The sequence below is a fragment of the Rathayibacter sp. VKM Ac-2929 genome, from assembly GCF_022815495.1.
Classification (GTDB): domain Bacteria; phylum Actinomycetota; class Actinomycetes; order Actinomycetales; family Microbacteriaceae; genus Rathayibacter; species Rathayibacter festucae.
On sequence record NZ_JALGRV010000002.1, the window covers coordinates 946497 to 987011 of the forward strand.

Consider the following 40515-nt stretch of genomic DNA (forward strand, 5'->3'; position numbering starts at 1 on the left):
CTTTCCCCGCCCTGCGCTGGCGCCGAAGGCGCCCCCTCCGCTCGATACTCCCTCTCCGAGGGCTACTCGGTCAGCATGGATCGGCATCGGCGTGCTGAGCAGGCGTGAGCGGGCCGGCGGACCATGAAGCGGCGCATGGGCGAGCGCGAGCGCGCTCATTTCATGCTGGTCGAGTAGCGCGCAGCGCGTATCGAGACCCACCCGTCGGGTGAGGGTGGATCTCGATACGCCCTCTCGGAGGGCTACTCGATCAGCATGAGGCGGCGCGTATCGAGACCGGCGTTCGTCAGAACGGTGGTGGTGCGTCGTCGAAGCGGGGGCCCGGTGGGGCGCCGGCGAGGGCGGGTGGGCGGATCGTGATGCGGCGGCCGGTGGGGGTGGTCCAGACGATGCTGCCGTCCTTGCGGGGGACGTAGGTCCAGCGGTCGCCGTGGCGGATGTGGTGGTGGGACGTGCAGAGGGAGACGAGGTTCTCCAGCGATGTCTCTCCGCCGTTCCTCCATTCGAGGGTGTGGTCGGCCTCCGCCCGGGACGCGGTGCGGGTGCAGCCGGGGAAGCGGCAGGTCTGGTCGCGCAGCTGGAGGTGCAGGCGCATCTGCGGGGGCGGGACTCGGTAGGTGCGGCCGACGGACCTCACGGCGCGGGTGTCCGGATCGGTGAGCACGCGGGTGAACGACGCGCCGGTGGCGACCAGTTCGCGGGCGAGGTCGGCGGGGATGAGGCCGTAGCCGTCGAGGTCCGCAGGCGCGTCGTCGAGACCGACGGCCGTCGACGCGGCGAGCGTGAGCCGCACCTCGGCATGGATGCCGGGCACGTACGACGAAGGCATCTGAGGGCCGTTGCCTGCGGGGGTGGTGCCGGCGATGTCGCCGTCGCGCAGCAGATCTGTCAGCACGTCGGCCTTCAGCTGCGCCAGCGTGCGCTCATCGCCCCCCTCGCGGAGGGACCGGGCGATGCGGTCGACGCGCTCGGCGATGCCCATCGCGTCCGGCGCGGGCAGCAGTGCACACAGTGTCGCCATGCCGTCGACCTCCGGCGAGACCCAGACGGCGCGGTCCTGCCGGGCGCGGACGTGCCGCTGGGCGAGCGGTTCCTCGTGCAGCTCGTCGCGGAGCCGGGCGACGATTCTTCTCAGCTGCGTCGGGGTCACCTCCGGTGCGACCTCGGCGGCGCGCTCGTCGAAGCGGGCGCGGGAGGCGGCGGGCAGGGTGGCGGCGGTCGCGCAGACGATCTCGCTCGAGTCCCACAGCAGCCGGCCCTCGGCCAGCAGGGCGCGGATGCAGGGGAGGTCCTCGACGAGCAGCCGGGCGTGCTCGAGGACCGTCTCCGTGGCCCGCTCGGACAGGCGCAGCTTGACCGCGAACTCGGCCCGGATGGACCGCTCGACAAGGGAGTGCGCCTCGCTGCGGGAGAGTGACTTGCCGCGGGCGAACGCGTCGGGGACGGTGACGGCCGCGCGGTAGGCGAGGTGCAGGGTCTGCGCGCGGGAGAGGAGAAGCTGTGCGGAGGTGCGTCCGATCTCCGCGGCGATGTCGGTCAGCGCGTCGACGGCGGCGAGCGCGCTCGGCTGTCCTGCCGCTCCGGGGTCGCTGTGCTCATCCATACGCGTATTGAACCAGGGACCACCGACACCCGAGCGGTCGCCGGGTGGAACCCTCGGACAACTCCGCAAGATCGGGTCTGTGGAGGAGCGATTCGTCCGCGTCAACCGCCGCACCGGCGGCCCGCCCGCGCAGGGTGACGATCGGCGCCACCTCCGTCCAGCCGAGGCTCGAGTAGAGCGCGCGCCCGCCGACGCTCGCCATCAGGAGTCCCGTGGTCGCGCCGTTCTCCGCCGCCCAGGCGCTGAGGCCGGTCATCACCAGGCCGCCGAGGCCGCGGCGGCGGAACCGCGGAGTCGTCTCGATCCGGTCGAAGACGACGTCGCCGCCGCCGCTCAGCGCCGCCTGACCGCGGGCCGCGACCTCGCCCTCCGCCTCGATGCGGGCGTGCGCGACGCGACCACTCGTCTCGATCCGCACCTGCGGCGGCCTCGCGGCCCTCCGGAGCCGGGTGGTCATCATCCGCTCGTCGCTGGTCACGGGGTCGAGGCCGGCCACCGCGTCGCGCTCGCGCTCGTCGAGGTCCCCGACGATCGTCAGCCAGACGTCGGGCGCGGTGACGGCGGCGGTGAGTCGGCGCAGCTCGGGCAGCGAAGGCTCCGCGATCACGTACTCCCGGGAGCGGGTCTCCGCCGCGACCTCGACGAGCCGGCCGTCCCCGTCGCGCCGCACGAGCATCCCGCGCGACGCGCACCACCCCGCCACCCAGCGGTCCACCAGCTCTCGCGACACGACCATGACGGCACCGTACCCGGACACCCGAGCCGGTCCGATCAGGGCACGAGGTGCTGGGTGATCGATCCGCGGAGCGACCACACCGGCAGAGGGCGGGGGCGGGGCGGGGCCTCTTCAGTCCCGACGTCGTGGGGGTGGGTGGATCTCGATACGCCCTCTGCGAGGGCTACTCGATCAGCATGCCTGTGCGCGACCTCGGGCGCGACGCCAGCAGGAACGCGCGGGCGGTCCGCCCCTTGCTGGTCGAGTAGCGCGCAGCGCGTATCGAGACCCGGTCGTCGGGTGACGGTGGATCTCGATGCGCCCTCTGCGAGGGCTACTCGATCAGCATGATGCGCGCGAGTGACACCTGCGTCTCCACACGCTGGTCGAGCAGCCCCGCAGGGGCCCATCGAGAGCCCAGCTGCCCCGAGGACGGCGGTCTGCTCCGCGCCGCATCACTTCTCCGGGGTGACGACGAGGCCGACGCCGCCGCCGCGGCGGACGGGCTCGGCGACGGCGGTCATCAGGCCGGAGGGGTCGACCTCGATGGCGGCCACCGCGCCGATCTGCGCGGCCGAGGTGAAGGTGTCGCCCGAGGGCGTCAGCTGCTGGCCGAAGGGCGCGAGGTCGTCGGCGTAGGCCTCGATGAAGCCGGGCTCGGCGGAGGTGGACGCGGTGTTGCGCTGCGATGCCCGGGGCGCGGCCACCGCCTCCGGCAGCGTCATGCCGAGGTCGATGCGGTTCACGAGCGTCTGCAGCACGGTCGTGATGATCGTCGCTCCGCCCGGCGAGCCGACGACGAACTTCACCGCCCCGTCCTCGAGCACGATCGTCGGCGACATCGAGGAGCGCGGGCGCTTGCCGGGCTCGATCCGGTTCGGGTCGCCCTCCACGGGCGTCGCGGAGAAGTCGGTCAGCTCGTTGTTGAGGAGGAAGCCGCGGCCGGGGACGGTCATCGCCGAGCCGCCGGTCTGCTCGATCGTCAGCGTGTAGGACGCCGCGTTGCCCCACTTGTCGACGACGGAGAGGTGCGTGGTCGAGACGTTCTCGGTGTCCGGCTGCTCAGCGGTGAGCGCGGTCGCGCAGCCGACGCCGTCGAGCGCGCCCGGGGAGACCGGCCGTGTGGAGGCGGCCGCCGGGTCGATGGTGCAGTCGCGGGAGTCCGCGAACTCCTGGCTGAGCAGCGTCTCGGTCGGCACGTCGACGAAGGCCGGATCGCCGACGTACGCGCCGCGGTCGGCGAAGGCGCGGGCCGACGCCTCGAGGTAGAGGTGCAGGGCGCTGCCGGTGTCCGCGGCGGCGAGGTCGTGGTTCTCGAGGATGTTCAGCGCCTCGCCGATCGCGATCCCGCCCGAGGAGGAGGGCGCCATGCCGTAGACGTCGAGCCCGCGGTAGGAGGTGTGGGTCGGCGCCTGCTCGGCCACCGAGTAGCCGGCGAGGTCGTCCTCGGTCATCGAGCCGGCCGGGGCGGGGAGGGTCGAGCCCTCCGCGAGGCGCGGGTTCTGCACCGTGTCGGCGATCTCGGCCGCGAGCGGTCCGTCGTAGAACGCGCTCGGCCCGCGGGCGGCGATCCGGGCGAGGGTCTTCGCGAGGTCCGGGTTGCGGAAGGTGCTGCCGACCGCCGGGGCGTCGCCACCGGGGAGGAACAGCTCCGCGGTGTCGGGGAACTGCTGGAAGCGCTCGAGGTTGTCGAGCGTCTGGCTGCGGAAGGTCTCGTCCACCGGGAAGCCCTTGGCCGCGAGCACGATCGACGGGGCCAGCACGACCGGGAGCGGGAGGGTGCCGAAGCGATCAACCGCGGCGTCCCAGGTCGCGACCGTGCCGGGGACGCCGACCGCGACTCCGGACGAGACGAGCTGCGGGGTGAACGGGTACGGCGCACCGGTCGCCGGGTCGAGGAAGGCGTCCGGAGTGATGCCGGCCGGCGCCGTCTCGCGGCCGTCGATGGTGCTCACCTCGCCGGTCTTCGCATCGAAGTAGACGAAGTAGCCGCCGCCGCCGATCCCGGCGCTGTAGGGCTCGGTGACGCCGAGGGCCGAGGCCGTCGCGACGGCGGCGTCGGCCGCGTTGCCGCCGCGCTTGAGCACCTCGAGGCCGACCCGGCTCGCGAGCGCGTCGACCGAGGAGACCGCGCCGCCGGAGCCGACCGACGTCGACGGCGAGACGACCGGACCGCCGAGCGCGTCGCGGAGCTCCTGCGCCGTGGGGAGACCGCGGCTCGGGACGCCGGGGAAGGGCCAGTCGAGCGCGGCGGCCGGTGCGGCGCCCGCCACTCCGAGGGAGGCGACGGCGACCAGCGCGAGCGCCGCCCGTCGGAGACTGCGGATCGTGGCCATGGGGTTCCTCCATCGGAACTCGGTGCGGGCGGAGCAGGTGCCTCCAACCTAGGCCGGTGGCGGGTCGAGGGGCCAGCACTCCGCGCCTCCGAGACAGGGGAGGGCGGGCCGGGGACGGCGGAAGGGCCGCCCCGGCGGGGACGGCCCTTCTGCGATCAGTGCCCGGGGATCAGTGCCCGAGGATCAGCGCTTCACGGTGAAGGCGAGGGTGATCGCCTTGCCCGACTGCGCGCCGGTGACCGTGACGCTGTAGTCCCCGGGGGTGGTGGGGGCCTTCGCGGTGGCGGTCAGCGCGCCGTCGTTGAGGTCGCGCGTCGCCGTGCGCTCGGTGAAGAGCGGCGCGGAGCCGATGAGCTGCGTGTCGCCCTGGAAGCCCTCCGCCGTCAGGGTGATCCGGGCTCCGGGGGCGAAGGTGCTGCCCGAGAGCTCGGCGGTGGCGCCGAAGCTCAGGTTCCGGATGTCGCGGTCGAGGCCGAGCGCGTTCGAGATGGTGAAGAACGTGTCGGTCTGGTCGGTGAGGCCGGCGACGTTGGCCGCGCCGGGTCCGTAGGCCGCGATGCGCAGCTGCGTGCCGGTGTGCTGCTGCGAGCCGCCCTCGGCGGCCGTGCCGTAGGACACCTTCATCGTGCTGCCGTCGACCGTCTTCAGCGCGGTGCTGAGCGAGGTCGGCGGGGTGGAGTCGACGATCTGGCTGGAGTGCGCGTGGTCGGCGGTGACGATGACGAGGGTGTTCCCGTCCGCCTCGGCGAACGCGAGCGCGGCCTGGACGGCCTCGTCGAGGTCGACGGTCTCGCCGATCTGACCGCAGGCGTTCGCGGCGTGGTCCTGCTTGTCGATGCTCGCGCCCTCGACCTGGAGGAAGAATCCCTCGTCGCCGGTGTCGAGCAGGTCGATCGCCTTCTCGGTCATCGCGCGCAGGGTGGGCTGGTCGGCGGGACGCGCGGGGTTCGCGACGCAGGTCTGCGGCGCGGCGTCGGCGCCGCCGACGGTCGCGGGGGTCGGCGCGTAGCGCACGGGCAGGTTGCCGGAGTTGAACAGGCCGAGCACCGGCGCGTCCTGGTCGGCGACGGTCAGCGCGTCGAGCTGGTCCGCGGTGGCGGCCGTCGTCGCGTCGCCGAGCACCTGGTAGCCGCGCTCGTCGGCCTGCTGGAACAGGGTCTGCCCGGCCCAGTCGCCCGCCTTCGCGGTCTGCGCGAACGTGGCGGAGCCGCCGCCGAGGGTGAGGTCGGCGCGGGTGTCGAGGATCTGCTCGCTGATCGAGCCGAGTCCGCCGTTCTCGAGCGCGTCGTTCCCGCAGCTGGCGCTATCGGGTCCGTAGCAGCTGCGCGCGTCGACGTGCGCGGCCTGCACGGCCGGAGTCGCGTCCTGGATCTCGGCTGTGGTGACGTTGCCGGTCTTCAGGCCGTTCGCCTTCGCGATCTCGAGGAGGGTGTCCTTGCGCTCCTGGTCGATGTCGACCGAGATCGCGTTGTCGTAGGTCTTGGTGCCGGTCGCCCAGGCGCTGCCGGTCGCGGCGGAGTCGGGCACGTAGTCCGGGGCGCCCTTGACGGCACCGGTCGCGGGGTCGTCGGCGCGGTAGAGCGAGTACGTCGTGTACTGGCCGGTGATCGGCAGGGCGTCGATACCGGGGAAGCGGCCGGCGGCGCCGTAGGCGTAGTTGCGGGCGACCGTGATCTCGGAGTCGCCCATGCCGTCGCCGATCAGGAGGATGACGTTCTTCGCGCCCTGCTCCTTCACCGCCGCGCGCAGCGAGTCGGAGAGGTCGGCGTCGACGGGGGAGATGCGGGCGGCGCCACCGGTGGCGGCGAGGTCGGCGGCGCCGATGGCGGTGGCCGCGCCGGGGGCGGCCAGGGCGGCGGCGCCGACCAGGGCGACGGCCGTGAGGGCCAGTGCGGTGCGTCCGCGGTGCGCGGAGCGGGGCAGTCGTGTCACGTCGGGGACTCCTTGGGGTGAGGGCCCCTGAGAAGGGGCTCACCCAGCACACTCCTGATTCCCGCTCCCGTGGGTGAACGGCGATGCATAGCCAAGTGAACTCTCCGCCTGCCGGTCCCGGTGGCGAGCGCGTGCGGTGACCCCGTGCGGGGGACAACTCGGGCGGATCCGGCACCGGACTCGAAGCCGAGCATTAGCGTGACCCTCGGTGGTCGCCGCCGCCGTCGAACGCCCCGAGAGGACCCCATGACCAGCCCCCGCCCCGTCTCGCGCCGCACCGCGACGACCGCCGCCCTGTGGAGCGCCCCCGTCCTCCTCGCCGCCTCCGCTGCTCCGCTCGCCGCCGCCTCGACGGCGGTCTCGGCCTCGCTCGGCATCGTCTCCGGCGGGCTCTCGAACGGCGGCGGGGACCTCTACGCGGGCCAGTTCACCCCGGTCGTCTACGCCGCTCGGGACAGCGAGCCCGTGCGCGACATCGTCGCCCGGATCACGTTCGACACGGGCGACAGCGACGTCGTGCTGTCCGACTTCGTCCTCGAGGAGGGCGCCTGGGTCGTCGTGGAGCCGCTCGGCTCCCGCACGCCGGGCGTCGTCGTCCTCGCCTGGTCGGACGCGACCGGCCTCCGAGACGGCGAGTCTCCGGTCCCGCCGCAGTTCAGCGTCCACGCGTCGGGCTACATCGTCAGCTGCCTCGTCTCACTGACGAGCACCTCGGCCGCTCCGATCGAGGACTACCTCAACATCGCGGTGGTCTGACGCGCAATCAAAGCACCCGCGGCCGGTAGGTCTCGATCAGCGCGTCGAAGAGCCGATCCATCCGCTCGTCCACCGTCCGCCGCGCCGGGTCCGCGTCGTACCACTCGACGATCTCGCGAGCGCCGTCGCTGAAGCGGGTCGAGGGCGCGAACGCCGGCACCAGGCTCCGGATCTTCGCGTTGTCGAAGACCATCGAGTGGGCCTTGTCGCCGACGATGCCCGCGCCCAGCTCCGGGTCGGCCGCGGCGATCGCGTCGGAGGTCACGTGCACGATCCGCGCCTCGGCGCCCGCGGCGGCCGCGAGGTCGTGGTGGATGCGGTCCCAGGTGGGCGTCTCGTCGCCGGTGATGTGGAACGCCTCGCCGATCGCCGCCGGCGCGCCGAGCAGCCCGACCAGGCCGACCGCGACGTCGCGGCTGTGGGTGATCGTCCAGAGCGAGGTGCCGTCGCCGGGCACGACCACCTCGAGTCCGCGCCGCATCCGGTCGATGACGGTCCAGCCGCCGTCGACCGGCAGCGCGGTGCGGTCGTAGGTGTGCGAGGGGCGGACGATCGTCACCGGGAAGCCGGTGCGCCGGTACTCGCCGACCAGCAGGTCCTCGCAGGCGATCTTGTCCTGCGAGTAGCTCCAGTACGGGTTCCGCAGCGGCGTCGACTCCGTCACCGGCACGCGCGCCGGCGGCTTCTGGTAGGCCGAGGCCGAGCTGATGAAGACGTACTGGCCGGTGCGGCCGGCGAACAGGTCGATGTCCTGCTGCACGTGCTCCGGAGTGAAGGCGGCGAACTCGATCACCGCGTCGAAGCGCTCGGCGCCGAGGGCCTCGCGCACGGAGGCCGGGTCCCGGACGTCGGCGGTCAGCGTCCGGACGCCCTCGGGCAGCGGGCGGATGGAGGTCCGGCCGCGGTTCAGCACGGTCACCTCGTGCCCGACGGCGAGGGCGCGGCGGACGCCCTCGGAGCTGATGATGCCCGTTCCTCCGATGAACAGAACGCTGAGGGGCACGGCGGACCCGACCTTTCCGGATGAGGGCTGCGCGCTCCGCTCCGGAAGCGGAGGGACGTCGTCGAGCACCGCCTCCATCAGCGCACACTCCGGCGCTCCCGTCGAGGGGGTGGCGGGACCCTCCCTCCGGCGGCGATCGCGTCCTAGCGTGGAGTCATGACCCTGCAGCTCACCCTCAACAACGGCGTCACCCTTCCCGCTCTCGGGCTCGGCGTCTTCCAGAGCGCGCCCGAGGACACGACCGCCGCCGTGCAGTCGGCCCTCGAGGCCGGCTACCGCCACATCGACACCGCCGCCGCGTACGGCAACGAGCGCGAGGTCGGCGAGGGCCTCCGCCGCTCGGGCCTGGACCGCTCGGAGGTGTTCGTCGAGACGAAGGTCTGGGTCACCGACTACGGCTACGACGAGACCCTGCACGCGTTCGAGAAGGCGACCGGCAAGCTCGGCGTCGAGCAGCTCGACCTGCTGATCCTGCACCAGCCCGTCCCGTCCCGCTTCGACACCACCGTCGCCGCCTACCGGGCGCTGGAGAAGCTCCTCGCCGACGGCGGCGTGCGCGCGATCGGCGTCAGCAACTTCACGCCCGCGCACCTGGCGCGCCTCCTCGCCGAGGTCGACGTCATCCCCGCCGTCAACCAGGTCGAGCTGCACCCGTACTTCGCGCAGCCCGACCTCCGCCGCGAGCACGCCGAGCGCGGGATCCTCACCCAGGCCTGGTCGCCGATCGGCGGCATCACCTTCTACCCCGGCTGGGGCGACGAGCGCCGCAGCGTGATGGACGACGCGACGATCGGCGCCATCGCGACCGAGCACGGCAAGAGCCCCGCGCAGGTGATGCTCCGCTGGCACCTGCAGCAGGGCCGCTCCGCGATCCCCAAGTCGACGAACCCCGAGCGTATCGCCGCGAACATCGACGTCTTCGACTTCGAGCTCTCCGACGACGAGCTCGCCCGGATCGACGCCCTCGACACCGGCGTCCGCAGCGGCCCCGACCCCGACGTGGAGCGGCCGGCGCTCTTCGAGCGCACGATCCCCGAGGCGTGAGCCGTGACGACGCCTCCCGACGCCCAGCACCCCGACCCGCACCACGCACAGGAGGAGACACCATGACCGACCCGATCGGCATCCCCGAGGCCACCGCTCTCGAGAGCACCCGCCGCACCATCGCGATCCTCGGCGCGGGCGGCGATCTCACCGAGCGGCTGCTCCTGCCGGGTCTCGGCCGCGTCGCCGAGCTCGCCCGCGACTCCGAGCTGACCCTGATCGGCGCCGCCCGCACCCCGCAGTCCGACGACGAGTGGCAGGGGCTCGTCCGCCGGAGTCTCGAGGCCGCCGGGATCGCGGCGCACACCGTCGACGACCTCGCCTCGCGCGCCCGCTTCGTCGCCACCGACGCCTCCGACCCGGAGCAGCTGAAGGCCCTGCTCGACGCCTGCCCGACGACGCCCGTGCTCTACGTCGCGCTGCCGCCGGCGATGGGCCACAAGGTCGCCGACTCGCTCTCGAAGCTGGACCTCCCGGAGGACCTCGTCGTCGCGATTGAGAAGCCGTTCGGCGAGGACCTCGACGACGCGATCGCGCTCAACGCCGCCTTCGCGCCCGTGATCTCCGAGGACCGCCTGTGGCGCATCGACCACTTCCTCGGCAACGCGACCGTCATGGGCATGCTCGGACTGCGCTTCGGCAACCGGCTGCTCGAGGCGAGCTGGAGCGCCGAGCAGATCGAGAAGATCGAGATCGTCTACGACGAGACGCTCGGGATCGAGGGGCGCGCCGCCTTCTACGACGGCACCGGCGCCCTGCGCGACATGCTGCAGAGCCACCTGCTGATGGTGCTCGCGCTCACGACGATGGAGCGCCCCGAGGAGGTCTCACCCGAGGACGTCCACGAGCGGATGGCCGAGGCGCTCGGCGCCGTCCGCCTCTGGCGCGACGACCCCGCCACCGCGCGCCGCGCCCGCTACACCGAGGGCCGGGTCGACGGCCGGTTCTTCCCCTCCTACGTCGACGAGCCCGACGTCGATCCGGAAGCCGGCACCGAGACGCTCGCGCAGCTGCTGCTCCAGGTCGACACGCCCCGCTGGGCCGGCGTGCCGTTCGTGCTGCGCTCCGGCAAGGCGATCGGGGACCCGCGCCACGAAGTCGCCGTGCACTTCCGCGCCGCGACCCCGCCGCGCGGCCTGGTCGGCGCCGACGACGGCGCGGGCACGGTCCTGCGGATGTCGCTCAAGGGCGGCGACGTCAGCCTCGACCTGCTGGTGAACAGCGCCGACGACCTGACCGACCTCGAGCGCACGACGCTCCAGGCGCAGCCCGGCGCCGCCACCCTCGACCCCTACGCGCAGGTGCTCGCCGGCATCCTCCAGGGCGACACCCTGCTGTCGGTGCCGGGCGCCGTCGCCGAGCAGTGCTGGCGGATCATCACGCCGGTGGTCTCGCACTGGGCCGAGGGCGGCACCCCGCTCGACGAGTACGAGGCCGGAAGCGCGGGCCCCGAGGGCTGGTAGCGCGCGCTGCCTGCTGGTCGAGCAGCCCTCCAGGGGCGTGTGAGCTCCATGCTGGTCGAGTAGCCCCGCAGGGGCGTATCGAGAGCCACCGTTGTCGGCAGGGTGGATCTCGATACGCCCGCTGCGCGGACTACTCGATCACCATGGATGACAGATCAGCATGGATCGGGGCGGCCCGAGTGCGATGCAGCCGCTCCCCATGCTGGTCGAGTAGCCCCGCAGGGGCGTATCGAGACCCTGGCGCCGCTCTCAGACGTCGACGAGGATCGTCCGGGTCGGGAGGCCGAGGAACGCGGGGGCCTCGCCCGTCGTCTCGGGGGAGACCGGGCCTCGGGTCACGGTCGCCGTGACACGGAACCCGCCCGGGGGAACCGGCGTCAGCGCGCAGTACATCCGTCCCGGGCCGAGGGACGCCACCTGCATCACCCGCCCGTCCCGGTCCGTGTAGCTGCCGTGGCTCCGATAGCGCCCGGCCGGGACCACGAGGTGGGCGGAGCGCGGGCGGTCGACGACCAGCCACTCCGACCAGTGCTCGACGTCGTGCTCGGCGGTCACGTCCATCCGGGCGTCGCTGAGCAGCTCGACCGGTGCTCCGGACACCACGCTGCGCGCTGCCCGGAGCTCGACGACGAAGTTCCCCGCGGACAGGGAGTCCAGGAAGAGACCGACGTACGGTCCGGCCTCGAGGGGTCGCGGAGCGGTTGCGGCGGACCCGGGGGCGCCGACCGCCGCGGCGAGGACGGGCGCCGTGCAGGCCATCGCGATCGCGGCGCGGCGGGTGACTCCCGGACCGTCCGAACGACTGCCGGACATGAGATCTCCCTCCGGTCGCACGGCTCCTCGCGACCCGTCGTGCCGCGCGCCCTCGGCTCGCCGAAACCGGACGGATGCCGCAATGCTCGGTCACCTGTCCGGATCCGCCGAATCGCTGGCGCGATGCGGTGAACCTGGCGCCGGGGCGTCGACGCGCGGGGTCGAGCAACGGGCGGGGGAGAGGTCGTCCGCTCAGTTCACCAGGCCGACGGTCTGGGTCCCGAAGCCGAGCGCGGTCTGCGCCTTCGGGTCGGTGCCCGGGTGGACGCGACCTCGCGTCACGGTCGCCGTCACGGAGAACCGTCCCCGGGGTTCCCTGGTGAAGTTGGTGTACCCGCTTCCCACGATCCTCGCGACCTGGAGGGTCACTCCGTCCTTGCCGGTGTAAGTCCCCCCGGAGGGGTAGGCGCCGGCCGGGATCAGGAGGTGCCCGGCGCGCGGGCCGTCGACGACGACCCCGCCGGACCAGCTCTCGATGTCGTGCTCCGACGCGATGTCCACCCTCGCCTCGTCGGCGAGCACGACGGGGGCTCCGGCTGCGCCGCTCCGCGCCACCCGCAGATCGATCCGGAACTCGCCCGCACGCCAGGGGATGAGGAAGAGCCCGACGTACGGTCCCTGGTCGACCGGGGCCGGTGCGGAGGCGGCCGCGCCCGGCGCCGCCACGGCGGCCGAGACCACCGGAGTGGTCCACGCGACCGCCGCCACGGCGGTCCGGCGCGTCACCCCTCGCTCGGCGCCGTCCCTCTCCTCGAAGCGTGCATCGTCCCGTCGAGCGTCCGGCATCGTCTCTTCCTGATCGCGCCGGTGCCCGTGTCAGGCGGGAGCCGAGAACCGATCATCCGCTGGAAGTCCGAAGTCTCGGGCACCGCGGTCGGCACCGCCCCATCGGTGGCACGATGCAGTCGATCTGGCGGGGTCAGCTCGCGGTCAGGGCGTCGCGGAGGCGGACGCGGGAGCCCATCCGCAGCAGCGAGTTGGTGTAGATGCGGCTGGCGACGGCCATCACGGCCGCGGTGGCGACGACGAGGAGGCCGAGCGAGACCAGCGGCTCCCACCACTCCGCCTCGCCGAAGAAGAGCCGCACCGGCATCGCGACGGGGGCGCTGAAGGGCACGTAGGACAGGATCGTCATCACCAGCGGGTTGTCGCCGAAGATGACGACGCCGAAGTAGGGCACCATCACGAGCATCATCGCCGGGGTCATCACCGAGCCGGTGTCCTCCTGGCGGGAGACGAGCGCGGCGCCGGCCGCGAAGACGCTCGCGACCAGGACGAAGCCGAAGACGAAGAACACCACGAACCAGATCAGCGGCGCCGAGAGCAGGTCGAGCAGCTCGGTCTGCCCCGTGACGGCGAGGCCGAGGGCCGACGCGGCGGCGATCGCGGCGGCCGTGCCGACGCCGATCACCGAGTTGCCGAGGATCTTGCCGGCCAGCAGCGCCCGGGCGGGCACCGCGGCGAGCAGGATCTCGACGATGCGCGACTGCTTCTCCTGCACCGTGTTCTGCATGATGGTCGCGCCCGAGCCCAGCACGGCGAGCATGAACACCAGCCCGAACGCCAGTCCGATCAGCGTCCGCAGGCCCGACGGCGTCGGCGAAGGCTCGAGCAGCTCGACGGCGGGGCTGACGGACAGCGCCGAGACCAGGCCCTCCGGCGCCTCGTCGAGGGCGAGCACCGAAAAGCCGATCGCGTCGTCGCTCGGGACGAGCGCGGCGTCGACGTCGCCGGCGCGCACCAGCTCCTCCGCCTCCGCGACACTCCCGACCTCGGTGACGTCGAGGGGGTCGGTGGCGGCCAGCGAGGACGCCGCGGAGCCGACGACCGCGACGGGGGTCGCGTCGGCGGCGCGGCTGCTCAGCACGTTGCCGAGCACGATGCCGCCGATGACCAGCACGAGCGTGATGACCGTCGAGACCAGGAACGCCTTCGACCGGATCTGGGAGAGGATCTCGCGCTCGGCGACCAGGAGCGTCGCGCCCCAGGTGCTCAGCCGGCCGTCCGGGTCACCGGTACCGGCACCGGTCGCCCTCCTCGTGCTGCTCGTCGTCATCGGACCGCCTCCGTCTTCTTCTCGGCGCCCGCGGGCGCGCTCACCACGATGTCCCGGAAGATCTCCCCGAGGGTCGGCCGGACGGGCCGGAACGACGCCACGGTGCCGCGCTCGACGGCGGCCCGCAGCACGGCGTCGGCCGCCGCCCGGTCCGCGTGGAAGAGCACCGACGTGCCGGCCAGCTCCGCGACCTCGACGCCGGGGACGCCGCGGACCCAGCCCGCGTCGCCGTCCGTCTCGAGCGACCAGCGGTCGCCGGAGTACTGCTCGCGCAGCGCCTCGCGCTCGCCCGCGGCCTTCACCTGGCCGCCGGCGATGATCACCAGGTCGTCGCAGAGCCGCTCGACCACGTCCAGCTGGTGCGAGGAGAAGAGCACCGGGATGCCCCGGGCGGCGTGCTCGGCGATGACCGTGACGACGTCGTCGACGGCCAGCGGGTCGAGCCCGGAGAACGGCTCGTCCATGATCAGGACGTCCGGGTCGTGCACGAGGGCGGCCGCCACCTGCACGCGCTGCTGGTTGCCGAGCGAGAGCGCCTCGAGCTTGTCGCGGCGGCGCTCGATCAGCCCGAGGCGCTCGAGCAGATCGTCCGCCCGCCGGACGGCGGTGGCCTTGTCGATGCCGTGCAGCCGGGCCAGGTACGCGAGCTGCTCGCCGATCTCCATCTTCGGGTAGAGGCCGCGCTCCTCGGGCATGTAGCCGAAGCCGTGCAGCGCGGCCTGGCCGACCGGCGCGCCGTCCAGGGTCACCTCGCCGGAGTCCGGCCGGAGGACGCCGAGGATCATCCGCATGGTCGTGGTCTTCCCGGCGCCGTTGCCGCCGACGAACCCGGTGAGCCGGCCCCGCCCGACATCGAAGCTGACGTCGTCGACGGCGCGATGGGCACCGAAGCTGCGACTGATGTTCTGCACGCTGAGCATGCGACCTCCTCGGATCCGACTGACCCCTCCACGCTAGGGAGGGCGCGTCTCCGGCACCTCCGGCGCGGGGGTGAACGGCCGTTCCGTCTCAGGACGGAGGAGCCTCCGACGGACGCCGCGGGTCGACCAGGCCGGAGCGGTAGGCGAAGGCGACGGCCTGGACGCGGTCGCGGAGCGACAGCTTGGTGAGCACGTTCGACACGTGGGTCTTGACCGTCGCGCGGCCGACGACCAGCAGCTCGGCGATCTCGTCGTTGGAGAGGCCCTGCGCGAGCAGGCGGAGCACCTCGGTCTCGCGGGCGGTCAGGTTCTCGGGCGCGGTGCCGGGGGCGGCGAGCGGAGCACGGTCCCGCTCGCGGGCGACGGCGCGCTCGATCACCGCGCGGGTCAGCTCGGGCGCGAGCAGGGCGTCGCCCGCCGCGATCGCACGGACGCCGGCGACGAGGCGCTCCGGCGGCGAGTTCTTGAGCAGGAAGCCGCTGGCGCCCGCCTCGAGCGCCGCCAGCAGGTAGTCCTCGCGCTCGAAGGTGGTCAGCACGAGCACCTGGACCGTCGCTCCGGGCTGCGCGAGGATCCGCCGGGTCGCCTCGAGACCGCCGATCCCGGGCATCTCCACGTCCATGCAGACGACGTCGGGCCGGGTGCGCGCCACGACCTCGACGGCCTCCTCGCCGCTGGACGCCTCGCCGGCGACCTCGATGCCGGCCTGCAGCGAGAGGATCGTGCGGATGCCCTGCCGCATCAGCGCGTGGTCGTCGACGAGGACGACGCGGATACCGCTCGTGCTCGCTCCCTCGCTCATGCCCGGACCGCCAGCGGCACGGCGACGCGGACGACCCAGCCGGAGCCCGTGCGCGCCCCCGCCTCGAGAGTCCCGTCGAGCGTCGCCGCGCGCTCGCGCATCCCGAGCAGGCCGAGCCCCCCGCTCTGCCGGCGCGGGCCGGGGCGCCCGAGGCCGTCGTCGGCGATCTCGAGCTCCACCGACTCGCCTTCGTAGCGCAGGTGGACACGCGCCCGGGTGCCGGGACCGGCGTGCTTGAGGACGTTGGTGAGCGACTCCTGGGCGATGCGGTAGAGGTTCAGCCCCACCAGCGCGGGCAGCTCGACGGGCTCGCCGACCACCTCCAGCGAAACCCGCAGACCCGAGACCTCGGCGTCCGCGACCAGCGCCGGCAGCGCGTCCAGATCGAGCGAGGCCGTGACCGGGTCGAGCGCGGACTCCTCGTCGCGCAGGGTGCCGAGCAGCTGGTAGAGCTCGCCGACCGCCGCGCGGGACGTGCCCTCCAGCGCCTGGAGCTGCTCGTGCGCCTTCGCGGGGTCGGCGTCGACGAGCATCCGCGCCGCTCCGGCCTGGACCCCCATCAGCGAGACGTGGTGGGCGACCGCGTCGTGCAGCTCGCGCGCGATCCGAAGCCGCTCGATGGTGATCGCCTGGCGGGCGACGGTGGACTGCTCCTCCTCGAGCTGGCGGGTGCGCAGGTCGGTGAGGGCGCGCTGGCGGGCCGAGGCCCAGGCGTGGTCGCCGAACCACCAGGCGCCGGCGAAGTAGAGGACGTTGATCAGGATCTGCTGGAGCATGTAGGCCGCGATCGGGGTGAGCGCGCCGATCCCGGCACCCTCGAAGTCGAGGTCCTGGGTGCTCGCGCGGAAGAAGGTGATCAGCAGCCAGACCGCCATCACGGCAACCAGCACGCCGCGCGCCCAGCCCGCCCGCGTCCGGTTCTGCTCCCAGGCGCCGACGCTGTACAACGCCATGAACAGGGCGATGTTGCTGATCGTCAGCTCGGGCACCTTCAGCTCGCCGACCAGCAGGAACGCGGCCCCGATGACGGCGAGGACCGCGACGGGCGCCGTCCGCCGGAACGCGAGCGGGAGGATGACGACGGCGAGCACTGCGGCGCTCAGCGCGGGCGACGCGGGATCAGTGAACAGCCCGATCGCGCGGCCGAGCACCAGCGAGAGCACGGCGGCGCCGAAGAGCACGGCGGCGGTCGCGACGTCGGCCCGGCGCTGGTCGGGCGTGGCGGGCGACCGCCGCCAGGCGCGGGAGTCCGGAGCGGCAGTCATCCCGCCAATCTAGCCGCGGGGCTCAGGCGTGCGGGTGCGGGTGCGTCCGCTCGAGCGCGGCGCCCTCGAGGTCGACGTCCGGGAGGAGCCTGTCGAGCCAGCGGGGGAGCCACCAGGCGGAGCGCCCGAGCAGGTGCATCAGCGCCGGCATCAGCAGCATCCGGACGACGAACGCGTCGAGCAGGACGCCGAACGCGAGGCCGAAGCCCATCGAGCGGATGATGGTCGACTCCGAGAAGATGAAGCCGCCGAAGACCGCCACCATGATCAGCGCCGCGGCGATCACGACCGCCTTGCCGGCCTGGAAGCCCTGGGCGACGGCGAGCCGGGCGTTCGCCCCGTGCACGTAGGCCTCGCGCATCCCGGAGGCGAGGAAGAGCTGGTAGTCCATCGCCAGCCCGAACAGGATCCCGACCAGGATGACCGGCAGGAAGCTCAGGATCGGCCCGGTCGAGTGCAGGCCGATCAGGTCGGCGCCCCAGCCGAACTGGAAGACCGCGACGATCAGCCCGTAGGTCGCGAACAGCGACAGGATGAAGCCCCCGGTCGCGATCAGCGGCACGAGCAGCGAGCGGAACACCAGGATCATGATCAGCAGCGAGAGGCCGACGACGACCGCGAGGTAGGTCGGCAGGACGTCGTTCAGCCCCTCGGAGATGTCGATGTTGGTGGCCGCCTGGCCGGCGACGCCGAGGACGATGTCGTCGTCCACCGGCGGCAGGGCGCGGAGGTCCTGCACGAGGGCCTCGGTCGAGGCGCTGTTCGGGCCCTCGGTCGGCAGCACCTGGAAGGCGAGCAGCGTGCCGTCGTCGGAGGCGGCGATGGGCGCCACGGCGACGACGTCGTCCTGCTCGGCGATCGTCCGGGCGACGTCGACCTGGGTGGCGAGCAGCGCGTCGTCGGTGACCCCGCCGGGGACCGTCGCGGTGACGAGCAGCGGGCCGTTCGCGCCGGCGCCGAACTCGTCGCCGACGATCTCGAAGGAGCGGGCGCTGGTCGAGCCCTCGGGCTCGCTCGCGCCGTCCGGCAGGCCGAGGCGCATCGAGAGCGCCGGGATCGCGATGACCAGCAGCACGGCGACGGTGCCGACGACGGTGAGGACCGCGCGCAGGGTCGACATCGGCGCGACCGTCTTCACCGCCGCGTGGTGCACGACGGCCGAGCGGGCCTTCCGGCGCAGGAGCCGGGTGCCGAGCAGGCCGAGGATCGCCGGGGCGAGCGTGACCGCGATCAGCACGGCGACCGCGACGCAGACCGCGCCGACCGTGCCCATCAGGCCGAGGAACGGGATGCCGGTGACGTTGAGGGCGAGCAGCGCGACGACGACGGTCGAGCCGGCGAACACGACGGCGGTGCCGGAGGTGCCGTTGGCCAGGCCGATCGACTCGCGCACCTCGACGCCCGAGAGCAGCTGCTTGCGGTGCCGGTTGACGATGAAGAGGGAGTAGTCGATGCCGACCGCGAGGCCGAGCATCACGCCGAGGACCGGGGTGACCGAGGCCATGTCGATGACGCCCGAGAAGGAGAGCGAGGCGGTGACGCCGACGCCGACGCCGACCAGGGCGGTGACGATCGGGAGCGCGGCGGCCACGAGCGAGCCGAGCATCACGATCAGGACGACACCCGCGAAGACGAGGCCGATCGCCTCGCCGACGCCGAAGATCTGCGGCACGCCCTGGGCGAGATCGGTCGCGAACGTGACGTCGGCGCCGGCGACCGGCGCGGACTCGAAGTGGTCGATGACGCCCTGCTTGACCTCCTCCGGGAGCTCCAGGCGCGGCTCGGTGAAGGAGACGTTGACGATGGCGGTCGAGCCGTCCGCCGAGACGACGCCGATGCCGTCCGCGAGGGCGAGGAGCTCCTCGCCCTGGTCGAGCGGGGCCGCGCCCGCCTCCAGCTCGGTGCGCGAGGCGTCGAGCGCCGCCTGCTGCGCGGTCAGCTCGGCCTGCTGGGTGTCGAGCTGCGCCTGCTGGGCGTCGAGCGCGGCGAGCTGCTGCTCCGGAGCGCCGGCGGCGACGGCCTGCTCGCGGGCCGCGGTCAGCTGCTGCTGGCCTGCGGTGAGCTGGGCCTGGCCCGCGTCGAGCTGCGCCTGCCCGGCGTCGATCTGCTCCTTCCCGGCCTGGAGCTGCGCCCGGCCGTCGGCGAGCTGCTGAGCGCCGTCGAGCTGCGACTGGCGCGCGGCGAACGGATCGACGACGGCGGCGACACCCTCGAGGTCCTCGGCGGAGGCGGCCAGCGCCGAGATCGCCGACTCCTGCTCCGCCGTCAGCGCGGAGCCGTCGGCGGTGCGGTAGACGACGGTGCCGGTGCCGCCGGCGGTGTCGGGCAGCTTCTCGGCCAGCTGATCGGTGACGGCGCCGGACGCGGTCCCCGGGATGTCGAAGCTGTTGGTGAGCGTGCCGCCGACCGCGAGGAAGGCGCCGACCGCGACGCCGAGGATCACGACCCAGGCGACGATCACCGCCCAGGCGCGGCGAGCGGCGAAGGTGCCCAGACGGAACAGCAGGGAGGCCAAGGAGATGTCCGATCGAGAGGAGCCCGCGAGAGGCGGCGGCAGCGGTCGCTAGATCATACGGTACGTCTCGTCTAGAGCCGCTGTACGCTCGTCGCATGACGGAGCACCGGAGCGGACCGGTCCGCAGCGCCGCGGCACGCGAGTCGGTCCTCGAGGCGACCGCCCGGCTGTTCCTGCAGCGCGGCTGGGACCACCTCACGATGGAGGGCATCGCCAAGGATGCGGGGGTCTCCAAGCAGACCGTCTACCGCTGGTGGCCCTCCCGCGGCGCGCTGATCGCCGACTGCATGATCGAGGGCCGGCTCGTCGCGATCGAGGTGCAGCTCCCGGACACGGGCGATCTCCGCCGCGATCTCGGGGTGTGGCTCGCGCCGATCCTGGAGCTCGCGGGCACGGAGCCCGGCGCGTCGCTCGTGCGCTCGCTGATCGCCGCCGGCGCGGAGGACGCCGCCGTGGGGGAGCGCCTGGGCCGCGCGTTCGGCGTGGACCAGACGCTCTCGGACCGCTTCGCGAAGGCGGTCGAGGCGGGGCAGCTCCCGGCCGACGCCCCGGTCGACGAGCTCGGGCTCTCGATCCTCGGGGCGATCATCCTGCCCGTCGTCGGGCGGCGGCCGCTCGTCGCGGCGTCCGTGCTCGGGCACGTCGACTTCCTGCTCCGGCCGCGCGGCTGAGGCGCCGGCCGGAGCAGGCTCACGTCAGGATCAGGCCCAGGCCCAGGAGGCGAGGACCGACTCGGCGACGGCCTCGCGCTGGTCGTCGTCCACGGTGGGGCTGAACGAGAAGGTGACGACGTAGGTCTGGCCCTCGTCGGTGACGTAGTACTGCTCGACGGCGTAGCTGGTGCCCGACGCGCTGAGGTTCGCGCTGAGGTGCGCGGACTCGGCTCCGGCGACGACGACGCGGTCGTTCGCCTCGACGTCGGTCGCCCCGGCGTTCTCGAGCTCGGTGACGCCGGCGTCCTCGACCTGCTCGGCGGAGACCTCGCCGGCGGGGCTGAGGACGACGTTCACGTTGTCGGCGAAGCCGTCGGTGTCGGTGAGGTCGGCGGCGAGGGTGTCCGCGCCCATGCTCGCGGGGTCGGCGTCGGGGGTGCCCCAGCCCTCGGGCACGGAGTAGGAGTAGCCGTCGCCGGTGATCGTGTCGCCGGTCGCGGCGGCCGTGTCGATGGTGTCGGCGTCGCTGCCGGAGTCGGTGCCGGAGGGGGAGGAGCAGCCGGCGAGGAGGACGAGGAGGGCGGCGGCGCTGGCAGTGGTGGCGGTGGCGCCGAGGCGCGCGGGAGCGCCGTGGCGCGTGATTCGTGACATCCCTGCACGCTAGCGACGCCGACCAGGCGGCCGCATCCCCCTCGCCGGGGACGACGGCGCCCCGACTACGCTGGTGGCCCTATGGCATCCGACAGCGAACCCTCCGTCACCCTCACCGATCCGCTCGAGGAGCGCCTGCGCGCCCAGGTCGCCCGCGAGGGCGAGCGCGCGGTCGCCCTGCGCTCGGCCGCGCTGCTGACCCGCGGCTACGAGGGAGAGGCCTTCCTGCTCACCGTCGGCGGCGAGCACGCGGCGGGTGTCCTGCAGGGGGCGCCCTCGCTGTACTGGCCGGAGCTGTGGGGCGCGCGCGCCCTGCTCTACGTCTGGGACGACACCGCGGCCGACGCGGTCCTCGCCGGGCTGGCCAACCCGGCCTGGCGCGTGCGGGAGATGTGCGCCCGGGTCTGCGCGGAGCGGGTCCTCGGCGGGCAGAAGAAGCTGGCGCGGCTCACCACCGACGAGCACGCGCGGGTCCGCGCGGCCGGTGCGCGGGCGCTCGTCGCCGCCGCGGTCGCCGGGATCGGCTCGGGGCGCGACGCGAAGGGCGAGTTCGCGGCGAGCGTCGAGCAGACGCTGACCTCGATGGTCCGCGACCCGGACAAGGACGTGCGGCGCGACGTGCGGGCCGCCCTGGACCAGCTCCGCGACGCTCGCCGCTGACGAGCTTCCCCCCGGAGGTGCTGCTCAGCCGCCGACGTGCGAGCCGAAGCCGGACTTGCCCGTGCCGCCGAAGCCGCCCGCGAGGGTGGCCTTCGAGCCGGGCGCCGATCCGGCGGGCGCCTTCTGCACCACGTCGGGCTGGGTCGCGCCGCGCGCCGCGAAGCCGCCCGTCGTGACCGGAGCCCAGCTCGTCGCCCGGGTCGAGTTCCAGCGCGACGACGCGAAGATCAGCGGGCCGACCCAGAAGCCGCCGGCATAGTGCCCGCGGTACTCGTCGGTCGCCTCGCAGAGCTGCTCGGGATCGTCGCCGACCTCCTCGCCCTGGGCCTGCAGCTGCGCGATCTGCTCGCGGACGTCCGCCAGGCAGTCCTCGCGGCTGGCGTAGACCGGGCGCTCGGCGTTCTCGGGGATGACGTAGTCCTGGCCGTCGGCGCCGGTGGTGACCACGCCGTCGGTGGAGGGGTTCGCAGAGTTCAAGGCGACCGCGAGACCGAGCACGCCGACGGCGACCACGCCGCCGATCACGAGCCCGCGGCGCTGGGAGGCGATGCCGCTGATGCCGACGTCGCCGGAGCGGCGGCGGGTGCGGGTGGTGCCCGGGTCGCCGGCAGGGGAGTCCTGCGGAGCGTCCTGGGGGCGGTTCTCGGGACGGTCGTCGGGGGTGGTCATCGGGTCTCCTCGTCCTGCGGGCGTTTCTCCCGCGCGTCCTGGGGTCGCGTGTCCTGGGGGCGGCCGTGCTCGGGGCCGCCCTGCTCGGGTCGGGCGTGCTCGGGGCGGCCGAAGAGGGGCTCGTCGCGGGGGGTCCGGCCCTCCTCGATGAAGTGCGGCACGAACTCCGCGAGGTCCCCGGTGATCGGTCCGCCGGTCTCGCGCACGTCGATGCCGGCCGGCGTCTCGCCGACGATCCAGCTGCCGATCACGACCGTCCGGCCGTCGATCCGGGCGAGATCGGCCCGGGCCTGGTGCACGAAGCCCTCCTCGCCGTAGGCGCCGCCGTTCTCCGCGACGACCGCGCCGTCCGCGTCGAGGATCGTCACGTTCGCGCCCTCCCGGCCGAGCCGGGGCTTGCGCACCTGCGCCGTGCCGATGAGCGGCTCGACGGAGGCCGGGAGCAGGTTCGGGTGGCCCGGGAACAGCTCCCAGAGCACCACGAGCAGCTGCTTGTTGCTGAGCAGCAGCTTCCAGGCCGGCTCGACCCAGCGAGTGCGCTCGCGCCGGTCGAGCAGCAGCCCGCCGAACTGCTCGCCGAGCATCCACTCCCACGGGTAGAGCTTGAAGATCCGCCGGATCGGCTCGCCGTCGGCGTCGAGGAAGCCGGCGCCGTCGAGCTCGTACCGGATGTCCTCCACGAAGATCAGCTTCGGGTCGAAGCCCGCCTGCGCCGCGGTCTCGGCCATGTAGGCGACGGTGTCCGCGTCCTCGACGATCAGCTCGCCGTCGCCGGAGTCGTGCAGCGAGGCGAGGTGCAGCCGCGCGCCCTCGTCCAGCTGCCAGCGGTCGACGCGGAGGTGCCGCCACTGCTCGACGAGCTGCTCGTGCAGGCCGTTGAACTGGTCGGCCTCGGGGCCGCGCGTCTCCTCCAGCCACTGCCACTGCGCGGCGGCCGTCTCGACCAGCGAGGTCGGGGTGTCGGCGTTGAACTCGAGGAGCTTCACCGTGCCCTCGCCGTCGTAGGCGAGGTCGAACCGCCCGTAGACCGTGGGGTCGTCCTCGTCCCAGGAGGTGCGGACCAGTTCGTGGAAGCGCTCCGGGATGCCGAACTCCGCGAGGCGGCCGGTGCGGACGACGTGCTCGCAGGCGTCCATGCAGCGGTCGAAGAGCTCCTGGGTCGCCGTCTCGAGCAGCTCGATCTCGGCGAGCGCGAAGCCGTAGGCCGCCGACTCGTTCCAGTAGGGCCGGCCGCCCTCCGAGGGGAGGTCGTAGAAGCTGAAGCCGACCTCGTCGCAGCGGGCTCGCCAGTCGGGACGCGGGGTCAGGCTGTGTCTGCGCATGGGGACGTCAGTCTACGACCGACCTCCGACACGCCCTCGGGTCAGAGGTAGTCGACGCCGTAGAGGTCGTCGTAGTCCGGCGCCGCGTCGCCGTGCGGGGCCGTCGGGAGCGGGGCCTCGTCGTGCAGCTCGAGCACGACCGAGCTGGCCGCGGTCAGCAGCACCTCGACCTGCCCGCCGAGCACCGTCGTCAGGGACAGGAAGGCCGGGGCGGTGCGCATCGCTTCGAGCACGTCCTGCTTGGTCCGCTCCATCGTCGCGTCCGCGGCGAGGAGGTACGTCCGCTCGGACACCGTCACCTGCAGCATGGTTCCCCCGTCTCGTGGGGCCTCTCGGCCCGGATCCTCAGCGTACGGAGCGGAGCGGATCGGGATGACCGCGTTGACCGGCCGACGGCCGTCGGCTAGGGCGCGCTCCCGCGGCCGGTGCCAGCGGGGGGCCGGAGCGGTGATCCTCATGCGCTGTCCCGCCACTCCGGCCACGGCGTGACGACCGTCATCGGATCCGCGGCACCCGCACCGCCCGGGCCTCCGCCGGCGGGGGACAGCAGCTCCGCCAGCCGGAGCGCCGCCGCCCGGGCGATCAGCGCGCGATCGATGGTGAGCGAGGTCAGGCTCGGGAGCATCGCCGCGCCCAGGCTCAGGCCGTCGATCCCCGCGATGCGGACGTCGCGCGGCACCTCGAGCCCGAGGCGGCTCGCGCGCTGCAGGGCGCCGAGCGCCATCATGTCGTTGAACGCGATGACGGCGTCGACCTCGGGGTGCGCGGCCAGCAGCTCGCCGAAGGCGTCGGCTCCGCCGGCGATGGTGTCGCCGCCGGTCGCGACGAGCGCGGCCTCGCCGGGCGCGAGGCACTCCTCGAATCGCAGCCGGCGCGCGCTCGGGGCGTACTCGTCGGGCTCGGCGTGGTCGAGCATCCCGATGGTGCGCGCCCCGCGCTCGCGCAGCCCGTCGACCAGCGCGCGCATCCCGGGCGCGAAGTCCACGGCGATGGCGTGCACGCCCGGCAGCTCGTCGTCGCGCTCGATCAGCAGGACCGGCACCCCGCGCGCCGCCCGGCGGATCGACTCCAGGCTCTCCCGGGCGAGATAGCCGACGATGACGTCGACCTGGGTGGCCAGGTCCGCCACGATCTGCTCCTCGGACTCGTTCGTCTCGGCGACGACGACGACCTGCCAGCCGCGCGCGGCGAACTCCTCCAGCAGGTCGGCGGCGAGGTCGGTGTAGTACGGGTTCCGCAGCGAGGTGATCACGAGGCCGACCGCGATGCTCTTCTGCCGGGCCATGTTGGCGGCGAACCGGCTGGGGACGTAGCCGAGGGCCTCGCTCACGGCGAGCACGCGCTCGCGGGTGGCGGCGCTGATCTCGGACATGCCGTTCATCGCGCGCGTCACGGTCTGCCGCGAGACGCCGGCCTCGCGGGCGACGTCGCGGATGGTGGCGCGGCGAACCGGCAGGTCTCTCGGTGGACGAGGGGGCATCGGCGGTTCGCCGGAGCGGTCCACAGCGGCCCTCCTTCTCTCAGTCTCGTCTGGCAACACGCATATGGCGACAGCGCCTCGCGTCTTCGGCGACAGCTGCCTTGACAGGTCGACGGCCGCCAGCTTAGCGTGTGGGCACTCGTGGTCCGTGACCGTTCACGTGAACGGTCACGGCTGCCGCGTTCCCCTGCCGCTCACCCTTCGATGGAGAAGACCACCATGCCCCTCGTCTCGAACACCCTGGTCCGGCGATCGCTCGCCGGAGCGACCGCGCTCGCGCTGACGGCGGGCCTGGCGGCCTGCACCGACAGCGGTCCGGCCGCCGACGACGGCGCCGTCGACGTCCTCGTCGCGCAGAGCACGGCGCAGGTGCCGGTCAGCGAGACGCCCTGGGCCGCGGCGCTCGCGGCCGAGACCGGCTGCACGGTGAACTGGAACACGATCGACGACACCGCGTGGACCCAGCAGAAGAACCCCTCGCTCGCCGCGGGGGACGTGCCGGACATCGCGCTCCGGGCGGTCGGCGCGAACGACGCGGTGCAGTACCCGGGCCTCTTCGAGGACATCGCGCCGCACCTGGACGACCTGCCGAACGTGCGGCGGTTCTTCGAGGAGAAGCCCGACGCGCGCCGGCTGGTCGAGAACGAGAAGGGCGAGATCCACTCGCTCTCCTCGTCCCGCGGCAGCGGCTACCGCGGCTCCGGCCAGCACATGATGATCAACCGGGCCTGGCTCGACGCCCTCGGCCTCGAGGTCCCGCGGACCTGGGACGAGCTGACGACGGTGCTGCAGGCGTTCAAGACGCAGGACCCGAACGGCAACGGGCAGGCGGACGAGGTCCCGTTCAACGTCCGCCGCCTCGAGACGGCCGGCTTCGGCTGGTACAGCCCGTTCCTGCTGCTGAACTCCACCGGCATCGCGACCTCGTTCAACAAGGGTCCGTCGGCGCAGGGGATCCACGTCTCCGACGGACGGGTCGCCAACTTCCTCGTCTCGGACGAGTACCGCCGGGTGGTGTCGTACCTGCACGAGCTGCTCGCGGCCGGCCTCATCCCGGCCGACGCGCTCACCAAGGACGATTCGGCGTACTACGCCGCTCAGGCGGGCGACGGGGAGACCGCGCAGATCGGCCTGATCTTCGGCTGGTCGCTCGCCGACTTCGGGGATCTCCGCGACCAGTACGTGGCGATGCCCGCTCCCGCCGCCTCCGCGAGCATGTCCGCCGAGGACGTGGTCTGGGACGGCTCGGACAACGAGTTCGAGGGCGGGAAGCTCGCCGTCTCGGCGGCCGCGGCGGGCGACGAGTGCGTGTGGAAGGTGGTCGACGCCCTCTACAGCGAGAAGTACTCGATCCAGCAGTTCACCGGTTCGATCCCCGAGTTCGTCACGGACGACGGCGACGGCACGTACTCGGTCACCGAGGCGTACCGGGCCGCCGTCGCGGACGGTCGCGACCCTGCGCTCGCCGACCGCCTGGCCGGCTGGATCCCCGACTCGGTCACCCTGAACGGGGACTGGAACCGCGACGATCTCCGTGAGGTGGACGACGTCTACACCGAGCAGTACTCGCACTACGACCACGTGCGCGACCTGATGCCCGACTACGTCCGGCTGTCCGCCGAGGACGCGATCACCGCCGCCAACAACGACACCGCCGTGCTCAACTACGCGCTGCAGAAGACGTCGCAGTGGATCGCGGAGGGCGGGGTCGACGAGGACTGGGACGAGTACGTCGCCCAGCTCGAGTCGATCGGCCTCGTGCAGAACGTCGAGCTCTGGCAGAAGGCCTACGACCTCGCGACCGCGGCGTCATGACGCGGACGGCTCTCGACGCTCCGTCGGCCGGGGCGCCCCTCACCCCGCCCGCGGGGGCGCCGCTCCCGGTCCCGCCCCGGCCGCTGCGCGCCCTCCGCAGCGTGCGCAACCAGTGGCAGCTCTGGCTGATGGTGCTGCCGGCGCTGGTCTTCACCGCCGTCTTCGCCTACGTGCCGCTGTACGGACTCCAGCTCGCCTTCCGGACCTATGTCCCCGCGCGCGGGCTCAGCGGCGGGGAGTGGGTCGGCCTCGACTACTTCGTGCAGTTCTTCGAGTCGCCGCTGTTCTCGACGATCGTGCTGAACACCGTGCAGATCAGCCTCTGGACGCTCGCGATGGGGTTCGTCGCGCCGATCGTGCTGGCGCTGCTGATCAACCAGATCAGCGCCGGCCGCCTCAAGAGCTTCGTGCAGACGATCACCTACATGCCGCACTTCATCTCGGTCGTGGTGATCGTCGCGATGATCAACATCTTCCTGCGGCCCGAGAACGGGCTCCTCGGCCGGTTCCTGCCGGGGCAGAACCTCCTCGCCGAGCCGGACGCCTTCTCGGCGATCTACTGGGTGAGCGAGGTCTGGCAGCACTGCGGCTGGAACGCGATCATCTACCTCGCCGCGCTCTCGACCGTCGACACCTCGCTCTACGAGGCCGCGAAGATCGACGGCGCGGGGCGGCTCCGGCTCATCCGCTACGTCGACGTCCCGACGATCCTGCCGACCGCGGCCATCCTGCTCATCCTCAACATGGGGTCGGTGCTGAGCGTCGGCTTCGAGAAGGTCTACCTGATGCAGAACTCGCTCAACCTGTCCTCCGCGGAGGTCATCGCGACCTACACCTACAAGATCGGCATCCTCAGCAATCAGTTCTCCTACTCCACCGCCATCGGCCTCTTCAACACGGTGATCAACTTCACCCTGCTGATCGTGGCCAACCAGCTCGCCAAGCGCGCCACGGGTTCCAGTGTCTTCTGAGCGCGGAGGGTCTTCTGAGCGCGGAGGGGCGAGCCGCCGCTGGGACCCCTGGACCCCGAGGGAGAGGACGTCCATGACCCCTGCACCGGACACCCGCGGCATCGCCGTCGCCGACGCCCGAGCCGGCGGCAGCGCACCCCTTCCGCCGCGCCGACGGCGCCGCACGGTGCCGAAACGGCCGCTCGACCGGGTGATCGACGCGGTCGCCGGCCTCCTGATCGCGATCGTCGTGTTCGCCGTGCTCTACCCGCTCTGGTTCATCGTCGTGGCGTCGTTCTCCGATCCGGGTGCGGTCTCCTCGGGGCGGCTCACGCTGATCCCGGAGGGGTTCCGGCTCTCGGGCTACGAGCGGCTGCTGCAGGACGAGCGGATCTGGAACGGCTACCGGAACTCCGTCGTCTACGCCGTCCTCGGGACGGCGCTGAACCTGCTCGTCACGATCCCGGCGGCGTTCGCGCTCTCCCGGCCCGAGTTCCGGCCGCGGCGGGTGCTGCTGCTGGTGTTCGCGGTCACGCTGTTCTTCTCCGGCGGACTGATCCCGAACTACCTGCTCTACCGCGATCTCGGGCTGCTGAACTCGATGTGGGTGTTCGTGCTCCCGGGTGCCCTCAGCGTCTTCAACCTGATCATCGCCCGGTCGTTCTTCGAGACCTCGATCCCCGAGGAGCTGCACGACGCGGCCCGCATCGACGGAGTGACCTACCTCGGCTTCTTCCTGCGGATCGTGCTCCCGCTCTCCGCCGCGATCATCGCCGTGATCGGGCTGTACTACTTCGTCGGGCACTGGAACGACTACTTCACCGGCCTGGTCTTCGTCCGCGACGCCTCACTCCTGCCGCTGCAGAACGTGCTGCAGAGCATCCTTCTCGCGAACCAGTCGGTCGCGGGCCAGGGCGGCAGCGGCGGGCAGTCCGCGCAGCAGCTGCAGGAGACCGCGGACCAGATCAAGTACGGCGTGATCATCGTCTCGACGCTGCCGCTGCTCGTGCTCTACCCGTTCCTGCAGCGCTACTTCGACAAGGGCGTGCTGGTCGGGGCGGTGAAGGGCTGATGGCGTCGCTCGCCGAGCGCTACGAGGCGGCCTGCCGGGTCGTGCTGCTCGTACTGGTCGTCTCGGCGGCGATGCTGCTCTTCACGTTGCGCGGGGTGGTCATCGCCGGGTTCTTCCCCTCGGTGGCCGCCGCGCACGCGGTCCATCGCGCCCGGCTGCTCGACCCGGACGGTCCGTGGTCGCTCCGGCAGACCGTCTCGCTGTTCGCGCGGTTCTGGCGCGACGAGTTCCCGCGCGCGAACGTGCCGGGCTGCGCCCTGCTCGGCGTCGGCGCGGTCCTCTGGGTCGACCACCGGATCCTCGGCGGCGTCGAGGTGGACGGCCTCGGTGTCGCGGTGACCGGTGTCCTCCTCGTGGTCTCAGCCCTCTTCGCGCTCTTCGCCGTGGAGTTCTGGGTGGTCCGCGCGCACTTCGCGGAGCGGACGCGCTGGCAGCTGCGCACCACCGCGCAGCTGCTGCTCGCGCGACCGCTCTGCACCCTGATGCTGGGCGCGGTGCTGCTCCTGCTGCTGGCGCTCGCGACGAGTCTCCCCGGGCTCGGCCTCGCGGCCGCCGGGGCCGTCCTCCCGTTCGCCGCGACCGTCGTCGTCGCCGCCTTCGGCCGGCTGCCGGGCCTCAGCCGATCCGCGGCTCGGTGCTGAGGGAACGGACGCGGTGTCGCCCCATCATGCTGGTCGAACAGCCCCGCGGGGGCGACATCATGGTGGTCGAGTAGCCCCGCAGGGGCGTATCGAGACCCGCCGTTAGCAGCAGGGCGGTCTGCAGACTCGTCCTCTGACTCTGGTGGGTCTCGATACGCCCCTCCGCGGCTACTCGACCAGCAGGTGTCGGCGGCGATCAGAAGCGCGGCGGGAGGGCGGCGAGTAGCGAGTCGGGCTGCACGGGGAGGTCGCGGACGCGGACGCCGGTGGCGTGGAAGACGGCGTTGGCGACGGCCGCCGCGGTGCCCACGTTGCCGATCTCGCCGATGCCCTTGCCGCCCATCGGCGCGAGGTGCGGGTCCTCCTCGTCCAGCCACTCCGCCCGCAGGTCGAGCACGTCGGCGTTCGCCGCCACGTGGTACGTCGCGAAGTCGTGGTTGGCGTAGTCGCCGAGCACCGGGTCGAGGGCGCCGTGCTCGTGCAGCGCCATCGAGAGGCCCATGGTCATGCCGCCGAGGAACTGCGAGCGCGCGGTGCGCGGGTTGAGGATCCGGCCCGCGGCGAAGACGCCGAGCATCCGCGGCACCTGGATCTCGCCCGAGTCGAGGTCCACCCGCGCCTCGACGAAGTGGGCGCCGTAGGCGTAGCGGGCGAAGTCGCCCATTCCGGCGACGTCCTCCGTGGTGTCGACGACGACGTCGAGGCCCTCCGGGGGCAGCGGCTGCCCGTCGGCCAGCAGGGCGAGCAGGCGGTGGCAGGCCTTCGTGACGGCCCAGCCCCACGATCCGGTGCCCGAGGAGCCGCCGGCGACCGGGCCCTGCGGCAGCGCACTGTCGGCGATGACGATCTCGATCCGGTCGACCGGCACGTCCAGCGCGTCGGCGGCGACCTGGGTGAGCACCGTGCGGGCGCCCTGGCCGATGTCGGTCGCGTTGACCGCGATCGCGAAGCGGCCGCCGGGCAGCGCGGTGGCCCGCGCCCCGCTCGGCGAGGTGAGCACGGGGTAGGTGGCGCCCGCGACCCCGGTGCCGACCAGCCAGCGGCCGCGGCGGTCCCTGCCTGCCCGCGGATCGCGGTCCTCCCAGCCGAACAGCTCCGCTCCGCGACGGAAGCACTCGAGGTAGTGCCGGCTGGAGAACGGCGAGCCCGAATCAGGATCGACGTCCGGCTCGTTGCGCACCCGCAGCTCGATCGGGTCGATCCCGGCGGCGACCGCGAGCTCGTCCATCGCCGACTCGAGCGCGTACATGCCGGGGCACTCGCCTGGCGCGCGCATCCAGCGCGGCGTCGGCACGTCGAGCGCCGCGACCCGGTGGGTGACCAGTCGGTTCGGCGCCGCGTAGAGGTGGCGGGTGGCCTCACCGGTCTGCTCGGCGAACTCCTGGATCGTGGAGGTGTGCGAGAAGGCCTCGTGCGCGATCGCGGTGAGCCGCCCCTCCGCATCGGCCGCGAGCCGGACGTGCGAGATCGTCGGCGTGCGGTAGCCGGCCAGCGCGAACATCATCTGCCGGGTGTAGGCGATCTTGATCGGCCGGCCGGTGAGGATGGCCGCCATCGTCGCGAGCACCACGTTCGGCCGCGGCGAGCCCTTCGAGCCGAAGCCGCCGCCGACGTGCTCGCTGCGCACCCGGATGACGGAGGGATCGAGCGAGAACAGCGTCGCGAGGGTCGACTGCACCGAGCTCGTGCCCTGCGAGGAGTCGAGGACGTCGAGGTGCCCGTCGGCCCAGGTGACGACCGAGGCGTGCGGCTCCATCGGCGAGTTGAACAGCGCCGGGGTGGAGTAGCGCGCGTCGATCGAGACGGCCGCCGCCGCGATCGCCGCGTCGACGTCGCCGTCGGAGCTGTCGGTCGGGAAGCCGGCGTTGACCTGCTCCGGCGCGTAGAGCTTGGGCTGGTCCTCGGTGAGCACGACGTCGGTCCCGGAGTCGACGTACTCGACGCGCAGCGCGGCGGCGGCCTCGCGGGCGGTCTCGAGCGTCTCGGCGAGGACGAGCGCGATCACCTGGCCGCGGTAGGCGACCGCGTGCGACTGCAGCACCTGCAGCTCCCCGTCGTCCGCGTCCTCGAGCGGCAGCGCGGAGTCGGGGGTGATCACCGAGTGCACGCCAGGAAGCGCGAGCACGGCGTCGACGTCGATCCGCCGCACCATGCCCGTCGCGACGGCCGACTGCACGGGCCAGGCGTGCAGCAGACCCTCCGGCGAGTGCTCGAAGGCGTAGCGGGCCGCGCCGGTGACCTTGTCTCGGCCCTCCAGCCGGGCCAGTGGTGTGCCCAGCGGTGTGCCCAGTGGTGTGCCGAGGGCCGTGCCGAGCGCGGTCATGCCGCCACCTCCTCGTCGAGTCCGGCGAGCTCGGCGAGGACGCCGACGATCAGCCGCGTGAGCAGCGGGACCTTGAAGGCGTTCTGCTCGGTCGGCGTCGCGGCGGCGAGCTCCACCTCCGCCGCACGCGTGAACGCCTCGACGGTCGCGGGGCCGCCGCGGAGCAGGTCCTCCGCGATCCGCGCGCGCCAGGGCGCGTGCGCGACCGCGCCGAGGGCGAGGCGGACGTCGGTCACCGTCCCGTCGGTCACGTCCAGCGCCGCGGCGACCGAGCCGAGTGCGAAGGCGTAGGAGCGGCGGTCGCGGGCCTTGCGGTAGGTGGAGGTCGCGGCGAACGGCAGTGGCGGCAGCTCGACGGCGGTGATCACCGCACCCGCCGGCAGGTTCGTGTCGCGCTCGGGGTGCTCGCCGGGGAGCCGGAAGAAGTCGCTGATCGGCAGGCTCGCCGGCCCGTCGACGGTCTCGAAGCGGACGGCGGCGTCGAGGGCGGTGAGTGCGACGGCCATGTCGCCGGGGTGGGTCGCGATGCAGAGGTGCCCGGGGTCGGCGCCGATGGCGATGCCGAGGATCGCGAGCTCGCGGGAGACGCCCTTCAGAGCGGAGCAGCCGGTGCCCGGCTCGCGCTTGTTGCACGGCTTCGACACGTCCGTGAAGGAGGTGCAGCGGGTGCGCTGCAGCAGGTTCCCGCCGGTCGAGGCCTGGTTCCGCAGCTGGCCGGAGGCGCCGGCGAGCAGCGCGCGGCTGAGGGCCGGGTAGCGGCGGCGGACGAGCGGGTGCGCGGCGAGGTCGCTGTTCGCGACTCCCGCGCCGATCAGGAGTCCGCCCTCGGCCGTCTCCTCGACGCCGCCGAAGTCGACGCGGCTGACGTCGACCAGCGCGGCGGGGCGCTCGACGCCGAGCTTCATCAGGTCGACGAGGTTGGTGCCGCCCGCGAGCGGCTTCGCCTCGGGGGACGCGGCGAGCAGGCGCACGGCGTCGGCGACGTCCGCGGCCCGCTGGTACTCGAAGGTCCTCATCGCGCGGTCTCCGTCTCGCTCGGGTGCTCCGCCGCGTCGTGGACGGCGGGCACGATGTTGGCGTAGGCGCCGCAGCGGCAGAGGTTGCCGCTCATCCGCTCGCGCACCTCCTCGTCGTCGAGGACCACGTTCTCGGTGCCGAGCTCGGCGGTGACGTGGCTGGGCATGCCCGCGCGCGCCTCGGCGAGCATCCCGACCACCGAGCAGATCTGCCCCGGCGTGCAGTAGCCGCACTGGTAGGCGTCGCGCTCGAGGAACGCCCGCTGCACCGGATGCAGGTCGTCGCCGTCGGCCAGGCCCTCGATCGTGGTGACCTCGCGGCCGTCCAGCGACACCGCCAGCACGAGGCAGCTGTTGGTCCGGCGTCCGTCGAGCAGCACGGTGCAGGCGCCGCACTGGCCGTGATCGCAGCCCTTCTTCGAGCCGGTGAGGTCGAGCCGCTCCCGGAGCAGATCGAGGAGGGTGGTGCGGTTGTCGACCTCGACCGCTCTCGACTCGCCGTTCACGGTGACGTCGATCGCGGTCGACGGCACGGACCTGGTCTCGCTGCGCTCCGCCATGGCTGAAAGCTACCCGCGGGAGAGGGCGCACGAGGGGGCCCTTCTCGGGCGGGCCGCGGAGGGCTACCCTCCGCCCGCGACGCCGCGCGCCGGGTAGAGCGCGACCGCCTCCGGATCGATCACGAAGTCGACCTCGTCGTCGATCCCCGCGCCGAGGGCGGCGAGCTGAGCGGGGGAGAGGTCGGCCGCGATGCCGGCGGCGCGCACCCGCACGAGGTCGCCGCGCCGCTCGAGGTCGCGGATGCGGGCGCGGACCCGGCCTGCGCCCGGCGCTCCCGGCAGGGCCGGCGCGACCGTCACGGAGGCGGGCCGGAACGCGGCCGCGGCCCGCACGCCCGCGGCGACGGAGCCCGCCGCGCGCAGCTCCACGCCGTCGTCGGTCCGCAGCCCGGTGCCGGTCGCCGTGCCCGTCAGCAGATTGAGCGCCGCCAGCTCGGCGGTGAACGGGCTCTGCGGCCGCTCCAGCACCTCGTGGGTGGGGCCGTCCTCGATCACCCGACCGCCGTGCAGCACCACGACGCGGTCGGCCAGCGTGTAGGCGTCGAGCACGTCGTGGGTGATCAGGATCGTGGTCCGCCCGGGCAGGACGCGGCGCAGCATCCGCCGCAGCAGCGGGGCGACCGCGACGTCCAGCGCGGCCATCGGCTCGTCGAGCAGCAGCAGCTCCGGGCTCGGAGCGAGCGCCCGGGCGACGGCCACCCGCTGCGCCTGCCCGCCCGAGAGCTGCGCCGGCCGGCGGTCGGCGAGGTCGACGGCGTCGACGGCCTCGAGCCAGGTGCGCGCGGTCTCGGCCGCGGCGGAGCGGCCGGCGCCGGTGCTGCGCGGGCCGAAGGCGACGTTGTCGAGCACGCTGAGGTGCGGGAACAGCAGTGGTTCCTGGGCGAGCAGGGCGACGCTGCGGCGGTGCGGCGGCAGGTGCAGGCGGCGGGCGGAGTCGAACAGGGTCGCTCCGGCCAGGGTCGCGTGTCCGTCGTCGGCGCGGAGGAGGCCGGCGAGCAGCCCGACGAGCGTGGACTTGCCGGCGCCGTTCGGGCCGAGGACGGCCGTGGTCGTCCCGGTCTCGACCCGCAGCGCGACGTCGACGCCGCGGGCGTGCAGCCGCGCGTCGATCTCGAGCGTCACGGGCGCACCTCCGTCCGGGCGGCGCGCGGCCGGCGGTGCGCGAGCCCGATCACGAGGACCGCGACGACGACCAGCACCAGCGAGAGGGCGACCGCGGCGTCCGGGTCGGTCTCGCGCTGCAGGTAGATCTCGAGCGGCAGCGTGCGGGTGACGCCCTGCAGGCTGCCGGCGAAGGTCAGCGTCGCGCCGAACTCGCCGAGCGCGCGGGCGAAGGAGAGGATCGCGCCGGAGAGCAGCCCGGGCAGGATCAGGGGCAGGGTGACCCGGCGCAGCACGGTCGAGGGCCGGGCGCCGAGGGTCGCGGCGACGCTCTCGTAGCGGTCGCCGGCCGAGCGGAGCGCCCCCTCGAGGCTGAGCACGAGGAACGGCAGGGCGACGAAGGTCTGCGCGAGGATCACCGCGGTGGTGGAGAACGCGATCCGGATCCCGAGCGCCTCGAGGGCGCCGCCGAGCAGGCCGAGCCGCCCGAAGGTGTAGAGCAGGGCGATGCCGCCGACCACCGGGGGGAGCACGAGCGGGAGCAGCACGAGGGCGCGCACCAGGCCCTGGCCGGGGAAGGAGGTGCGCGCGAGGGTCAGCGCCATCGGCACGCCGATCACGAGGCAGAGTGCGGTGGCGGCGGCGGCGGTGCGCAGGCTCAGCAGGAGCGCCGCGATCGAGGAATCCGAGGTGATCAGCGGGACGAATACGGCCCAGTCGACGCGGGTGAGGATGCCGACCAGCGGCAGCAGCACGAAGGCGCCGCCGACGACCGCGACGGCGACGACCCAGCGGGGGACTCCCGCGGAGAGCGTCACCGGCCGGCGGGTCACGGGCGAGCGCGTCACGGGCGAGCGCGTCACGGGCGAGCGCGTCACGCCTTCCCGTTCGGGGTCTCCACCACGACCATCGTCGCCTTGACGATCGCGATCGCGGGCGAGCCCGGCTCGAGGCCGAGCTCGCGGACGGCCTCGGCGGACATCAGTGAGACGACGCGGTGCGGGCCGCACTGCAGCTCGACCTGCGCCATCACGGTGTCGGAGACCACCTCGGTGACGATGCCGACGAAGCGGTTGCGCGCCGAGCGGCCCACCTCGCTCGGGTCGACGGGGAGGATCGCGTTCTGCCGGGCGAGGCGGGCGAGGTCGAGGCCCTCGACGACGCTGCGGCCGGACGCGTCCTTGCTGCTCGCGAGGGTGCCGTTCTCGATCCACCGGCGGACGGTGTCGTCGCTGACGCCGAGGTAGTCGGCGGCGTTCTTGATCCGGATCTGCGGCATGGGAGCCATCGTAGAGCCGATTCGGCGGAGGGGGCCGGTGCTCAGGGGGCGCCGAAGCCCGCCGAGGCGAGGACCGTGCGGCCGTCGTCGCCGGCCACGTACGCGGTGAAGGCGGCCGCGAGGTCCGGGTTCGCGGAGCCGGCGACCGGGGCGATCGGGTAGGTGTTCACGGCCTGCGACGACTCGGGGAACTCGATCCCGGTCACCGCGTCGCCGGCGGCGGCGACGTCGGTGACGTAGACCAGGCCGGCGTCGGCCTCGCCCGAGGTGACCTTGCCGAGGACGTCGGTGACCGACGACTCCTCGCTGACCGGCCGGAGGTCGACGCCGGTCGCGGTCTCCACGGTGACCGTCGCCGCGCCGCACGGGACCTGGGCCGCGCAGACGACCGTCTTCACGCCCTCGCGGGCGAGGTCGGCGAACGAGGCGATCCCCGCGGGGTTGGCCGGCGGGACGGCGATCTCGAGGGTGTTGGTCGCGAAGTCGACGGGGTCGCCCTCGATGAGGTCGGCGTCGGTGAGCTTCGCCATGTTCTTCTCGTCGGCCGAGGCGAAGACGTCGGCGGGGGCGCCGTTGGTGATCTGGGTCACCAGGTCGGACGAGCCGGCGAAGGTGAGCTCGACGGTGGTGCCCGGGTGCTCGGCCTCGAAGGCGGTCGCGATCTCGGTGAAGGTGCCCTTCAGCGACGCGGCGGCGTAGACGGTGATCGAGCCGGAGAGTGCGCTGGTCGCGGTCGGCGTGCTCGAGGCCTCGGCTGTCGCGGTCTCGGCGGGTGCCGAGGCGGAGCAGCCGGCCAGGACCGCGAGGAGGGCCGCGGAGGAGAGCAGTGCGGCGGCGGCGCGGGGCAGCGTCATGGAGGGGCCTTCCTGGGTTCGACGGTGCGGGAAGGAGTTCCGCTTCTGCGTCTTAAAGGCCACTCTATTCCCGCGAAGGCGGAGCAGTGGCCGCACGGCGTCGGAGATCGCGGACCGGCCTCCACCCGGCGTCGGCAGGGCGAGTGTGCAGACCTGACGTGCTGGTGACGGCGGGTCTCGATACACCCCTGCGGGGCTACTCGACCAGCATGATGGCAAGCGGCGGCCACGCCCTTCCGACTCCTGGGAGGGAGCGTCCTCTTCGTGTCGGCCGTTCCATGCTGATCGAGTAGCCCGCGCAGCGGGCGCACCCCTGCTGATCGAGTAGCCCGCGCAGCGGGCGTATCGAGATCCACCAGCGTCAGAAGTGGAGTCTGCAGACCTGTCCTGCTGGTGACCGTGGGTCTCGATACGCCCCTGCGGGGCTACTCGACCAGCATGAGGCGCGATATGCCGCCCACGGCGGCTACTCGACCAGCATGAGCTGTCACCGGGTGGCGGTGAGCACGTCCGCGTACCGCTCGCTCGGGTCGAGGGCGAGGCCGGGCTTCACCGCGCGGGCGGTGTCGTCGGCGAGGACCTCGGCGGCGCCGCGCTCGAGGCCGTCGAGGGCGGCCGTCACGATCGCCTCGGGGCTCGACTTCGGGGCGTCCGACCACGAGGCCATGTCGGTGTCGACGAGGCCCATGTGCAGGCCGAGCACCTGGGTGCCCTGCGGAGCGAGGGCCAGGCGCAGGCCGTCGGTGACGCTCCAGGCCGCGGCCTTGGACATCGAGTACGACTCCGAGCCCGGGAACGAGACGAAGGCCGACACGGAGAGCACGTTCAGCACGGCGCCGCCGCCCGCCCGGCCGAGGCTCCCGGCGAAGGCGCGCGCGAGCATCAGCGGCGCGAAGGCGTTGGTCTCGACCGTGCGGCGGATCTCGTCGAGGTCGCCGGTGACGAAGTCGACAGTGGGGGCGATGCCGGCGTTGTTGACGACGATCGACACGTCGCCGAGGCTCGCCGCGAGCTCGGCGATGCGGTCCTGATCGGTCACGTCGAGCGCGATCGGCACGACGCCCGGCGCGGCGGCGATCGTCGAGGCGTCGCGCGCCGCGGCGTAGACGGTGCGGGCGCCGCGAGCCGTCAGCTGCCGGACGAACTCGGCGCCGATGCCGCGGTTGGCGCCGGTCACGAGCACGACGGAGTCCTGGATCTGCATGGGAGTGCCTTTCTGTAATGGTCGATAAAGAATCGGTGCGACGCACGCTAGCACGTTCCGTAGCGACTGTTATAGAATCGGAGCATGGCAGGACGACCGAGGGGCTTCGACCGCGACGAGGCGCTCGACACGGCGATGCGCCGCTTCTGGAGCGACGGCTACGACGAGACGACGGTCGCCGTGCTCACCCGAGAGATCGGCATCTCGGCGCCGAGCCTCTACGCGGCCTTCGGCGACAAGGACGAGCTGTTCCGTGCCGCCGCGAGCTGCTACGCGGACACCGCCGATGCCGCCCTCGCCCGGCTCCTCGACGCGCCGACGGCCTGGGACGCGCTGGCCGCCGTCGTCCGCTCGAGCGCCGCGGGCTACTCCGACCCGGGCACGCCCTCCGGCTGCTTCGTGCTGAGCGAGCCGCGCCTGGCCGAGCGCCGCCGTTCGATGGAGGACGTCATCGCCGCGCGCATCGAGCGGGGGATCGCCGAGAGGGATGTGCCGCCCGGCACCGACGCGGCGCGGACGGCCGCCTTCGTCGTCGCGGTGCTGACCGGGATGTCGACGCAGGCCCGCGACGGTGGGAGCGCGGAGCGCGTCGCCGAGATCGGCGAGCTCGCCCTCGCGGCGCTGCCGCGCCCGTGACCGCCCCGCCCGGGAGCGCCCGGCAGCACCTCGCCGCCGCCGCCGATCTCGCCCGCCGGCACCTGGAGCATCCGGAGCGCGCCGCCGCGCTGGACCTGCGGCTGCACCGGGTCACGGCGCCGACCTCGCTGGTCTACACGCGCTTCCCGCCGACGCTGAGCCTCGTGCTCTCCGGCCGGAAGCGTTCGATCGTCGGCGACTCGGATGAGCAGTGGGGCGCCGGCCGCTTCCTGATCACGCCGGTCGACCTGCCGGTGATCGCGGCTGTCGTCGAGACCGGCGAGCAGGGCGACTTCGTCTCGGCCAACTGGCACCTGGATCCGGTGCTCGTCGCCGAGGTCGCCGGGCTCGTCGCGCACCGGCCCGCCGCGGCGATCCCGGAGCGCATCGGCACGATCACCCCGGAGCTCGCCGACGCGCTGCACCGCCTGTTCCGGCTCCTGGACGCACCGGAGGAGATCCCGGTGCTCGGGCCGGCGGTGTCGCGCGAGCTGGTGCTCCGGCTGCTGCAGAGCGACCAGGCGCCGCGCCTGCTGTCGGCGTCGTCCGCCGTCCGCTCGGCCGCGGTGACCCGGGCGGTCGACGCGATGACCGGCGCGCTCGCCCACGGCTGGACGCTCGACGCGCTGGCCGCGGAGGCGAGCACGAGCGTGCCGACGCTCACCCGGCGGTTCCGCGAGCTGACCGGGATGTCGCCGCTCGGCTACCTGCGCCGGCTGCGGCTGGGCGAGGCGCGGCGCCTCCTGCTGGTGCGCGGCGAGACGGCCGCGGGCGCGGCGGCAGCGGTCGGCTATGCCAGCGCGTCGCACTTCGGCCGCGACTACCGCCGCGCCTACGAGACGACCCCCGCCGCCGACGCCGCGCTGCACCCGGGCCGGCTGGTGCAGGTCGACTGACCTGCGCTCCCGGGTCCGCGGTCAGCGCCGCGCGCCGACGATGCCGCCGTCGACCAGCAGGGTCGTGCCGTGCACGTAGGACGCTTCGTCGGTCGCGAGCCAGCGCACGGCCTGGGCGATCTCGTCCGGGCGGCCGGGGCGGCCGGCAGGGGTCGGGGCGGTCATCGCGTCGAGGATCGCCGAGGCGTGCGCGTTGCCGGGAGTGAGTGTCGCGCCGGGGGCGACCGCGACGACGCGCACGCCGTCCGCGCCGTACTCGGCCGCCCAGGCGCGGGTGAGGTGGTCGAGCGCGGCCTTGGTCGCCGGGTAGAGGGCGGTGCCGAGGGTGCCGACGTGCGCCATCCACGACGTGATGTTGATGATCACGCCGGAGCCGCGCTCGGCCATCGCCGGCGCGATCGCTCCGACGAGCTGGTGCGGGACCCGGATGTTGGTGACGAGCAGCGCGTCGACGTCGGCGTCGCTCAGCTCGGCGGTCGGGCCGACGGGGAAGACGCCGGCGTTGTTGACGAGCACGTCGATCCGGCCGCCGAGCAGGCGCAGCGCCTCGGCGGCGACGGCTCGGGTGGCGTCGGGCGTGCCGCCGAGGTCGGCGACGAGCACGGCGGCGGTGCCACCGGCCGCGGTGATCGCCTGCGCGACCGCCTCGGTGCGCGCCCCGTCGCGGCCGTGCACGAGGACGTGCGCGCCGGACGAGGCGAGTCGGTGGGCGATGGCCTCGCCGAGTCCACTGGAGGAGCCGGTGACGAGGGCGGTGCGGCCGGCGAGCCGGTCGTCCGTGAGGAGGGGGACTGTGGTGGTGTCGGTCATGGATCCAGCCTCGCGGCGGGGGCCGACGGCGGGTGTCCCGATCGGATCGAGGGCTGTCGCGATCCGATCACGGCGCCGCCCCTGCCCCGGACGCGTGCTGATCGAGCAGCCCCTGCCTGCTGATCGAGTGGCCCGCCACGCGGGCGTGTCGAGCGGAGGGGGCGCCTCCGGCGCCAGTGCAGGACGGGGAAGAGACCGACGTCCCCGCGGTGGGCGGGTCTCGATACGCCCCTCCGGGGCTACTCGACCAGCATTTTTGCGGGCGTCTCTTCCAAGTAGATCCACCGTGCCGGCCTGGACGGGTCTCGATACGCCCCGCCGGGGCTGCTCGACCAGCATGTGCGGCCCGGAGCGCACGCCTGTATCGCGCACGCTGCCTGCTGATCGAGCAGCCCGCGGAGCGCACCGCGCATCCTGCTCGAGCAGCCCCTGCCTGCTGATCGAGTAGCCCGCGCAGCGGGCGTATCGAGACGCGCCGTCGTCAGAACGGCGCGGGAACGTCGATGAAGCGGGGCTTCGGCGGTGGGTCGGGCGGTCGGCCGGGGAGTGGCGGCGGCCGGTTGCTGATCCTTCGACCGGTCGGGCTCGTCCAGACGATCGTCCCGTCACCGCTCCCGATGTATGTCCACTGGTCGCCGTGCCGCAGATGGTGATGCGAGGTGCAGAGCGAGACGAGGTTCTCGAGGGAGGTCTCGCCGCC

The 40515-nt window shown here is 73.2% G+C and carries 37 protein-coding genes and 1 pseudogene; 11 read left to right on the forward strand and 27 right to left on the reverse strand.

Annotated features, from left to right (window positions below; genetic code table 11):
* Window positions 1-286: 286 nt before the first annotated feature.
* The 4 genes from MT355_RS08945 to phoA all read right to left on the reverse strand — a co-directional run bounded on the left by MT355_RS08945 (window position 287) and on the right by phoA (window position 6586).
* Window positions 287-1603 carry an HNH endonuclease signature motif containing protein gene (locus tag MT355_RS08945; RefSeq protein ID WP_243599233.1) on the reverse strand — a complete coding sequence of 439 codons (1317 nt, stop codon included), beginning with the start codon at window positions 1601-1603 and terminating at the stop codon, window positions 287-289.
* Window positions 1596-2339 carry a GNAT family N-acetyltransferase gene (locus MT355_RS08950; protein ID WP_243599234.1) on the reverse strand — a complete coding sequence of 248 codons (744 nt, stop codon included), beginning with the start codon at window positions 2337-2339 and terminating at the stop codon, window positions 1596-1598. The genes MT355_RS08945 and MT355_RS08950 overlap by 8 nt, the downstream gene beginning before the upstream one ends.
* Before the next feature lie 434 nt (window positions 2340-2773).
* A complete protein-coding gene (gene ggt / locus MT355_RS08955; protein WP_243599235.1) occupies window positions 2774-4654 on the reverse strand; it encodes a gamma-glutamyltransferase in 1881 nt (626 codons plus the stop codon).
* 183 nt (window positions 4655-4837) lie between these two features.
* On the reverse strand, window positions 4838-6586 hold the full coding sequence (gene phoA / locus MT355_RS08960; protein ID WP_243599236.1) for an alkaline phosphatase: 1749 nt from the start codon (window positions 6584-6586) through the stop codon (window positions 4838-4840).
* A gap of 246 nt (window positions 6587-6832) precedes the next feature.
* Between phoA and MT355_RS08965 the strand changes: the two genes are divergently transcribed.
* Window positions 6833-7342: a hypothetical protein gene (locus tag MT355_RS08965; RefSeq protein ID WP_243599237.1), complete on the forward strand. Its 510-nt coding sequence runs from the start codon at window positions 6833-6835 to the stop codon at window positions 7340-7342.
* 7 nt (window positions 7343-7349) lie between these two features.
* Here MT355_RS08965 and MT355_RS08970 read toward each other — a convergent pair whose 3' ends face one another.
* Entirely contained in the window at window positions 7350-8345 is a 996-nt protein-coding gene (locus MT355_RS08970; protein WP_243599238.1) for an NAD-dependent epimerase/dehydratase family protein, read from the reverse strand.
* A 156-nt stretch (window positions 8346-8501) separates the two neighbouring features.
* On the opposite strand from MT355_RS08970, the gene MT355_RS08975 reads away from it, so the two are divergent.
* Window positions 8502-9389 carry an aldo/keto reductase gene (locus MT355_RS08975; protein ID WP_243599239.1) on the forward strand — a complete coding sequence of 296 codons (888 nt, stop codon included), beginning with the start codon at window positions 8502-8504 and terminating at the stop codon, window positions 9387-9389.
* A 62-nt stretch (window positions 9390-9451) separates the two neighbouring features.
* On the forward strand, window positions 9452-10852 hold the full coding sequence (locus MT355_RS08980; protein ID WP_243599240.1) for a glucose-6-phosphate dehydrogenase: 1401 nt from the start codon (window positions 9452-9454) through the stop codon (window positions 10850-10852).
* 249 nt (window positions 10853-11101) lie between these two features.
* Here MT355_RS08980 and MT355_RS08985 read toward each other — a convergent pair whose 3' ends face one another.
* The 7 genes from MT355_RS08985 to MT355_RS09015 form a co-directional block, all read right to left on the reverse strand.
* Entirely contained in the window at window positions 11102-11665 is a 564-nt protein-coding gene (locus MT355_RS08985; protein WP_243599241.1) for a hypothetical protein, read from the reverse strand.
* Window positions 11666-11857: 192 nt separating this feature from the next.
* Window positions 11858-12391 (reverse strand): hypothetical protein, encoded by a 534-nt coding sequence (locus MT355_RS08990; RefSeq protein WP_243599242.1) that lies wholly within the window; start codon window positions 12389-12391, stop codon window positions 11858-11860.
* 193 nt (window positions 12392-12584) lie between these two features.
* Window positions 12585-13721, reverse strand: a complete 1137-nt coding sequence (locus MT355_RS08995) for an ABC transporter permease (RefSeq protein WP_243599243.1) — start codon at window positions 13719-13721, stop codon at window positions 12585-12587.
* The gene (locus MT355_RS09000; protein WP_243599244.1) at window positions 13718-14641 is read right to left on the reverse strand and encodes an ABC transporter ATP-binding protein; all 924 of its coding nucleotides are present in this window, start codon (window positions 14639-14641) and stop codon (window positions 13718-13720) included. The genes MT355_RS08995 and MT355_RS09000 overlap by 4 nt, the downstream gene beginning before the upstream one ends.
* An 88-nt stretch (window positions 14642-14729) precedes the next feature.
* Window positions 14730-15443: a response regulator transcription factor gene (locus MT355_RS09005; protein WP_243599245.1), complete on the reverse strand. Its 714-nt coding sequence runs from the start codon at window positions 15441-15443 to the stop codon at window positions 14730-14732.
* Window positions 15440-16708 carry a sensor histidine kinase gene (locus tag MT355_RS09010; protein ID WP_243599246.1) on the reverse strand — a complete coding sequence of 423 codons (1269 nt, stop codon included), beginning with the start codon at window positions 16706-16708 and terminating at the stop codon, window positions 15440-15442. Before MT355_RS09010 ends, MT355_RS09005 begins: the two co-directional genes overlap by 4 nt.
* Before the next feature lie 22 nt (window positions 16709-16730).
* Window positions 16731-19223: an MMPL family transporter gene (locus MT355_RS09015; protein WP_243599247.1), complete on the reverse strand. Its 2493-nt coding sequence runs from the start codon at window positions 19221-19223 to the stop codon at window positions 16731-16733.
* A 95-nt stretch (window positions 19224-19318) separates the two neighbouring features.
* Between MT355_RS09015 and MT355_RS09020 the strand changes: the two genes are divergently transcribed.
* Complete coding sequence (locus tag MT355_RS09020; protein WP_243599248.1) at window positions 19319-19894, forward strand: TetR/AcrR family transcriptional regulator; 576 nt, start codon at window positions 19319-19321, stop codon at window positions 19892-19894.
* Window positions 19895-19924: 30 nt separating this feature from the next.
* On the opposite strand, the gene MT355_RS09025 is transcribed toward MT355_RS09020, so the two are convergent.
* Window positions 19925-20527, reverse strand: coding sequence for a hypothetical protein (locus tag MT355_RS09025; protein ID WP_243599249.1), 603 nt, complete (start codon window positions 20525-20527; stop codon window positions 19925-19927).
* Window positions 20528-20608: 81 nt separating this feature from the next.
* Here MT355_RS09025 and MT355_RS09030 point away from each other — a divergent pair, with 81 nt between their 5' ends.
* Window positions 20609-21187 (forward strand): HEAT repeat domain-containing protein, encoded by a 579-nt coding sequence (locus tag MT355_RS09030; RefSeq protein WP_243599250.1) that lies wholly within the window; start codon window positions 20609-20611, stop codon window positions 21185-21187.
* A gap of 24 nt (window positions 21188-21211) precedes the next feature.
* Here the strand turns inward: MT355_RS09030 and MT355_RS09035 are convergent, their stop codons facing one another.
* From MT355_RS09035 to MT355_RS09050, 4 genes are all read right to left on the reverse strand, one after another.
* Window positions 21212-21856, reverse strand: coding sequence for a hypothetical protein (locus MT355_RS09035; protein ID WP_243599251.1), 645 nt, complete (start codon window positions 21854-21856; stop codon window positions 21212-21214).
* Complete coding sequence (locus MT355_RS09040) at window positions 21853-23178, reverse strand: glutathionylspermidine synthase family protein (protein WP_243599252.1); 1326 nt, start codon at window positions 23176-23178, stop codon at window positions 21853-21855. The genes MT355_RS09035 and MT355_RS09040 overlap by 4 nt, the downstream gene beginning before the upstream one ends.
* A gap of 41 nt (window positions 23179-23219) precedes the next feature.
* Window positions 23220-23477, reverse strand: coding sequence for a hypothetical protein (locus tag MT355_RS09045; protein WP_243599253.1), 258 nt, complete (start codon window positions 23475-23477; stop codon window positions 23220-23222).
* A 155-nt stretch (window positions 23478-23632) separates the two neighbouring features.
* Entirely contained in the window at window positions 23633-24658 is a 1026-nt protein-coding gene (locus tag MT355_RS09050; protein ID WP_243599254.1) for a LacI family DNA-binding transcriptional regulator, read from the reverse strand.
* Window positions 24659-24877: 219 nt separating this feature from the next.
* On the opposite strand from MT355_RS09050, the gene MT355_RS09055 reads away from it, so the two are divergent.
* From MT355_RS09055 to MT355_RS09070, 4 genes are all read left to right on the forward strand, one after another.
* On the forward strand, window positions 24878-26473 hold the full coding sequence (locus MT355_RS09055) for an extracellular solute-binding protein (protein ID WP_243599255.1): 1596 nt from the start codon (window positions 24878-24880) through the stop codon (window positions 26471-26473).
* The gene (locus MT355_RS09060) at window positions 26470-27444 is read left to right on the forward strand and encodes a sugar ABC transporter permease (protein WP_243599256.1); all 975 of its coding nucleotides are present in this window, start codon (window positions 26470-26472) and stop codon (window positions 27442-27444) included. Before MT355_RS09055 ends, MT355_RS09060 begins: the two co-directional genes overlap by 4 nt.
* Window positions 27445-27517: 73 nt before the next feature.
* Complete coding sequence (locus tag MT355_RS09065; protein ID WP_243599257.1) at window positions 27518-28495, forward strand: carbohydrate ABC transporter permease; 978 nt, start codon at window positions 27518-27520, stop codon at window positions 28493-28495.
* Window positions 28495-29136 carry a DUF624 domain-containing protein gene (locus tag MT355_RS09070; protein WP_243599258.1) on the forward strand — a complete coding sequence of 214 codons (642 nt, stop codon included), beginning with the start codon at window positions 28495-28497 and terminating at the stop codon, window positions 29134-29136. Before MT355_RS09065 ends, MT355_RS09070 begins: the two co-directional genes overlap by 1 nt.
* A gap of 196 nt (window positions 29137-29332) precedes the next feature.
* On the opposite strand, the gene MT355_RS09075 is transcribed toward MT355_RS09070, so the two are convergent.
* The 8 genes from MT355_RS09075 to MT355_RS09110 all read right to left on the reverse strand — a co-directional run bounded on the left by MT355_RS09075 (window position 29333) and on the right by MT355_RS09110 (window position 37473).
* Window positions 29333-31459, reverse strand: coding sequence for a xanthine dehydrogenase family protein molybdopterin-binding subunit (locus MT355_RS09075; RefSeq protein WP_243599259.1), 2127 nt, complete (start codon window positions 31457-31459; stop codon window positions 29333-29335).
* Window positions 31456-32475, reverse strand: coding sequence for a xanthine dehydrogenase family protein subunit M (locus tag MT355_RS09080; RefSeq protein WP_243599260.1), 1020 nt, complete (start codon window positions 32473-32475; stop codon window positions 31456-31458). The genes MT355_RS09075 and MT355_RS09080 overlap by 4 nt, the downstream gene beginning before the upstream one ends.
* A complete protein-coding gene (locus MT355_RS09085) occupies window positions 32472-33035 on the reverse strand; it encodes a 2Fe-2S iron-sulfur cluster-binding protein (RefSeq protein ID WP_243599261.1) in 564 nt (187 codons plus the stop codon). The genes MT355_RS09080 and MT355_RS09085 overlap by 4 nt, the downstream gene beginning before the upstream one ends.
* 63 nt (window positions 33036-33098) lie before the next feature.
* The gene (locus MT355_RS09090) at window positions 33099-34157 is read right to left on the reverse strand and encodes a sulfate/molybdate ABC transporter ATP-binding protein (protein ID WP_243599262.1); all 1059 of its coding nucleotides are present in this window, start codon (window positions 34155-34157) and stop codon (window positions 33099-33101) included.
* On the reverse strand, window positions 34154-34984 hold the full coding sequence (locus MT355_RS09095; protein WP_243599263.1) for an ABC transporter permease: 831 nt from the start codon (window positions 34982-34984) through the stop codon (window positions 34154-34156). Before MT355_RS09095 ends, MT355_RS09090 begins: the two co-directional genes overlap by 4 nt.
* A 26-nt stretch (window positions 34985-35010) precedes the next feature.
* Window positions 35011-35415, reverse strand: coding sequence for a molybdopterin-binding protein (locus tag MT355_RS09100; protein WP_123737136.1), 405 nt, complete (start codon window positions 35413-35415; stop codon window positions 35011-35013).
* 41 nt (window positions 35416-35456) lie between these two features.
* Window positions 35457-36269, reverse strand: coding sequence for a molybdate ABC transporter substrate-binding protein (gene modA / locus MT355_RS09105; protein ID WP_243599264.1), 813 nt, complete (start codon window positions 36267-36269; stop codon window positions 35457-35459).
* Window positions 36270-36756: 487 nt separating this feature from the next.
* On the reverse strand, window positions 36757-37473 hold the full coding sequence (locus tag MT355_RS09110; protein WP_243599265.1) for an SDR family oxidoreductase: 717 nt from the start codon (window positions 37471-37473) through the stop codon (window positions 36757-36759).
* Window positions 37474-37557: 84 nt separating this feature from the next.
* On the opposite strand from MT355_RS09110, the gene MT355_RS09115 reads away from it, so the two are divergent.
* Together MT355_RS09115 and MT355_RS09120 are read left to right on the forward strand one after the other, a co-directional pair.
* A complete protein-coding gene (locus MT355_RS09115) occupies window positions 37558-38109 on the forward strand; it encodes a TetR/AcrR family transcriptional regulator (RefSeq protein WP_243599266.1) in 552 nt (183 codons plus the stop codon).
* Window positions 38106-39005, forward strand: coding sequence for an AraC family transcriptional regulator (locus MT355_RS09120; RefSeq protein WP_243599267.1), 900 nt, complete (start codon window positions 38106-38108; stop codon window positions 39003-39005). Before MT355_RS09115 ends, MT355_RS09120 begins: the two co-directional genes overlap by 4 nt.
* Window positions 39006-39026: 21 nt before the next feature.
* Here MT355_RS09120 and MT355_RS09125 read toward each other — a convergent pair whose 3' ends face one another.
* Both MT355_RS09125 and MT355_RS09130 read right to left on the reverse strand, forming a co-directional pair.
* Window positions 39027-39815 (reverse strand): SDR family NAD(P)-dependent oxidoreductase, encoded by a 789-nt coding sequence (locus MT355_RS09125; RefSeq protein WP_243599268.1) that lies wholly within the window; start codon window positions 39813-39815, stop codon window positions 39027-39029.
* Between the two features lie 481 nt (window positions 39816-40296).
* Window positions 40297-40515, reverse strand: a pseudogene (locus MT355_RS09130) (HNH endonuclease); the annotation flags it as partial.

What these genes read in the sequence shown, in the direction of transcription:
- MT355_RS08945 (WP_243599233.1), bottom strand. Translation starts at nt 1,603, where the DNA reads ATGGATGAGCACAGCGACCCCGGAGCGGCAGGACAGCCGAGCGCGCTC.
- MT355_RS08950 (WP_243599234.1), bottom strand. Translation starts at nt 2,339, where the DNA reads ATGGTCGTGTCGCGAGAGCTGGTGGACCGCTGGGTGGCGGGGTGGTGC.
- ggt (WP_243599235.1), bottom strand. Translation starts at nt 4,654, where the DNA reads ATGGCCACGATCCGCAGTCTCCGACGGGCGGCGCTCGCGCTGGTCGCC.
- MT355_RS08965 (WP_243599237.1), top strand. Translation starts at nt 6,833, where the DNA reads ATGACCAGCCCCCGCCCCGTCTCGCGCCGCACCGCGACGACCGCCGCC.
- MT355_RS08975 (WP_243599239.1), top strand. Translation starts at nt 8,502, where the DNA reads ATGACCCTGCAGCTCACCCTCAACAACGGCGTCACCCTTCCCGCTCTC.
- MT355_RS08980 (WP_243599240.1), top strand. Translation starts at nt 9,452, where the DNA reads ATGACCGACCCGATCGGCATCCCCGAGGCCACCGCTCTCGAGAGCACC.
- MT355_RS08985 (WP_243599241.1), bottom strand. Translation starts at nt 11,665, where the DNA reads ATGTCCGGCAGTCGTTCGGACGGTCCGGGAGTCACCCGCCGCGCCGCG.
- MT355_RS08995 (WP_243599243.1), bottom strand. Translation starts at nt 13,721, where the DNA reads ATGACGACGAGCAGCACGAGGAGGGCGACCGGTGCCGGTACCGGTGAC.
- MT355_RS09000 (WP_243599244.1), bottom strand. Translation starts at nt 14,641, where the DNA reads ATGCTCAGCGTGCAGAACATCAGTCGCAGCTTCGGTGCCCATCGCGCC.
- MT355_RS09005 (WP_243599245.1), bottom strand. Translation starts at nt 15,443, where the DNA reads ATGAGCGAGGGAGCGAGCACGAGCGGTATCCGCGTCGTCCTCGTCGAC.
- MT355_RS09010 (WP_243599246.1), bottom strand. Translation starts at nt 16,708, where the DNA reads ATGACTGCCGCTCCGGACTCCCGCGCCTGGCGGCGGTCGCCCGCCACG.
- MT355_RS09020 (WP_243599248.1), top strand. Translation starts at nt 19,319, where the DNA reads ATGACGGAGCACCGGAGCGGACCGGTCCGCAGCGCCGCGGCACGCGAG.
- MT355_RS09025 (WP_243599249.1), bottom strand. Translation starts at nt 20,527, where the DNA reads ATGTCACGAATCACGCGCCACGGCGCTCCCGCGCGCCTCGGCGCCACC.
- MT355_RS09030 (WP_243599250.1), top strand. Translation starts at nt 20,609, where the DNA reads ATGGCATCCGACAGCGAACCCTCCGTCACCCTCACCGATCCGCTCGAG.
- MT355_RS09035 (WP_243599251.1), bottom strand. Translation starts at nt 21,856, where the DNA reads ATGACCACCCCCGACGACCGTCCCGAGAACCGCCCCCAGGACGCTCCG.
- MT355_RS09040 (WP_243599252.1), bottom strand. Translation starts at nt 23,178, where the DNA reads ATGCGCAGACACAGCCTGACCCCGCGTCCCGACTGGCGAGCCCGCTGC.
- MT355_RS09050 (WP_243599254.1), bottom strand. Translation starts at nt 24,658, where the DNA reads ATGCCCCCTCGTCCACCGAGAGACCTGCCGGTTCGCCGCGCCACCATC.
- MT355_RS09055 (WP_243599255.1), top strand. Translation starts at nt 24,878, where the DNA reads ATGCCCCTCGTCTCGAACACCCTGGTCCGGCGATCGCTCGCCGGAGCG.
- MT355_RS09060 (WP_243599256.1), top strand. Translation starts at nt 26,470, where the DNA reads ATGACGCGGACGGCTCTCGACGCTCCGTCGGCCGGGGCGCCCCTCACC.
- MT355_RS09065 (WP_243599257.1), top strand. Translation starts at nt 27,518, where the DNA reads ATGACCCCTGCACCGGACACCCGCGGCATCGCCGTCGCCGACGCCCGA.
- MT355_RS09070 (WP_243599258.1), top strand. Translation starts at nt 28,495, where the DNA reads ATGGCGTCGCTCGCCGAGCGCTACGAGGCGGCCTGCCGGGTCGTGCTG.
- MT355_RS09075 (WP_243599259.1), bottom strand. Translation starts at nt 31,459, where the DNA reads ATGACCGCGCTCGGCACGGCCCTCGGCACACCACTGGGCACACCGCTG.
- MT355_RS09080 (WP_243599260.1), bottom strand. Translation starts at nt 32,475, where the DNA reads ATGAGGACCTTCGAGTACCAGCGGGCCGCGGACGTCGCCGACGCCGTG.
- MT355_RS09085 (WP_243599261.1), bottom strand. Translation starts at nt 33,035, where the DNA reads ATGGCGGAGCGCAGCGAGACCAGGTCCGTGCCGTCGACCGCGATCGAC.
- MT355_RS09100 (WP_123737136.1), bottom strand. Translation starts at nt 35,415, where the DNA reads ATGCCGCAGATCCGGATCAAGAACGCCGCCGACTACCTCGGCGTCAGC.
- modA (WP_243599264.1), bottom strand. Translation starts at nt 36,269, where the DNA reads ATGACGCTGCCCCGCGCCGCCGCCGCACTGCTCTCCTCCGCGGCCCTC.
- MT355_RS09110 (WP_243599265.1), bottom strand. Translation starts at nt 37,473, where the DNA reads ATGCAGATCCAGGACTCCGTCGTGCTCGTGACCGGCGCCAACCGCGGC.
- MT355_RS09115 (WP_243599266.1), top strand. Translation starts at nt 37,558, where the DNA reads ATGGCAGGACGACCGAGGGGCTTCGACCGCGACGAGGCGCTCGACACG.
- MT355_RS09125 (WP_243599268.1), bottom strand. Translation starts at nt 39,815, where the DNA reads ATGACCGACACCACCACAGTCCCCCTCCTCACGGACGACCGGCTCGCC.